Origin of the sequence: Runella zeae DSM 19591 (assembly GCF_000423565.1) — a bacterium.
In the GTDB taxonomy this organism is placed as follows: domain Bacteria; phylum Bacteroidota; class Bacteroidia; order Cytophagales; family Spirosomataceae; genus Runella; species Runella zeae.
In genome coordinates this window covers 1-57,671 of record NZ_KE384038.1, presented here as the reverse complement: position 1 = coordinate 57,671, position 57,671 = coordinate 1, and the positions used below count along the sequence as shown (strand labels likewise).

45 protein-coding genes (1 of these 45 running past the window's edge) are annotated in these 57,671 nt (G+C 43.1%); 16 read left to right on the top strand and 29 right to left on the bottom strand.

Annotation, left to right across the window (positions count from 1 at the left end):
• Positions 1-1,230 carry the 5' portion of an arginine--tRNA ligase gene (argS, locus tag G563_RS0123120; RefSeq protein WP_028667413.1) on the bottom strand. 549 nt of this gene lie to the left of the window's left edge, so only the first 1,230 of its 1,779 coding nucleotides appear in the window; the start codon lies at positions 1,228-1,230; the stop codon falls past the left edge of the window.
• A 281-nt stretch (positions 1,231-1,511) separates the two neighbouring features.
• On the opposite strand from argS, the gene G563_RS0123115 reads away from it, so the two are divergent.
• Complete coding sequence (locus G563_RS0123115) at positions 1,512-3,056, top strand: hypothetical protein (protein WP_028667412.1); 1,545 nt, start codon at positions 1,512-1,514, stop codon at positions 3,054-3,056.
• A 17-nt stretch (positions 3,057-3,073) separates the two neighbouring features.
• Here the strand turns inward: G563_RS0123115 and G563_RS0123110 are convergent, their stop codons facing one another.
• Positions 3,074-3,838, bottom strand: a complete 765-nt coding sequence (locus G563_RS0123110) for a phosphoglycerol geranylgeranyltransferase (RefSeq protein ID WP_028667411.1) — start codon at positions 3,836-3,838, stop codon at positions 3,074-3,076.
• Complete coding sequence (locus G563_RS0123105) at positions 3,810-4,232, bottom strand: hypothetical protein (RefSeq protein ID WP_028667410.1); 423 nt, start codon at positions 4,230-4,232, stop codon at positions 3,810-3,812. Before G563_RS0123105 ends, G563_RS0123110 begins: the two co-directional genes overlap by 29 nt.
• 320 nt (positions 4,233-4,552) lie before the next feature.
• On the opposite strand from G563_RS0123105, the gene tatC reads away from it, so the two are divergent.
• Entirely contained in the window at positions 4,553-5,461 is a 909-nt protein-coding gene (tatC, locus tag G563_RS0123095) for a twin-arginine translocase subunit TatC (RefSeq protein WP_028667409.1), read from the top strand.
• A gap of 5 nt (positions 5,462-5,466) precedes the next feature.
• The gene (locus G563_RS0123090) at positions 5,467-6,213 is read left to right on the top strand and encodes an ABC transporter ATP-binding protein (protein WP_028667408.1); all 747 of its coding nucleotides are present in this window, start codon (positions 5,467-5,469) and stop codon (positions 6,211-6,213) included.
• A gap of 2 nt (positions 6,214-6,215) precedes the next feature.
• On the opposite strand, the gene G563_RS0123085 is transcribed toward G563_RS0123090, so the two are convergent.
• The gene (locus tag G563_RS0123085; protein WP_028667407.1) at positions 6,216-6,662 is read right to left on the bottom strand and encodes an SRPBCC family protein; all 447 of its coding nucleotides are present in this window, start codon (positions 6,660-6,662) and stop codon (positions 6,216-6,218) included.
• Positions 6,663-6,733: 71 nt separating this feature from the next.
• On the opposite strand from G563_RS0123085, the gene G563_RS0123080 reads away from it, so the two are divergent.
• The gene (locus tag G563_RS0123080) at positions 6,734-7,078 is read left to right on the top strand and encodes a Spx/MgsR family RNA polymerase-binding regulatory protein (RefSeq protein WP_028667406.1); all 345 of its coding nucleotides are present in this window, start codon (positions 6,734-6,736) and stop codon (positions 7,076-7,078) included.
• 16 nt (positions 7,079-7,094) lie between these two features.
• Positions 7,095-8,207 carry a non-hydrolyzing UDP-N-acetylglucosamine 2-epimerase gene (wecB, locus tag G563_RS0123075; protein WP_037327947.1) on the top strand — a complete coding sequence of 371 codons (1,113 nt, stop codon included), beginning with the start codon at positions 7,095-7,097 and terminating at the stop codon, positions 8,205-8,207.
• Between the two features lies 1 nt (position 8,208).
• Here the strand turns inward: wecB and G563_RS0123070 are convergent, their stop codons facing one another.
• The 5 genes from G563_RS0123070 to G563_RS0123050 all read right to left on the bottom strand — a co-directional run bounded on the left by G563_RS0123070 (position 8,209) and on the right by G563_RS0123050 (position 14,631).
• Positions 8,209-8,787, bottom strand: a complete 579-nt coding sequence (locus G563_RS0123070; RefSeq protein WP_028667404.1) for a 1-acyl-sn-glycerol-3-phosphate acyltransferase — start codon at positions 8,785-8,787, stop codon at positions 8,209-8,211.
• A 123-nt stretch (positions 8,788-8,910) separates the two neighbouring features.
• Positions 8,911-9,399 (bottom strand): helix-turn-helix domain-containing protein, encoded by a 489-nt coding sequence (locus tag G563_RS0123065; protein WP_028667403.1) that lies wholly within the window; start codon positions 9,397-9,399, stop codon positions 8,911-8,913.
• Between the two features lie 288 nt (positions 9,400-9,687).
• Positions 9,688-11,013 (bottom strand): alpha/beta fold hydrolase, encoded by a 1,326-nt coding sequence (locus G563_RS0123060; RefSeq protein WP_169579801.1) that lies wholly within the window; start codon positions 11,011-11,013, stop codon positions 9,688-9,690.
• A gap of 51 nt (positions 11,014-11,064) precedes the next feature.
• Positions 11,065-12,093 (bottom strand): YncE family protein, encoded by a 1,029-nt coding sequence (locus G563_RS0123055; RefSeq protein ID WP_028667401.1) that lies wholly within the window; start codon positions 12,091-12,093, stop codon positions 11,065-11,067.
• Between the two features lie 105 nt (positions 12,094-12,198).
• A complete protein-coding gene (locus tag G563_RS0123050) occupies positions 12,199-14,631 on the bottom strand; it encodes an outer membrane beta-barrel protein (protein WP_028667400.1) in 2,433 nt (810 codons plus the stop codon).
• A gap of 253 nt (positions 14,632-14,884) precedes the next feature.
• Here G563_RS0123050 and G563_RS0123045 point away from each other — a divergent pair, with 253 nt between their 5' ends.
• Both G563_RS0123045 and G563_RS0123040 read left to right on the top strand, forming a co-directional pair.
• Entirely contained in the window at positions 14,885-16,249 is a 1,365-nt protein-coding gene (locus tag G563_RS0123045) for a M28 family peptidase (RefSeq protein WP_028667399.1), read from the top strand.
• A 12-nt stretch (positions 16,250-16,261) separates the two neighbouring features.
• Entirely contained in the window at positions 16,262-17,083 is an 822-nt protein-coding gene (locus tag G563_RS0123040; protein WP_028667398.1) for a hypothetical protein, read from the top strand.
• A 2-nt stretch (positions 17,084-17,085) separates the two neighbouring features.
• Here G563_RS0123040 and G563_RS0123035 read toward each other — a convergent pair whose 3' ends face one another.
• The 7 genes from G563_RS0123035 to G563_RS0123000 all read right to left on the bottom strand — a co-directional run bounded on the left by G563_RS0123035 (position 17,086) and on the right by G563_RS0123000 (position 28,720).
• Entirely contained in the window at positions 17,086-18,579 is a 1,494-nt protein-coding gene (locus tag G563_RS0123035; protein WP_028667397.1) for a DUF1501 domain-containing protein, read from the bottom strand.
• A 63-nt stretch (positions 18,580-18,642) separates the two neighbouring features.
• Positions 18,643-19,956, bottom strand: a complete 1,314-nt coding sequence (locus G563_RS0123030; protein WP_028667396.1) for a cryptochrome/photolyase family protein — start codon at positions 19,954-19,956, stop codon at positions 18,643-18,645.
• 57 nt (positions 19,957-20,013) lie between these two features.
• The gene (locus G563_RS0123025; RefSeq protein WP_028667395.1) at positions 20,014-20,430 is read right to left on the bottom strand and encodes a CBS domain-containing protein; all 417 of its coding nucleotides are present in this window, start codon (positions 20,428-20,430) and stop codon (positions 20,014-20,016) included.
• 168 nt (positions 20,431-20,598) lie between these two features.
• Complete coding sequence (locus G563_RS0123020; RefSeq protein WP_028667394.1) at positions 20,599-21,564, bottom strand: fasciclin domain-containing protein; 966 nt, start codon at positions 21,562-21,564, stop codon at positions 20,599-20,601.
• Positions 21,565-21,784: 220 nt separating this feature from the next.
• A complete protein-coding gene (gene gcvP / locus G563_RS0123010; RefSeq protein WP_028667393.1) occupies positions 21,785-24,664 on the bottom strand; it encodes an aminomethyl-transferring glycine dehydrogenase in 2,880 nt (959 codons plus the stop codon).
• A 237-nt stretch (positions 24,665-24,901) separates the two neighbouring features.
• Positions 24,902-25,522 (bottom strand): response regulator transcription factor, encoded by a 621-nt coding sequence (locus tag G563_RS0123005; RefSeq protein ID WP_037327943.1) that lies wholly within the window; start codon positions 25,520-25,522, stop codon positions 24,902-24,904.
• Positions 25,523-25,621: 99 nt separating this feature from the next.
• Positions 25,622-28,720, bottom strand: a complete 3,099-nt coding sequence (locus G563_RS0123000) for a ligand-binding sensor domain-containing protein (protein WP_028667391.1) — start codon at positions 28,718-28,720, stop codon at positions 25,622-25,624.
• 278 nt (positions 28,721-28,998) lie between these two features.
• Between G563_RS0123000 and G563_RS0122995 the strand changes: the two genes are divergently transcribed.
• From G563_RS0122995 to G563_RS0122975, 5 genes are read left to right on the top strand one after another with little or no spacing between them, the layout of a single operon-like run.
• On the top strand, positions 28,999-33,021 hold the full coding sequence (locus G563_RS0122995) for a S8 family serine peptidase (RefSeq protein WP_028667390.1): 4,023 nt from the start codon (positions 28,999-29,001) through the stop codon (positions 33,019-33,021).
• A gap of 24 nt (positions 33,022-33,045) precedes the next feature.
• The gene (locus G563_RS35630; protein ID WP_051211152.1) at positions 33,046-35,850 is read left to right on the top strand and encodes a S8 family serine peptidase; all 2,805 of its coding nucleotides are present in this window, start codon (positions 33,046-33,048) and stop codon (positions 35,848-35,850) included.
• Positions 35,851-35,907: 57 nt separating this feature from the next.
• Positions 35,908-36,885 (top strand): YheT family hydrolase, encoded by a 978-nt coding sequence (locus G563_RS0122985; protein ID WP_028667389.1) that lies wholly within the window; start codon positions 35,908-35,910, stop codon positions 36,883-36,885.
• Positions 36,882-37,433 carry an NTP transferase domain-containing protein gene (locus G563_RS0122980; protein ID WP_028667388.1) on the top strand — a complete coding sequence of 184 codons (552 nt, stop codon included), beginning with the start codon at positions 36,882-36,884 and terminating at the stop codon, positions 37,431-37,433. The genes G563_RS0122985 and G563_RS0122980 overlap by 4 nt, the downstream gene beginning before the upstream one ends.
• A 17-nt stretch (positions 37,434-37,450) precedes the next feature.
• Positions 37,451-37,879, top strand: coding sequence for a barstar family protein (locus G563_RS0122975; RefSeq protein WP_028667387.1), 429 nt, complete (start codon positions 37,451-37,453; stop codon positions 37,877-37,879).
• Between the two features lie 5 nt (positions 37,880-37,884).
• Here the strand turns inward: G563_RS0122975 and G563_RS0122970 are convergent, their stop codons facing one another.
• From G563_RS0122970 to G563_RS0122950, 5 genes are all read right to left on the bottom strand, one after another.
• Complete coding sequence (locus G563_RS0122970; protein ID WP_028667386.1) at positions 37,885-38,238, bottom strand: YraN family protein; 354 nt, start codon at positions 38,236-38,238, stop codon at positions 37,885-37,887.
• Positions 38,239-38,265: 27 nt separating this feature from the next.
• Positions 38,266-39,141 carry an AraC family transcriptional regulator gene (locus G563_RS0122965; protein WP_028667385.1) on the bottom strand — a complete coding sequence of 292 codons (876 nt, stop codon included), beginning with the start codon at positions 39,139-39,141 and terminating at the stop codon, positions 38,266-38,268.
• 5 nt (positions 39,142-39,146) lie between these two features.
• Positions 39,147-41,033 carry a monovalent cation:proton antiporter-2 (CPA2) family protein gene (locus G563_RS0122960; protein ID WP_028667384.1) on the bottom strand — a complete coding sequence of 629 codons (1,887 nt, stop codon included), beginning with the start codon at positions 41,031-41,033 and terminating at the stop codon, positions 39,147-39,149.
• On the bottom strand, positions 41,030-41,644 hold the full coding sequence (locus G563_RS0122955) for an NAD(P)H-dependent oxidoreductase (protein ID WP_028667383.1): 615 nt from the start codon (positions 41,642-41,644) through the stop codon (positions 41,030-41,032). Before G563_RS0122955 ends, G563_RS0122960 begins: the two co-directional genes overlap by 4 nt.
• A gap of 104 nt (positions 41,645-41,748) precedes the next feature.
• A complete protein-coding gene (locus tag G563_RS0122950) occupies positions 41,749-43,647 on the bottom strand; it encodes an AAA domain-containing protein (RefSeq protein WP_028667382.1) in 1,899 nt (632 codons plus the stop codon).
• A gap of 239 nt (positions 43,648-43,886) precedes the next feature.
• Here G563_RS0122950 and G563_RS0122945 point away from each other — a divergent pair, with 239 nt between their 5' ends.
• From G563_RS0122945 to G563_RS0122925, 4 genes are all read left to right on the top strand, one after another.
• Positions 43,887-44,714 (top strand): sugar phosphate isomerase/epimerase family protein, encoded by an 828-nt coding sequence (locus tag G563_RS0122945; RefSeq protein WP_310586565.1) that lies wholly within the window; start codon positions 43,887-43,889, stop codon positions 44,712-44,714.
• A 93-nt stretch (positions 44,715-44,807) separates the two neighbouring features.
• Complete coding sequence (locus G563_RS0122940) at positions 44,808-45,932, top strand: Gfo/Idh/MocA family protein (RefSeq protein ID WP_028667380.1); 1,125 nt, start codon at positions 44,808-44,810, stop codon at positions 45,930-45,932.
• Positions 45,933-46,161: 229 nt separating this feature from the next.
• Positions 46,162-46,638, top strand: coding sequence for an IS200/IS605 family transposase (gene tnpA / locus G563_RS0122930; protein ID WP_028667378.1), 477 nt, complete (start codon positions 46,162-46,164; stop codon positions 46,636-46,638).
• Between the two features lie 60 nt (positions 46,639-46,698).
• Entirely contained in the window at positions 46,699-50,466 is a 3,768-nt protein-coding gene (locus G563_RS0122925; protein ID WP_028667377.1) for a PVC-type heme-binding CxxCH protein, read from the top strand.
• Between the two features lie 68 nt (positions 50,467-50,534).
• Here G563_RS0122925 and G563_RS0122920 read toward each other — a convergent pair whose 3' ends face one another.
• From G563_RS0122920 to G563_RS0122885, 8 genes are all read right to left on the bottom strand, one after another.
• The gene (locus G563_RS0122920; protein ID WP_028667376.1) at positions 50,535-51,194 is read right to left on the bottom strand and encodes a hypothetical protein; all 660 of its coding nucleotides are present in this window, start codon (positions 51,192-51,194) and stop codon (positions 50,535-50,537) included.
• Positions 51,181-51,543 (bottom strand): GntR family transcriptional regulator, encoded by a 363-nt coding sequence (locus G563_RS0122915; RefSeq protein ID WP_028667375.1) that lies wholly within the window; start codon positions 51,541-51,543, stop codon positions 51,181-51,183. The genes G563_RS0122920 and G563_RS0122915 overlap by 14 nt, the downstream gene beginning before the upstream one ends.
• Before the next feature lie 5 nt (positions 51,544-51,548).
• Complete coding sequence (locus G563_RS0122910) at positions 51,549-52,367, bottom strand: hypothetical protein (RefSeq protein WP_028667374.1); 819 nt, start codon at positions 52,365-52,367, stop codon at positions 51,549-51,551.
• A 2-nt stretch (positions 52,368-52,369) separates the two neighbouring features.
• Entirely contained in the window at positions 52,370-53,074 is a 705-nt protein-coding gene (locus G563_RS0122905; protein WP_028667373.1) for an ABC transporter ATP-binding protein, read from the bottom strand.
• A gap of 128 nt (positions 53,075-53,202) precedes the next feature.
• Positions 53,203-54,297, bottom strand: a complete 1,095-nt coding sequence (locus tag G563_RS0122900) for an acyltransferase family protein (RefSeq protein ID WP_028667372.1) — start codon at positions 54,295-54,297, stop codon at positions 53,203-53,205.
• Positions 54,298-54,348: 51 nt separating this feature from the next.
• Positions 54,349-55,527, bottom strand: coding sequence for a cytochrome-c peroxidase (locus tag G563_RS0122895; RefSeq protein ID WP_028667371.1), 1,179 nt, complete (start codon positions 55,525-55,527; stop codon positions 54,349-54,351).
• A 262-nt stretch (positions 55,528-55,789) separates the two neighbouring features.
• Positions 55,790-56,704 (bottom strand): TolB family protein, encoded by a 915-nt coding sequence (locus G563_RS0122890; protein WP_028667370.1) that lies wholly within the window; start codon positions 56,702-56,704, stop codon positions 55,790-55,792.
• Positions 56,705-56,915: 211 nt separating this feature from the next.
• A complete protein-coding gene (locus G563_RS0122885) occupies positions 56,916-57,656 on the bottom strand; it encodes a hypothetical protein (RefSeq protein ID WP_028667369.1) in 741 nt (246 codons plus the stop codon).
• Positions 57,657-57,671: the final 15 nt, after the last annotated feature.

Here is a 57,671-nt window from a genome sequence, read left to right as displayed (position 1 = left end):
GGCCATTTCTTGAATCAAATCATCAGCATCTACCACGGTACCCTCGCGAGATTTCATTTTACCAGTAGGCAAGTCTACCATTCCATAGCTTAGGTGATGACATCCTTCAGCATATGTACGCCCCAAACGCTTCAAAATCGCAAACAAAACTTGAAAATGATAGTCTTGTTCATTGCCCACCACCCAAATCGATTTGTCGTTGTGAAAGTCTTGGAATTTGAGGTCGGTAGTACCCAAATCCTGCGTCATGTACACCGAAGTGCCATCACCTCTTAGTACGAGTTTTTGGTCAAGGCCGTCCTCTGTCAAATCAATCCATACTGAATTGTCGTCTTTACGAAAGAAAACGCCCTTCTCTAACCCTTCTTCGACTACATCTTTACCCAACAAATAAGTATTTGATTCGTAGTAAGTTTTGTCGAAACTCACGCCTATTTTTTGATAGGTATCATTAAAACCAGCGTAGACCCATTCGTTCATCTGCTTCCAAAGTGCCACCGTCTCCGAATCTCCCTGCTCCCATTTACGCAGCAACTCTTGGGCTTCTACCATCCAAGGCGCTTTTTTCTCAGCCTCTTCTTTTGAAACGCCCTCAGCCACTAAAGCCTCAATCTGACGTTTATATTCTTTGTCAAACAATACATAGTACTTCCCAATCAAATGGTCGCCTTTGATTCCTGAGCTTTGGGGCGTCTCTCCTTCTCCTAGCTTTGCATAGGCCAACATCGACTTGCAGATATGAATCCCACGGTCGTTGACCAAGCAAGCTTTTACTACTTCATATCCACTGGCTTTTAGGATACGAGATACCGAATCTCCCAAGAAATTATTTCTTAAATGCCCTAAGTGAAGCGGCTTATTGGTATTTGGTGAAGAAAATTCAACCATTACCGACTTGCCATTGACCGGCCAAAAACCAAAATCAGCATCAAGCGCAAGTTCGTTGAGGGCTTTTACCCAAGCTTCGTCCGCAATACTCAAGTTCAAAAAACCTTGCACTACATTAAAACTACTTACAATACCCGATTTTTCAAGTAAATATTCCCCAATAGCATTCCCAATTTCGACAGGAGGTTTTCTTAAACTTTTGGTATAAGGGAAGGTTACAAATGTATAAAAACCCTCAAAGTCTTTTTTGGTGGGCTGAAGAGCTATCTGGTTTTCTTCAACGTTATAGATCTCCTTTAGAGCCTTTTGAATATGCTCCTGAATGATTGCTTCTAATTGCATGATAAATAAGTTAACTATCTAACTATGAGCCAGTAAAGAAAGAAAAAAAACAGAGTTTGCTGTTTTTTAATCAAAAAGATAAATCCTTCTTCAAGAAATTTGGCAAAAGTACTTCAATTTCGGGAAGCAATTCACAATTTAACAGTATTTTCGTAACTTCACATTCTTACTGGTAATAAAGAAGATTGGAGATTAAAAATGGTTACTTTTCTCTCAGAGTGAGCCCCGCTTAAAGTCAAAAAAGAGCAATCAACTGTGCGACAGCACTTAACAGTCAAGAAATGAAGCCTTCAAAATATTTAATCCTGATATGGGTAGGAATCCTAGCCTTCTCTTTTCGAGCCAATGCTCAACTTGAGCAATCCGTGCGTTTAGAATTTAAAGTAAATCAAAATGGAGACGAGTACTTCGACGTTACTCCTTTGGATAAGGGTGGAATTTTGGTCACACAACGGAAAGAAGAGTATTACGGCACCGAAAAATGGACATTCTATCGCTTCGACAACGCCCTCAAACAACAATGGACTACGGATTATAAAATTCCTTATGATTTGCACCCGCTCAAGACCTATCATAATCACCAGTATCTTTTTTGGCTTTTGCAGGAAACAGACAGCGAAAAAGTAAGCGTACTGCGGGTAGACTTGCAAAATGGAGAAATCGAAACCTTCAAAGGTGACCTACTCACCCGAGCCGATATTGTGCATTTCAAAGTCTTAGGCAACATGGCTTTTATTGGAGGCTATCACCATAGTAGACCTGTGGTAATGGCTTTTTCGTTTTTTGATAAAAGCATCAAAGCACTTCCCTATCTCTATAGCAGCAATACCGAAATCAGCAATATCGAACTCGACGAAAAACGCAATCAACTCAATGTATTGCTTTATACCATGAAACGGGGCAATTGTCAGTTTACTATCAAAACTTACTCTTATGAAGGTAAACTTCTCAAAACCACTACCATGCCTTTTGAAGACAACAATGGCTTGATTTCGGGTAAAATATTACCTCTCGATGAAGCTTCTTCGCTCATCGTCGGAAACTATGCTCAGGGTTGTACTCAATATTCGCAGGGGCTGTATTTTTCGCGCATCAAAGACTCCGAACCCGAAAAACTCCAATGGGTAGATTTTTCGAAACTCGAAAATTTTTTCAATTACCTCAAACCCAAGCGTAAGCAAAAAGTAGTAGAAAAAATCTCCAAGCGCAAAGAAGAAGGCAAAGAACCTAAATTTCGGTATCGCCTATTGGTGCATGATATTATGCAGAATGAAGACGAATTTGTCCTAGTTGCGGAGGTGTATTATCCTATTTACAAAAATGGCACCATCTACTATAGCAACATGCCGCGTAACAACAACCGTGAATTTGACGGCTTCAGATATACCCATGCCATAGTGTGTGGTTTCGACAAAAGCGGTAATCTTCTCTGGGACAATTGTTTTGCTCTCGAAAATGTCGAAAGCATCGAACTCTTACCGATGGTACAAGTTAGTCGCCAAGAAGGGTTGTTGGTTTTGGGTTATCCCAAAGACGGCAAAATCCATACCGAGGTAATCGATAAAAACAAAGTAATCCGTGAAAAAGAAGAATTTGAAATCAAAACCAGCGATGAAGGCGAACGCATCGTAGACAATGAGAAAGGACTTTTGGCCGCTTGGTACGATAGGTATTTTTTAGCCTATGGGTATCAAAAAATCGGTAGCGAAAAATGGATAGGAGCCCCAAGGGAGGTATTTTATATCAATAAACTTTCTTATGACCCTAGCGCTCCACGCCCCGATAAAGAAGACCTAAAAAAAGGGAAAGCTTCTGAAAATAAGTGACGACCACAAAAGGGGCTCTAAATCGCCGTCACTTTTTCATTAAAGGCCCTCACAGCCTGTGCTAATTCGGGAAGAAGGTCGGGATTTTTTTCGATACCATTCCCCACTACAATCACATCAGCACCTGCTTCTAAAGCAGCTTGGGCTTTTGCTACCGAATTGATACCGCCCCCTACAATGATTGGCGTATCTACCGATTTACGTACTGCCGCAATCATCTCTGGCGAAACGGGGTTTTGGGCGCCACTGCCGGCATCCAAATACATCAATTGCAATCCCAACAGCTCTCCGGCCATTGCGGTGCAAGCTGCTACCGACGGCTTGTCATGTGGAATAGGAGTGGTATTGCTAATATAAGAAACAGTAGTAGATCGGCCACTTTCGACCAACATATAGCCCGTAGGCAGAACTTCTAAGTTGCTACGCTTGAGCAAAGGTGCTGCCACCACGTGCTGCCCAATAAGCAAGTCGGGATTGCGGCCAGAAATAAGCGACAAAAACAAAATAGCATCTGCCGAAGGCTCTATATGCAGGCTGTTTCCGGGAAAAAGAATAGCGGGAATATGGGTATGTTTGTGAATAGCCGCAATGATCTCATCGGCGGCATACCGTGTGATGAGACTGCCCCCAACAAAAAAGAAATCTACTCCGTACCTAACACTCTCCGCCAACATAAACGGAAACGAAGAAAGCTCCACCTTATCAGGGTCGAGCAATACGGCGAATGATTTTCGCCCTTGTTGGAAATTATTTCTAAGTTTCGTGCGTATTTTTGACTTCATCCCTATTTTGCTGTGCGGCCAAAAAATCAATTAATTTTTGCCGAGCCACTCCCAATGCCCACGTTAAGGCATAAGAGGTTACGGCCTTTGTAAGCCACGATGCTTTGTGTTCACGATGCTCAATCACCACGGGGGCTCTATTGATTTCGCTAGCGCGAGGCTCGGGTTCTTCATCTGGCAATACTGCTTCTAATAGCAAATATACTGCCGAAATAATTCCCCCAATGACTAATGCCTGCTGCCCAATGTGGCTGGCGTTGGCTTTTATATCTTCAAATTTTTCTTCCAGCAATTGACGATAGCCTTCAGAAGTGTCCTTCAGTTCGATTTTACGACCGTTGGTATCTCCAAAGGGTTCCTCAAAAGTTAGTATATTTTTGGGAAGGTTGGCCATAAATTCTCTTTGTTATGGTAATTTGGAAGATTTTTGCTCACGTTTTAAGGATATTTTCTCAAAATCAAACAAAATCTCTTTAAAATCGCGACTCAAATTGGTTTCAAAAATGCTAAAAACCTGCCATAAGCCCAAAACAGAATCTAATTTTTCAAGAAATTGTAATACAAACACGTCTAAGCGTGTACCTTTGTAGATTAGTAGATAGAACCTAACCAAGCCGTAAGTTCATAGTAGCTTTGTCTATTTAAGTACTTACACCCCCATATACAATTAGAGTCTGACTCTATATCATTCAATAAAAATTTTACTTACAACCAATGCCACTCGACCAAGAATTTGAAAAAGAATCAGCCAACGGTGATGAAATGACCTTCATAGAGCACCTCGAAGAACTTCGTTGGCACGTTATTAGAGCTGTGGGCGCCATTCTTATTTTCACCATTGTTGCTTTCATCTACATTGAAGAGATTTACAATAAAATCATTTTAGCTCCTTCTAAGGGGGATTTCTGGACCTATCGAATGCTGTGTAAATTAGCCGATTTTACGGGAGCAGAAGGGCTTTGTATTCAGAAATTAGATTTTGAGCTGCAAAGTCGCGAAATGGCCGGTCAGTTTACCATGGCCTTGCTTTCTTCAGTAATACTGGGTTTGTTGTTTGCTTTTCCATATTCATTTTGGGAAGTATGGCGTTTTATCAAACCCGGCCTCAAATCGTCAGAACGCAAAGCCGCCCGAGGTGCCGTTTTTTATGTAACATTCTTGTTTTTATCGGGCGTCCTGTTTGGTTATTATATTGTAGCACCTCTCGCTATCAACTTTTTAGCTAATTTCCAACTTGACCCGAGCATCAAAAACCAATTTGATATTACCTCTTATATTGGTTTGATTTCCATTCTCACATTGGCTTGCGGTCTCACTTTCCAATTGCCCGTAGTAGCGTTTGTTTTATCCCGAATTGGCTTCCTCAATCCACGCTTCATGCGCGAATATCGTCGTCATGCTTTCGTCGTGATTTTGATTTTGGCAGCGGTGATTACTCCTTCTCCTGATGTACTCAGTCAGGTATTGGTGGCGATGCCTCTTACTTTACTTTATGAAGTAAGTATCTGGGTATCAGGATGGGTAGAACGCAACAAAAAGGAAGAAGCCGAAATAGAAGCCAAAGAAGAAGAAGAAGCCGGAGCAAGAGGAGATACCTCTTGGAATCCCGAATCTGATATGTAAACCTGATGATTCAATTTATCGACATATGCAAATCCTTTGATGGGCGCATGGTGCTAGAGAATGTCTCTAGCGCTTTTAAGCCCGGTGATACAAGCTTGATTATCGGCGGTAGTGGGACGGGCAAAAGTGTCCTGCTAAAATGTCTTATTGGGCTCGTAAAACCCGACAAAGGGCAGGTGCTATACAATGGCCGTGATTTTTGGAACAGCGAAGAAGAAGTGCGTAAGCAGATTCGCCGCGAAATGGGAGTGTTGTTTCAAGGAGGGGCTTTGTTTGACTCCAAAACCGTAGCTCAAAACGTACGCTTTCCGCTCGAAATGCTCACCGATATGAGCGAAAGCGAAAAAGACGACCGAGTCATGTTTTGTTTGGCGCGGGTAGGACTCGAACAAGCCGCCAATCGAATGCCTTCAGAAATCAGCGGTGGGATGAAAAAACGGGTGGGGATTGCACGAGCTATCGTGATGAATCCCAAGTATTTGTTTTGTGATGAACCCAACTCTGGCCTTGACCCTCTTACTTCTATCAAAATCGACGAGCTCATCAAAGAAATCACTGACGAATATAATATTACGACGGTGGTGATTACGCATGATATGAACTCAGTGCTCGAAATCGGAGAAAAAATCATTTTTCTTTACAAAGGTCATAAACTTTGGGAAGGCGATAATCAAACCATCACCAAATCGAAAGTAGCCGAGCTCAATGAGTTTATTTTTGCCAACAAACTTCTAAGAGAACTAGAAAAATAGTCTCACGATTTTGACTTGAAATAACGGCGATAAATCGGTTTGCGATAGGCAAATTGCACCCACAATAGAGGATAAAACAAATAATCGGTGAGCACACTAGGCGTACGGTATTCGATTTCGTCGGCAATGATAGCCGAAGAAGTGGTTTGTTGAATGATACGGTGGCGGTGGCGCCAATACCTCAAAAAAAAGGGTAGTTTTGTACCCTCATCTACAAAATAGATTTCGTCGGTGCTTGCTTGTTGCTCCACAATGAGGCTAGTCCAAAGCTGGCGAAAAAACAAAAAATTGAGTTCAAGCTCTACAACATCTCCCTTTTTACATCCATCAAAACGCACCACGCGTACTGGCGGAAAAGGAGGGCTTAGTTTTCGAAAAAGGGCTTCGTCAAAACCTTCCCATACTTGCTGATAAGATTGTGACACTGATGTACGTAGATGGAGCTTCATACGTTTTTAACTTCCCGCACTCAAAAAAGTTTTCTACTTTGCACACAAATTCAAATTGTTTGTACATAAAAATGGTAACTATCTACGGCATCCCCAATTGTGATACTATCAAAAAAACGCTCACCGCGCTCAAAGAAAACCACATCAATTATACTTTCCACGATTATAAAAAAGAAGGTATCTCTCGCCAAAAACTAGCAGAGTGGCTCACCCAACAGCCCCAAAAAATCCTTATCAATCGTGCGGGCACTACTTGGAAAAAACTCACCGACGATCAAAAAAACTCGCTTCAAAACTCAGAAGATATCATTACTTTAATGCAAGAAAATACTTCCCTTATTAAACGCCCCATTATTGAAAAAGAAGGTAAAATCATAGTGGTAGGTTGGAAGCCTGAATATATTCATCAGCTTTAAAACTTCCTTTTTATCAATGAAGCTACTGACTGTTTTTGGGACGCGGCCGGAGGCCATTAAAATGGCTATTTTGGTGCAAAAATTACAACAAAACCCTTACTTTGAGCATAAACTGTGTGTGACGGGTCAGCATCGCCAAATGCTCGACCAAGTATTGGCTTTGTTTGAAATCACGCCTGATTTTGACCTCAATATCATGCAGGCGGGGCAAGACCTTACCGATATTACTTGTCGAATCTTGGCAGGATTGAGAGAGCTATTTCAAAGTTACCGTCCCGACTTAGTGCTAGTACATGGCGATACTACTACCTGCATGGCTACTTCGTTGGCAGCTTTTTATGCAGGTATCAAAATAGGGCACGTAGAAGCGGGATTGCGCACGGGCAATTTACTTTCGCCTTTTCCTGAAGAAGCCAACCGACTCATCACCGACCGTTTGGCCAACTACTTTTTTGCACCTACTACGCGCAATGTTCAGGCTTTGATAGAAGAAAAAATTGTACCGACGGCTATCGTCAAAACAGGTAATACGGTCATTGATGCTTTGCTGTACGTAAGCAATAGAGTAAGCCATTTTTCTCCTCAGATTCCAAAAAAAATCCAAGCGATTTTTGACAATAACAAAAAAATCTTGCTAGTAACGGGGCATCGACGCGAAAATTTTGGAGATGGTTTTATTCAAATTTGTGATGCTTTATCTACACTTGCTCACCGCTATCCCACCCTCGAAATTGTTTATCCCGTACATCTCAACCCCAATGTTCAAACGCCTGTTTATGAGCGGCTGGGTCATTTACCCAATATTCATTTACCAGCACCGATGGATTATGCTGATTTTGTATATGCTATGAAAAAAAGCTGGGTGATTCTGACTGATTCGGGAGGAGTGCAAGAAGAAGCTCCTAGTTTGGGAAAGCCTGTCCTCGTGATGCGCGATACGACAGAGCGCCCCGAAGCCATTCAGGCAGGTACAGTAAAACTAGTAGGTGCACACAAACAAACAATCGTAGAAGCCGTGAGTCAGCTTTGGGAGCGTCCTGAGGTATATCGTCAGATGTCAGAAGCTACCAATCCTTATGGGGATGGCTTGGCAAGCAATCGTATCATTGATTTTTTACAAACACTTTGAGTCAGTTTTTTGGTAACACCACTACGCCTGTTTGCTCGTAGTTTTGAAGCCATTCTTTTTTAGGACTCTGAATTGTCAGGTAAAAATCATAAAATGGTTTCATGTCTTTTACATAATCTCCCGTCACATTCACAGTCCCACCAAAAACAACCGCCTTGCGACCATAGTCAAACCCCACAAGCACAAGAGGCACTTGTGCTTTGAGGGCCATGTAGTAAAAGCCCGTTTTGAGCCTAGAAGTATTGCTGCGAGTGCCTTCAGGAGCAATAGCAATATGAATGGTATCGTTTTGGTGGAAAGTCTCCGCTACTGCTTCTACCAAATTATTAGACTTTTCGCGATACACAGGATAGCCCCCCAATGCTCTAAAAAACCAACCTGAATACCATTTAAAGAGGGTACTTTTGGCTAAGAACCCCATTTTTACTTTAATGGTTGCGCGGGCACCTATCCCAATAAAAAAATCACCGCTATTCCAATGAGGACAGACTGTCCATATTGCTTTTTTAAGGTGTCTGGGGGGAGTTCCAATGATAGTCCATCCAAACAAGCGGTACAAAAATGCAAAAAGCCAATTCATAAATTGCCAAATGTTAAGTTCGCCAAATTTAGAAACTACTTTTGATTCGACAACTACTTTGGGCTTATTTGTACTTTAGCAAGGTATTGTTTTGCGAAGCAAAGAAAATGATTTAGGAGTGGCCTACATACAAACCAAATTCGTTTTCTTTTTGTATTCGGTAGGCGTTTGTTCGGTGATTTTTTTAAATGCTTCAAAAAAATCCATTTTAGAATCATATCCTACTTTTCGTGCAAGTTCACTCATTTTTAGATTGCGGTATTCGGGACTTACGAGCATGCGTTTGGCTTCTTGGATGCGATAGGTTGCTATCAAATCCATAAAACTTTGTTCGAGATTTTCATTAATCACCTGTGCTAATTGACATGCCGAAACCCCCAAGCGAGAAGCAAGATAATCAATAGAAACGGAGGTATTGAGATAGGGTTTTTCCTGATTCATCAACCTAAAAAGCCTATTAAGCAAATCTACTCCATAACGCTGGCGGGCGGTTTGGCGAAAGATAATACGTCTCAAAAACGTAATAAAAGCATTGTTAGGAATCCGCGACAGAAGCCGTTGGGTAGCGTTTCTCCATCTTCCTAAATCTTTCAATACAACTGGTCGTTTCATCTTTTCAGGCTGGGTAGTTAGCTATAAGATGATAAAAAACCTCCCCACGTTGCATCAATTACTTATTTATTTTTTTGCCTATAGTTATCTGTTTTACGAGATTTTGAAGATTTTCTAGAAACGCTACAATATTTTTTAAACTTAAAAGGGCTGTTAATAGGAGACTTTGAACAGTACTACTATTGCTTCACAAAAATGCACCCTATTTTTACAAATACCAGAAAATCAGGTGTTAAAGTATGTTAACAGACCTAGTTTTACACATATACAAGATTTTCTAAGCTAACACTATTGAAGATACTTCTTTAGCCATTTGATGGTTTCATCTGCAATCTGCGGATGGAAGTTGCCTTTCAGGTACTGCTGTTCTCTAAAATTTTTAACTGCTTCGGGCCAATCTTTGCTCTTCATCATAAAGTGGTCGAGGTCTGGGATGGTAACCCAAGTGGCATAGTTTGGATGCGCCTCATTGACAGCTTGCTGAATCATGTATGGTTCTACCAATGAGCATTGTTCATAATCGGCGCCGCCATGAATCACTAACACTGGACAATTGACTTTCTGCCAGCTTTGGGCGAGATTGAGAGAATCAAGTTGCTGCCAAAATCGCCAATGACGCCCCCACATATTGTTGTTCCTGTTTTCTTTATAGCCTAGTTCACTCGCTACTACTGCTTTATATTCAGGATTTTGATAAAGCTCAGCGGGAGATTTTTTCAGAACAAAAAATTCATAATAAACTTTCTGGATAGTTCGAACAAAAGTCTCGGTTTGTTGATAATTAAGGCCGTCAAGCAAAGGTTTTTGGACACGGTGCATTTCCAACAAAAATTCACTCCAAGGCCGAAATACACAGCCAAACACCATCACACCTTTGGGCTGATGCCGCTTGGCTATTTCGGGTGCAATCGTGCCTCCCCTGCTGTGCCCCCAAATGAAAAGCTGGGTTTTGTCCACAAAAGGGAGCTGCTCCATGTAGCGATACCCCGCGTCAAAACTCTCAATATCGGTCACTAAATCTACCTCAGCACACGGCACACATCCATAACTATCGCCTACGCCTGATTTTTCGATGGTCACTACCGCGTAGCCATTTTTGAGCCACTCATCCATGAGCTTGCCATTGTAGCTAGAAGCGTAGTTTTCGATAGAGCCGCAGCCATAGCCTGGTATGAGCAAAATAGCGGGCACAATCGTCTTGCCTTTGGGAATACGAGTAATGGCTCGCAAATAGCCATTTCTAAATTTTACCCAATCGTACTTTACTTCTGCGATGTCTGACTGCTCCAAAGCCCTTGCCACCGCTGTAGTGGTAGCTGCATTTCTTTTGCGCCCCCGCGAAAACATCACCGAAACAGACTCTCCAGCTCGGATATTGGAAGCAATAGCGTTAAATTCGAGCATGGTGGTGACTGACTGATTGTTTAGAGACACAATCAAATCCCCTTTTTGGATTCCGACCGTCGCCAAAGTTCCATTTGCGAAGACTGTATCTACCAAAATCCCGTCTGCGGTATCTTTTCCCCTCATCCCCATAACGGCCTTACGCTCGGGGAGTTGAGCATAAGCAATGGCCGATAGCAGCATCAATAGAAAACATCCAATCTTTTTCATAGGTCTCTTCATTTTTCAATCCTACCATTTTATCTCCCCTTAAAGTCTAAACTAATTTATTTTCAAAGGAGAGTGATACAACCCATCGGGAGAAGCACCTGCTCTGATGGTAGCCACAACCTCCCAATTGGCGGTATCTATTACGGCAATGGTTCCATAATTAACCGCAGCGATATATACGAATTTTCCACTTGGATGGGTGGTAATCCCAACAGGTATAGGCGGATTTTTAAGGTCTTTTGCTTTCCCTAGTCCCTCAATACCTTTATCTAAATTGAACAAATCAATGTCTTTTATGAGCCGACGGGCGGCTACGTCATAAACGCTCACATTACCTGTTTTGGCATTGGAAATCAAACTATATTTTCCATTGGGTAAAAATTTGACTCGAATTGCATTTTGATGCGCATACAGCAATGCTTCTTCTTTGAAAGTCTGCGCGTTGATAATCGTAACCGTACTATCAATTTGGTTGGCGACCCACAATTCTTTTCCGTTAGGCGAAATATCTAGCCCCTCGGTACCAGGTTTGAGCACGATAGTTTTGAGCAACTTATTACCTTTTACATCCACCACCGACACCGACCCTGAGCGGCGATTGGCCACATAGGCTTTGCCGTCTGCTTTACAGTAGGCCACAATATGACTCCCTTCTTGATTGGTTTTGACAACTTCGGTTACGGCGTCGGTTTTGATATTGACCTTAATCAACACTTGTGCTACTTCGCTAGTCACAATTACCTCCTCTGGAGCGATAAACTCTATGCCATGAGGACGTTGATATATACCCAAGTCAATTTTTTTAATACTAGATTTTTGGGCAATATCAATGATAGTAAGGCTATTGTTGGGAGTTTGATTTCCGTAGTTACAAACCACCGCAATTTTACCATCTGGTGATACGGCCACTTCGTGGGAGCCTTCACCAGTCGGAATCCGCGTGAGCTCCGTATTCAAATCAAGGTCAAGAATCGACATAGTATTCCCACCTTTGTTGACCACCATCAAAGAGCCTAGCGACTGAGCTAAGAGCTTGGTCGAAAGCAATGAAAACCAAAGTATTACCAACCACTTTTTCATCGTATTTTGTTTTATTGATTTTATACGAAGGTACATTAAGTTGGTCGTTTTTTTATGTACAGTTTTATTAAGCTTGGCTGCGCGGCGAGCACAGCCAAAATTAAATTATCCATTACCGGCGCGCTGTTTTTCTTCTTCCACACCGCTCGAACGCCGGCGACTTGCTGCCACTTTGGTATTTCCAAACCGATACGAAAAAGCCAAAGTGGCCACTCTTGTTTCACGATTTGCTTCAAATTTTTCTACATAATCGCGGAAAGTAACCGTAGCTCGGCTGTTGTTGGTATAAAAAATATCGGTCACGTTGAGTTTAAGGGAACCTTGGCGTTGCCAAAACGATTTCTGAATCCCCACCGATAGTTGCCCCGTAGGCATTACATCCATAAAACCATAAATTTCGCGGGCACGATACACCACCGTCATTTCGGCTGTATATCCTTTTTTGCCCAATACGAAACTGTTGTTGCTGTTGATATTATAATTGAAATTTCCGTTTTGTAAAGGAGTATTGGCGATGTTGCCTCGATAAACTCCGTAATAGGTATTGAGGTTGTTGACACTATTCCACCATTTTGTGACTTGAATAGGAGCAGAAATGTTGACTCCCCAAAACTCAAATTCTGCTAAATTCCGATTGGTCTGAACCGTGATTTTGTCTTGACCCTCTACGGGCATAATCACCTGCGTGATGTTGTTGGTAGTACGGCTGTAAGACAATGTGGTAGTAATCTGCTGCTTATAAGTATGCGACACCTCAAACGAATACGTAAATTGGGGTTGGAGATAAGGATTGCCCTCACTATAAGTAGTATTGTTGATAAAAAACCGAAAGGGATTCAATTGCCGATAACTCGGTCTATCTAAACGACGGCTCACCGAAAACCCCCATTCGTGCTTTTTGGAAAACTTATAATTGACAAAAGCACTCGGAAATAAACGTGTATAGCTACTATCAAATACGGCATTGGTAGCCAGCTGATTGCCTTTGATGTGAGTTTGCTCCACCCTTAATCCTAATTGAAAATTGATTTTTTTGTATTCTTTGGCAAAGTTGGCGTAGGCCGCGTTGATGTTTTCGTCATAAATAAAGTGATTGCTTTGCGAAGCATCAAAAACGGGCTGTTCGTTGCTAGCATCGTAATATTTGAGGTCGTTGTCGGCTCTTACAAAACTGCTTTTTAAACCCGTTTCTAGCTTGGCTTTGTTTTTGAGCGGGTGTACATAATCAGCCTTGATAGATTTGATGTCAAGTCTGCCCAAAATATCACCTATCAATACATAAGTGGGTAAAATCTTATTTCCTTTGACATCTACAAAATCAGTGGTAAAACGCTGATCCGTTTTATTACCATAATAAGCATAGTCCAAGTCTACGTTAAGCTCTCGTCCCGTAGAATCAAAAGTATGCTTAAGGTTAGCATTGGCCGCGTAGTTAAACCAATTTTCCTTCGAACGATTGCTGTTTAAATCATACCTTATGAGTTGGGAATCTTGGTTAAGTACTTCTGTGCGCGTATCTCCGTTGGGTTTAAAGCCATTGGAAAGGCCACTAAAAACTACCCCTATCACTGTTTTTTTGGAAAGCGTATAATCCGCCCCCAATCGGGTATTATGATTTTTGAAGGGTATCGTAATATAATTATCTTGTTCAAAAACCCCTTCTAAAACATCGTCTTTGTAAAACTTTCTATCCAACACTAAATGACTAAAAACTTTACGATACGAAAAATTGTAGCTTCCAAAAAGGTTTAGGTTTTTGTTGCGGTGGTTGAGGGTTATTCCTTCGGCTGTTTTGGCATACACACCTTGTCCATAGCTAAGGTTGACACTTCCGTTGGTGCCATACCGTTGGTCTTTTTTCATGACCAAATTCAAGATACCAGCGTTACCTGCGGCATCGTATTTGGCGGAGGGATTAGTAATGATTTCAATTTTTTCGAGCGTATTGGCGGGCAAGCCACGTAGGTAATTAGCCAAATCTTGCGCCGCTATCACCGATGGTTTTCCGTTTATCATCACCACTACACCTTGTTTACCTTTCAAGCTGATATTGTCATTTTGGTCTACTACCACACCAGGCGACCGCTCTAGGACTTCCAAAGCATTGCTACCGGCACCTACAATGCTATTTTCGACATTGACGATGGTTTTGTCTAATTGCCGCTCAATAAACGGTTTAGTACTACGTACCGTAACCTCATTGAGATTTTGGGCAGCAGATACAAGTGCAATAGTCCGAAGATTGACGGAGGGGGTTTCATTGCTAATTACAAACGAAGGGGTGGCTAAACGCTCATACCCTATCTGCGAGACCTGTACAAAAAAACGCCCTTGGGCGATTTTCTCAAACACAAAACGGCCTTGTTCGTCACTCAGTGCGGCCTTGACCAAGGCAGAATCGGCAGTACGGTGGAGGGTTACGTTGGCAAATTCAATGTTCTTGCCGATTTCATCTACGATTTGTCCAGAAACCGTTTGGGCTTGAAGGGCCGCATTTCCGATACAAAAAATAATAAGAACAAATACAATTTTAGACATGGCTGGCAGTATGAGTTGGTGAAACTGATTCCCAAAACTACAATGTAGTAAGTAGGACAACCTTCACCCAAAGGGGGTGATTTGGATGAATGGTAGCGGTTTTGACAATTTTTTTCGCACTCATTCTTTACTTTAGACAGGGTACATATTACTCTGACGAAATACTCTTTTATGAAGCCTATCCGCATCTTTTTCAAACAAAACCCTATTTTTGTGTCTGACACTTTCTACCATCCTCAAATTGCTAAAACGCTTGAAAAAGTCTATTTTCTTCCTGCTCCTTGTTAGTACTACTACCTTTGCCCAAACATCCGAAGATTCGCTCATGATTCGCAAGATTTATGACGAAGTACTCTCCAACGGACAAGCTTATGAATGGCTCCGATATCTCTGCAAACAAATCGGCCCTCGTCTTAGTGGCTCAGTAGGAGCGCAAAAGGCCGTAGCTTATACCAAACAGCTCATGGAGCAAGAAAAATTTGACCGAGTGTTTTTACAAGATGTGAAAGTACCTCACTGGGTGCGCGGAGCCAAAGAAGAAGCTTATTTCAAAATTGGTAAAGAAAAAACAAAAGTACCGATTGCGGCGCTGGGCGGCTCTGTGGCAACTGCCCCCAAAGGACTAGAAGCAGAAGTGATAGAAGTAAAAAGTTTTCAACAATTGCGGGAATTAGGCAAAGACAAGGTCAAAGGCAAGATTGTATTTTTCAATCGTCCTATGGACCCTACCAAAATCAATACCTTTGAAGCCTATGGTGGGGCAGTAGATCAGCGTGCCAACGGAGCCACCGAAGCCGCAAATTTAGGCGCTGTGGGGGCTATTGTGCGCTCCGTTACCACGCGCCAAGACGATGTCCCTCACTCTGGAAGTATGCGCTATGGCACAGGCGTGCCCTTAATTCCGACCGCAGCTATCAGCACCAATGCCGCCAATCTACTCAGCCAAAAACTAAAAGAACATCCAAATCTTACGTTTTATTTTCGTCAAAACTGCGAAACGCTCCCCGATGCTGATTCGCATAATGTAGTCGGTGAAATCAAAGGCCGCGAAAAACCTGACGAAATCATCGTAGTAGGTGGCCACTTAGATTCATGGGACATTGCCGAAGGTGCCCACGACGACGGCGCAGGCTGCGTTCAGTCTATTGAGGCAGTACGGCTCCTGAAGGTCCTTGGTTATCAACCCAAACGAACAATCCGGGCGGTGATGTTTATGAATGAAGAAAATGGGTTGAAAGGGGGCATCAAATATGCTGATTTGGCCAAACAAAACAATGAAAAGCACATTGCGGCGATTGAGTCAGACAACGGTGGTTTTACTCCTAGAGGTTTTGGTATCGTAGGCAAAACTGACCAAAAAGCCAAAATCATCGGCTGGAAGCCGCTACTTGCACCGTATGGCCTTCACGAAATAGGCCCTGGAGGTGGTGGAGCAGACATCGGGCCTTTGGCACAACACGGCACTGTACTGCTTGGTTATAAGCCTGATACGCAGCGCTATTTTGATTATCATCACGCTGCCAACGACAATTTTGAAAATGTTAGTAAAAGAGAGCTTGATTTAGGAACTGCCTCCATGGCTGTTCTGATTTATTTATTGGATAAATACGGCATCTAAACCTCCCCCTTTATGCGTTCACTGTTTTTGATGATTAGCTTTGTTATTTTACTTTCTGCCTGTGGTTCTGGAAGCGATAACCCCGACCAAGACCCTATGGTAGCTTCTTGGAAAGTAAGCAAATATGACCTCGACGAAACTATCGACAATGTAGTTTCCAATGACTTAAATCTTATTACTTCCCTAAAAGACGGTTTTTTGCGTTTTTATCCGAATCAAACTTTGGTGGTATGGCAAAAAGACCTTGGATATTCTATTAACCGTTGGGAGTATTCCAACAAAAACGGGTATTACTTGCTAAGTGGTCCTATTTTTACACAAGGGCTTTCGCTCAAAGAGCTCAAAAGAGAAGAAAAACAAGCCAAGTTTAGGCTCATTGATTCGCAAAATAAAGCTGAAGGTATAGACCTATTTTTGGCCGCCGTACCTCTTTACGAGGTAGATTCTATTGACCTTCTCCACCCTTCCCACAACCAATGGCGCATCAAACCTTCCCAACCCGAAACCCCTCAACAACTCAAAAAGAGAGTGCTAGGTATGGTGACATTTATTATTGATTATTTTGAACTTACCGACAAGAAAGAACAGCCTTATTTTGAAACTCCTATCTTACAAAGTCCTTTTCTGTTTTATAGTGGAGGTATTGGCGTGGCTTCTTCTGAAGACCTTCCCACTGAGTGGACAAAAACTTTTTTTGACGAACAAGATGCCCTCAAAGGGCATAAAATATTGCTAGATGCGTTTGATACCGACACCGAATATCCTTCTAATATCAAAAAGCACACCGAAGGCTATCTTAAAGTACTCAAAGCAGTGAAGTTCAATCTTGAGTAGTATCAGGCCAAAATCGGCTTGATAACTTTCCCTGCTACATCGGTCAAGCGGAAGTTACGGCCTTGAAAAGGATAGGTAAATTTTTCGTGGTTGAAGCCCATTAAATGCAAGATAGTAGCCTGTAAATCATGCACATGCGTACGGTCTTTAACACCATAATAGCCCAATGGGTCGGTTTCACCAAGTGAAAATCCTTTTTTGACACCGCCGCCGGCCATCCAAACCGTAAAAGCATCCAAGTGATGGTCGCGTCCTGAATAGGGCAGCACTTGCCCATCACGGTTTTCTTGCATGGGCGTTCGGCCAAACTCTCCACCCCATACCACGAGCGTTTCGTCGAGCAACCCTCTCATTTTGAGGTCTTTCAACAAAGCCGCTACGCCTTGGTCAGAGGCTTTACATTTGTTCATGAGGCCGATTTCTACCGAACCGTCTTCGCTTGTGCCGTGCGTATCCCAGCCCCAATCAAACAACTGTACAAAACGAACGCCATTTTCGACGAGTTTGCGCGCCAGTAGGCAGTTCATCGCAAATGACCCTTCGCCAGATTTTACACCGTACATATCCAAGATATACTGCGGTTCTTTGCTCACATCCATAACCTCAGGTACCGACATTTGCATCCGAAAAGCCATTTCATATTGGCTAATGCGGGTCAAAATTTCGGGGTCTTTTACTTCGTCGTAGGCTTGTTGATTGATGGTATTGATAGCCTCAATTGTTTGTTTTCGTATATCCCGATTCATACCTTGCGGGTCAGAAACGTACAAAACAGGGTCGCCACCAGTACGGCATTGTACTCCTTGATAGACCGTGGGCAAAAATCCACTTCCCCATACCGACTTGCCAGCGTCGGGCTGCTTTCCTCCAGAGGCTAGTACGATAAACCCCGGAAGGTTTTTGTTTTCTGAACCCAATCCATAGACCGTCCAAGCTCCAATACTAGGTCGTCCCAAACGTGCGCTTCCCGTATGCATCAACAACTGAGCGGGCGCGTGGTTAAACTGGTCGGTATACATGGCTTTTACAAAAGACACGTCATCAGCAACGGTCTGTAAATAAGGCAAATAATTGGAAATCCATGCCCCCGACTGTCCATGCTGTGCAAACTGCCCTTTAGGGCCAAGCATCTTGGGTACTCCTTTGATAAAAGCAAACTTTTTGCCTTCCAAAAACTCCGCTGGACAATCTTTGCCGTGGTATTTTTCGAGTTCGGGTTTATAATCAAAAAGCTCCAACTGCGAGGGTGCTCCCGCCATATGGATATAAATCACTTGTTTGGCCTTGGGCGCAAATTGAGGGATTTTCACACTCATGGCATCGAGCGATTGGACTGGCGCAGACGATGCGGTCTCATCTTTACCTAAATACCCACAACTCCCCAAAAGCGAACCCAGCCCCAATGAACCAAGCCCTGTGCCCAAGGTTTGAAGAAAATACCGTCGTGTTTGCCGCTCCAAATCTGCTCGCTGAAGTTCTTTTAATAACTTGTCCATGCTAAAATCCTGCTTCTGCGTTAATGGTGATTTACTTATTATAAAGTGTAAGCCACCTAAAAGTTACTCTCCTCCCTTCAACGCCTTCTGATACACTTTCAGACATCGCTCTCTTGCAAAAGCATGGTCTACAATTGGCTTGGGGTAGTCGAACGTGTTAAGTTCGGGTACCCATTTTTTAATATAAGCCAATTGAGAATCAAATTTTTGGGTCTGCGCGGTGGGGTTAAAAATCCGAAAATAAGGCGCGGCATCTGTCCCAGAGCCAGATGCCCATTGCCAACCGCCATTGTTGGCCGACAAGTCAAAATCCAATAGTTTTTGGGCAAAATACGCCTCCCCCCAACGCCAGTCAATGAGCAAATGTTTGGTCAAAAAACTAGCCACTATCATCCTGACGCGATTGTGCATAAAGCCCGTAGCATTGAGTTCGCGCATCCCGGCATCCACTATGGGGTAACCCGTGCGACCTTCACACCATTTCTTAAACTGAGCTTCATCCTGCCTCCATTCTATCTTGTCATACTCCGCCCGAAAGGCTTTGCCTTCACCCACGTGCGGAAAATGCCACAAAATCTGCATGTAAAAGTCCCGCCAAATCAACTCATTCAAAAAGGTTTCGTTGAGTTTTTGGGCTTTGCGAGCCAATTCCCGAATCGAAATAGTACCGAAGCGTAGGTGTACACTCAAACGAGACGTACCCGCAACAGAAGGAATATCACGTTGCTCTTTATAATTTTTTATTAATTCATCTCTAACACTTTTATGAGGAAATGGCAATCCTACTTTTTCAAAACCCATACTTTCCAAAGAGGGAATTGCGGAAGGAGAAATTTTATAAAAAGAATCAAAATATTTTTCGGTAGGATACGACTTCAAATAAAAATCATTGAGGGTTTCTTTCCATTTTCGGCTATAAGGCGTAAATACTGTATAAGGAGTACCTGCGCCGCTCAGCACCTCGTTTTTCTCAAAAATACACTGGTCTTTGTGGGTATAAAAAGCAATACCGTGGCTATTCAAAAAAGACCCAATCGCCTTATCACGGGTTTTAGCATAAGGCTCATAATCATGATTGGTGTGAACCTCCCCAGTGTTGTACTCTTCTATGAGCTGTTGCCATACTTCCGAAGGCGTACCGTATTTTACCAAAATCGCACTTCCTAGTTGAGTCAATTGCTCTTGAAGCTCGCTCAACGCTTGATGAATAAACTCAACACGCCGGTCGTTTTTATCTTCTAATTGATCAAGGATTTCTTTGTCAAAAATAAAAAGAGGTAAAACGGAATTACCCGCCGTAAGGGCTCGATACAGTCCTGCATTGTCGTGCAAACGCAAATCACGTCGAAACCAAAATATCGTCAAAGGTTGATTCATAAAAAAGCCTAATTTGTATCATTACAAACTAGGCTTAGGAAAAAATTGTTTTGAACCTTAGTACTGTTCAAGCATATATTTGATGACATCGGTGGTAGTGACAATCCCCGCCAATTCTCCATTTTCGATAACCGGCAAAGCGTGATATTCTTCCGTAGCCAGAATCTCCGCTACCTCTCTAATGCTCAAAGACACATCTACTGTACGGGGTTTTTGGGTCATTACTTGTGGAATACTTAGCATCTCTAAAATAGCCTCATCAGCACCTTCTTGATTATCAAACAACGAGCTGAATGTCAATCGATTAATATCTGTTCTACTAATTATACCTACCACTTCTTTGCCTTCCAATACGGGCAAATGACGGATGTGGTTTTTCTTTACGATTTCAATCGCTTCGTGCAAATCATCGCTTACATTGACAGTGTGCACGTTTTTGGTCATGATGTGCGAAATAGGTTCTCTTTTTTTCATTTTTGTTCGAGGTTTAATTTTGATACCTCAAAATGCGCCCCTTTTTTATCAAATTTGATGACAAAAAACATCCTTAAAACTGTTTTTTGTCAGTTTTAAAGACCAACAAAAAGGGTGATTTTTATTGCTAAAAATCACCCCAACGAAACCTTAAAATCACATTTAATATTAAGGCAGAATTACTCTATCTATAACATGGATAACGCCATTGGTAGCCACGATGTTGGCACTTGTTACATTGGCATTGTTGGTACCATTGCCCGCACCACGTACTTGCACACCCGAACCAAGCGTCACCGTAATAGGAGCATTACCAGCCGTTACGACATTACCAGCCGTTAAATTGGTAGAAAATACTCGTCCTTGTACTACGTGCGCCAACAATACACTGGTAAGGGTAGTGAGCGTAGCACCACTTGCGGCATTGATAGCGTCGATGCTGTTAAAAGGAGTAGCTTGAAAAGCGGTATTGGTAGGTGCAAATACCGTAAAAGGAGAATTACCCGTCAATACTGAAGTAACCGTAGCCCCTACCGAAGGATTGGCTTGAATGACTTTGTTGAGAGCTGCCACCAAAAAAGTAAAGTTAGGATTGGCTTGTGCTACTTGAAGAAGGTTTCCTGAAGGTGGCATGATTACTCGGTTAATCACATGAATCACACCATTATCTGCTTTTACGTCAGCAGTGATTACTCTTGCTCCATTGATAGATACTCCGCCGTCATTTTTGGTAACATACGCATTAGCACCCGCTAAGGTAGGCACTTCGGTGTTGTTGGCAGTAGGTACAGCTGAAGCTGCAATTGTAGTTCCCAAAACATGATACTGCAACACCGTTCTCAAGGTATTAACATCCAATGAATTGACGGTGCTCAAATCTAGGCCTGATGCTGTAAATGCTGCATCGTTGGGCGCAAATACTGTCAGTGTACCGCCTTTGAGAGCATCAGCTAGCCCTGCCCGTGTGACGGCTGCCCGTAAAATACTAAAATCGTTGTTGGCTAGTACAATATCAGTCACAGTGTTAGAGGTAGGTGTAGTTTCGTCGTCTTTACAGCCTACCAAAGTAGCACCTGCCGCTACCATTACCATTACTACCATTTGGGCTTTCGCCTTTCTCCAAAAAGTTTTCATAGTCGTTATTTGAATTTTAGAGGGTGGAAAATTTTTGTTTTTAGAACAGGTTAATAACTTTTCAATATTTCATTTTGTTTAATCTTTTCACAAAAAAATTAAACAAAATACCCCTCTAATGACTTTTCCCATAAAAAACCAAGATTACAATCTACTGATAATCAACAAAAAAACCCTCAAAAGAGGGCTTTTTTATAAAACTTAATATTGAAAGCTAAAACTACGCTTCTGCATGTACATACTCTTCTACAGGAAGACACGCACATACCAAATGACGATCGCCATAAGCCGAATCGATACGGCTTACACTTGGCCAAAATTTATTAAATCTCAAATGAGGCAAGGGGAAAGCCGCTTTTTCGCGACTGTAAGGACGCTCCCAGTTTTCGGTCAATACCACACGTGCTGTGTGGGGGGCATTTTTGAGAACATTGTTGGTTTTATCGGCTATTCCTTCTTCTATGTCACGGATTTCGGCACGGATACTCAGCATTGTGTCACAAAAACGATCAAGTTCAGCCTTAGATTCTGACTCCGTAGGCTCAATCATCAAAGTACCTGCCACAGGAAACGACAACGTAGGGGCGTGGAACCCATAATCCATCAATCGTTTTGCTAAGTCTTCGGCTTCAATACCTACCGCTTTGAAAGGACGACAATCCACAATCATTTCGTGCGCACAGCGACCGTTAGCGCCTGTGTAGAGGATTTCATAGTCACCATTACCCGACAAGCGCTGTTTGATATAATTGGCATTCAAAATCGCCATCTTAGTAGCATTGGTCAGCCCCTCGCCGCCCATCATTGCGATATAAGCGTGAGATATGGTCAGAATACTCGCAGAACCATAAGGTGCCGCTGATACTGCTCCTGCTTTTTGACCTTCGGTAAGCTGAACGTGACCAGGAAGATGTTCTACCAAATGCGCCGCTACGCCGATAGGCCCCATGCCAGGGCCACCTCCACCGTGCGGAATACAGAAAGTTTTGTGAAGATTGAGGTGACATACATCGGCTCCAATCGTGGCAGGACTTGTAAGTCCTACTTGGGCGTTCATATTGGCACCATCCATATATACTTGTCCACCATGACTGTGGATAACTTCGCATATCTCAATGATACTTTCTTCAAATACGCCGTGAGTAGATGGATAAGTCACCATCAAACACGAAAGTTCATTGCTATATTGTGCGGCTTTGGCTTTGAGATCTTCAACATCAATGTTGCCGCGCTCGTCGCATTTGGTAACCACCACTTTCATGCCTGCCATTACAGCCGAAGCAGGGTTGGTACCATGCGCCGACGACGGAATCAAGGCTACATTGCGGTGGGCATCGCCGCGTGCTTCATGATATGCCCGAATCACCATCAAACCAGCATACTCACCTTGCGCGCCCGAATTAGGCTGAAGTGACATAGCAGCAAAGCCTGTGATTTCGCAAAGCCAATCGTTGAGGTGTTTAAACAGCAACTGATAACCCGCAGCTTGATTGGTAGGGGCAAAGGGATGCATCTTTCCAAACTCAGGCCAAGTAACGGGAATCATCTCCGCCGTGGCGTTGAGTTTCATGGTACAGCTACCGAGCGAAATCATAGAGTGTACCAAAGACAAGTCTTTGTTTTCCAATGATTTCAAATAACGTAACATATCATGCTCGGTATGATAGGTGCTAAAAACAGGATGCGTAAGATAACTAGACTGACGCGCCAAGTTTTCGGGAAAAGCTACTTCTATTTCACTCGGAACGGTCATTTCTACACCTTCGCCCGAAGCGGTCGCAAACAAGTCCAAAATACCAATCAAATCCCCAAACGATTTTACTTCATCGAAAGAAACCCCTACGGTACCATTGGTATTATAGCGCAAATTGATACCTCTTTTTTCGGCTTCTTCGCGCAAGGCATCGGCATTTGCGATTTGTACTGTGACAGTATCAAAATAATTTTTAGTCAAAACTACATAACCCATCTCCGACACTGCTTCCGCAAAGGCTTTGGTTAGACCGTGCGTTTTGGAAGCAATCGTTTTCAAACCTTCTGGCCCATGATAAACGGCATAGGCCGCCGCCATTACCGAAAGCAATACTTGAGCCGTACAGATATTGGAAGTGGCTTTTTCGCGACGAATGTGCTGCTCACGGGTTTGGAGTGCCATGCGCAAGGCTCTATTTCCTTCGGCATCTACCGATACGCCAATGATACGCCCCGGAATCTGACGTTTGAAAGCATCTTTGGTAGCAAAAAAAGCCGCGTGGGGCCCGCCATAGCCCATCGGAACCCCAAACCGCTGCGCAGAACCTACCACCACATCAGCCCCCATTTCACCAGGAGATTTGAGTAGGGTAAGGCTCAACAAATCGGCCGCTACTGCTACCGATATGCTCAACTCGTGAGCTGTAGCAATAAAATCTGTATAATCTATCACTTCGCCATCTGTAGCCGGATACTGCACCAATACCCCAAATATAGCGGGGTCGGTCAAGTCCACTTTGGCATGGTCTCCTACTACTACATTGATATTGAGTGGAGTAGCACGCGTATAAATCAAATCAATCGTCTGAGGATGGCAGCGCTCCGACACAAAAAAAGTTTCGGCTTTTTTGCGTGCCGCAGGTCGTAGGCTATGCAACATCGTCATGGCTTCGGCAGCAGCGGTAGCTTCGTCCAACAACGAGGCATTGGCGATTTCCATGCCCGTGAGGTCAATCACCGCCGTCTGAAAGTTCAACAACATCTCCAAACGCCCCTGTGCAATTTCAGCCTGATAGGGCGTATAAGCCGTGTACCAAGCGGGATTTTCGAGAATATTGCGCAAAATCACATTTGGAACAATCGTATCATAATAACCCATTCCAATGAAAGATTGAAAAATGCGGTTTTGACGAGCCACTTTCTTCAAATCATTCAAAAAGTCAAACTCTGACTTAGGTGCTGGCAAATTGAGCGGTTGTACCCTGCGGATAGCCGCCGGAACGGTCTGTTCTATCAACTCGTCGAGCGCATCAACGCCGACTGTTTTTAGCATTTCTTGTAAATCTGTAGGACTTTGGCCGTGGTGACGGCGCTCGAAGGATTCTTGTTGGTGAAGACTGATTTTCATCCGATGATCAGAGCGATATATGTGTAAGAATCCGCAAAAATAGTCAAAAAATAAGCTGATTGTTGCGGTGTTTTCTTGGAAAAACAAAATTTGACCAGTAAAGTTTATTTCACGGCTCTGATTCTACAAAAAAGTCATACTTCGAAAATACTAGCTAAACCGTTTGAAAATCTACGTAGATTCTCAATCACCTCCAATATTAGGATTCATATTCAACATTTTATCCACAAAACGCCCTCAAATCAATCGCTCTTTTCGAGCTTTTTCAATCGCTTCTGCCTTAGAATGTACCTCAAGTTTCCAATAAATATTCTTGATATGAGTCCGAATCGTCTCTTTGTCCACAAACAACTCATCAGCAATGGTGGTATAGCTTTTCCCTTGGGCAATACGCTCTAGTACTTCTGTTTCGCGCGCAGTAAGAGGCGAATGATGATTTTTCTGAAACGACGCCACCACCATACGTGCAATATTGGTACTCATCGGGGCCCCTCCTTGGCGTATCTCTCGAATGGCGTCAATGAGCCTACTAGGAGGCATATTTTTAGTGAGGTACCCACCCGCCCCTGCACATAGTGCTTTAAATACCAATTCATCGTTTTCATAGACTGTCACTACAATGAGCTGCGTTTGGGGACGAAGTTTTTTTGTTTTTTCAATACCTTCTACCCCGCCCATGCGCGGAAGCTCCAAATCCATCAATACCACATCGGGGCGGTCAACAGCAAGATTGCGCAGATAGTCTTCACAATTTGCGTAAGTATTGACCACCCGAAAACCTTCGGTATTGTTCAACAAATCGGCAAACGCTTCTCTGATAAGATGATCATCTTCGACCAAACACAAACGGGTTATCATTTTTGGAATTAATAAAATTATGGATACACACTCATTATTGCCCTATGCTTGCTTCTGAAAGCCGGGGATTTTATGCCCCCTCGTCCCGACATCAAAAGCTCACTTTCGTGCTTCTTCATTTATTTTTTTTCGAAACCTTACACAAGTACCCTTTTTTTGGAGTGAATCAATCACCACCATTCCCCCAATCTTCTGAGCACGCGTGTGAATGTTGGTCAATCCGTTTCCTTGGCGAACTTGATCTATTTCAAAACCCTTTCCATCATCGTACCACTCAATCGTCATTTCCCCTTTTTCAAACCCAAATCTAAGCTTTACTTCACGGGCTTGGGCGTGTTTGAGGGTATTGCTGATAGCTTCCTTAAACAACAAAACCAAATGCCGACTTTCACCCATATAAAGATTGACAGAGCGGAGGTCGTCGTTGAGACCTTCTACCGAAAATCGTATTCCTGTTTTGTCAAAGGCATCATCACCAAAGTCCTTCAATCGAACTGCTATCTCATAAAAATTGTCGTGCTCAGGATTGATAGCCCAGATAAAATCTTTGGTACCCTGATACATCCGATTGGAGTTGTCGCCGATTTTGGTGAGCATCATCCCGATTTCGCCGTTTGCTTGGCCGTTGAGTCGGGTTTTGATGATTTCGGTCAACAATGAAATTCGGGTAAGGGTGTTTCCAAATTCGTCGTGAAGGTCTTGGGCTGCCAATTTCCGAACACGCTCATTTTCTTCTAATTTCACTCGTTCCAAATCAAATAAATATTTTACCCGCATTCGCACCCGATAATCATAAAATACCTTGATAGCTGTGGCCAATATCAAAATTACTACCACATAAAACCACCAAGTTTGCCAAAAAGGTGGTTGGATATAGAGCGGAATACTCAGCACATCTTTATCATTCCAAAGCCCTTCATTGTTGGCTGCTTTTAGGTGCAATGTATAATGCCCCGGATTAAGATTGGTAAAACTCAAGTACCGCCGCGTGCCAGCCAAAATCCAATCTTTGTGAAATCCTTCTAAGCGATAAGCAAATTGGTTCTGAGAAGGATTCGTAAAATCTAAGGCAGCCAAATCGAAAGAAAAAAAGTTTTCGTCTGGCTCGAAACTAATCGGCTGCTGAGAAGCAAGCAGACTATCAATATCCCATTCTTTTTCAAATTTTTTGAAAGAAGTCACTGCGACTTTTGCTAAATGACGATTAGGGATAATTTCGTTGGGCCAACAACTCAACAACATACCATTGCCCCCAAAAAACAGCTCTCCCTCAGCACTTTGATGAAAGCCGCCAGAATTGAACTCAGCCCCTCCGAGACCGTCTTTGGCGGTATAGTTCCGAAAAGTATGCCGGTCGGGGTCGAAACACACAATACCGCCGTTGGTGGTCAACCACATTTTCCCTTTTGAATCACTCAGTGCCCCATATACAAACGAATTGGACAAGCCTTCTTTTTCGGTAAAATGTTCAAACGTGATTTTGCCTTTCTCATTTATTACTCTACTCAACCCTTTGGTAGTGCATATCCAAACCCGCTGTTTGGAGTCGACATGAATGTCTAGTACCACGTTATCAATCAACGACTTAGGATCACGGGGATTGTTCTGAAACAATTGTGCTTCGGTGGCTTCATCGGGCCAATGTACCAACCCTTGCCTCATTCCTATCCAAAGACCACCTTTGGCATCTTTCTGAATCGCCCCTATGTTTCGGAGTTCTATTTTTGTGTTTTTGGGGGCAGCTATTTCTCTGATGACTTGGGTTTTGCCTTCGGCATCTATTTTGGCTAGATAAGACCTTGTTCCTATCCACATTTGGTGTGAGCTATCGTTATAAATCCGAAACACCCACGGTCTTACATTGTCAAAAGTAGGCAATGGAAAAGCCGCAAATCTATCGCGTAGGCGGTCGTACCGTAGAAGCCCCACATTTCCGCCCATCCAGAGCGTACCTTTGGCATCTTCTGCGATAGTCTCAATCAGGGCATTTTTAGTGAGTTCATATTTGCGGATTGCCTGCGTACGGCGATTGATACGATAGAGATTTGCGAAAGTACCTGCCCACAAAAAGCCTTCTTTATCTGTCCCAATTCCGAAAAAACTTTTTCCGGCGGCGGTTTCTTGCTTCAAAAGTCGTTCCCAATGACGAAATGTATTTTTAGAACGAGCATACAACTGAACCCCTGCTTCTCTTGTGCCTACCCATACTATATCTTCTTGGGGCTCATTACCTTCGTAAATACAAGTAATATGACTGCTTTTAAGACCATTTTTGGCCAATAAATCCTCCTGATAGGCTCCTACTCGAAGCAGTTGGCGGGTGATTTTATTAAACCGAAAACGATAAATCCCCTTGCCTTGCGTGCCTACCCAAACCACTCCCAAATGATCAGTACATACCGAAGACACCACCACATCAGCAGGGAGTGCAGAGGTAAAATCGTCTATTTCACCAACTTGAATATTCAACAATCCAAATTGCTTTGGTGTACTTACCCAGACGCCTCTTCCTTTGGCGTTCCAAACATGCGTAGGCAGATGCTCTTTTTGGTAAAGTGGCAAAGAACTATTTCGAGCGTTTTCGAAGCGAAGCACGGAGCCTGCCAAGACTTTATTCAATCCTTTGGCCGTTCCTATCCATAGACTTCCCTCGCTATCTAATGCCATACTACCCACGAAATCGTGCGAAAGAGAAGAAGCATCATCGAGATTGTGGCGATACAAAAAATATTGAAAATCATTGTTTTTAGGACGCAATACCCACAAGCCCGCCGAAGTCCCTACCCAAATAGTATGATTTTTATCTTCCAAAATATGAGTGACGATTCCTTCAATTTGGGGGAAATTTTGGAAAATATTTTTTTGTGCTAATTTACGATTCAGCCCTTTGGTAGTACCCACCCAGAGATGATGTGCACTATCTTCGTACAAAAAGGTAATATCGTCGTGGGTAATAGTAGTCGAATCGAAGGGGTTATGACGGTATTTTTTGATGCTTTGTCCGTCGTAGCAGTTGAGGCCATCCTGTGTACCAAACCACATCATTCCGCGATGGTCTTGCACGATACTTCGGATTTCGTTTTGACTTAGGCCTTCATTGAGCGCAAGATGATCCCAATAATCGGTGATAGGCGTAGTAGTATGGGCCATCACTACTCGGCTCGCAATCCACACCAACAACCACAGGTATTTTTTCATGACTTAGGGAAGAATGGCCTTAAACACCCAAAAAAGTTTTTTGTGCAACAAATGTAGGTTACAACTCTTTCTAAATACTTCACCCAAAATAGGGGATTATTTATCCATTCCTTTTTTGGTTAGGTTTCTATCAGCAATGGAAATAATAAGTTTAAAAATGAACTTCCTATTTTCACACATTGATAGTGTTACGAAACCTTCAGATGTGAGTCATTAAAGTTAATAATTTTTCCGTATCAATTTTTTGTCATTTTTCGTTTACAAAAAAAAGATTCACTATGCATCACTATTTACGTTTTTATCTTTTTGTATTGTGCATTATTCCAGTTTTGAGCCAAGCCCAACCCCGTCCTTTGTACTCGGTGGACCAACAGCAAAAACTCCAAAACACAAAACAAGATATTGAAAATCACTATAAAACGCTCAATCTTCGGCTTCAAAACTTAGCACGCCAAAACAACTGGCCTCTACGTCAAAGCTTTGCGGATGGTACAGTGATTATTTTGAGCGGCGTCAGCGAAACAGGGGAGCCGCTCTATGACATCACCACGACCAATCGAGGCGCCGCCCTCACCACCCGTACCGACGCGCTCTATGAAGGAGGCGGCTTAGGTCTGAATCTGACTGGTGGTAGCGATGCCATGAAAGATCGGTTGGGAGTTTGGGACGGCGGAAAAGTAAGAGATACCCATACCGAATTAGCCAATCGCGTAAGGCAAGTCGACAATGCAACGACTATAGATGCCCACGCTACCCACGTAAGTGGCACCATGATTGCGACCGGTGTCAATCCTCGTGCCCGTGGTATGGCACCCGCTGCTACATTGCTAGCCCATGATTTTGGTAATGATGCAGCCGAAATGGTCACTGCGGCTCCCAATTTACTGGTTTCTAATCACTCATACGAAGCTCTCTCAGGCTGGCGTCTCAATACAGCCCGTAGTGGAACCAACAACAACTTGAAATGGGAATGGTACGGTGATAGTACCCTCAACGACCAAAAAGACTATAAGTTTGGATTTTATGACGCTCGTGCTCGCGAATGGGACAGAATCGCCAACACTGCTCCCTATTATTTGATTGTAAAAGCAGCTGGCAATGCCCGTGGAAATAATGGCCCACCCGCTGGTACGCCTTATTTTTTAGGAGGAAGTTCTCGTACCTCTACTACCGCTAGAGCCCCCCAAAATGGCTTTGATTTGATTGCAACTTATGGCACTGCCAAAAATATCCTGACCGTGGGTGCCATAAGTGTATTAAACAATGGCTATAACCAAATCAGCGACCCACAAATATCAAGCTTTAGTAGCTGGGGTCCTACTGACGATGGTCGTATCAAACCAGACATAGTAGGCGTAGGAGTAAGTGTATTTTCGACTACCTCTACCAGCAACAATGCTTACGCTACCCTAAGCGGTACTTCTATGGCTTCACCCAACGTTTCGGGTTCGGTGTTTTTATTGCAAGAATTGTACAACAACCTCAACAAAACCTTCCTTCGCTCTTCGACTCTCAAAGGACTCGTACTTCATACGGCTGACGACGCAGGCGCATTAGGCCCAGATTACCAGTACGGATGGGGCTTGCTCAACGAACGAAAAGCCGCCGAAGTAATCCTTAACCGTGATCAGTCTCACTTGCTTTCCGAACGCACCCTCGCCACCAATGAAATCTACACGATACAAGTAGTAGCCTCTGGCAGAGGCCCATTGATTGCCACTATTTGTTGGACAGACCCAGAGGCACCGGCTACGACTGCCACCATAGCCAATGTTGATAATCGAAGCCCCAAATTGATCAATGACCTTGATTTAAGAATCAGTGATGGTACTACGGAAAATCTACCTTGGATTTTGGATCCTAATCAACCAGCAAATCTTGCCACAAAAGGCGACAATATCCGTGACAATGTAGAACAAGTATTGATTCCAAATCCAGTACCCGGCCGCACTTATACCATTACCATAAAACACAAAGGAACGCTTACCAACGGAACTCAACCCTATGCGCTAGTCGTGAGCGGCATCGGAGGAAAAAACTACTGCGAATCACGCGCTTTGTCAAATGCCGACTCCAAAATCACGAAAGTAACGCTTGGTAGTCTTTCTCAAATGGCCAACGAAGGATGCCAGAGTTACAGTGATTTTATGAATCAAGCCATAAGCGTATCTGCGGGGCAATCACTCCCTTTAGAAGTATCGATAGGCTCATGCGGTGCCGATTTGACCAAAGTCGTTAAAGCTTTTGTAGACTGGAATCAAGACGGGGATTTTGATGATGCAAATGAACTCATCGCCACTTCTACGCCTATGAATTCGGGGGTATTTTCAACCCCCCTCAAAGCTCCTTCAGGATTGGTAGCGGGCAACTATACTCGTCTGAGAATTGTGTGTTTGGAGTCTTCTGACCCTAATACACTCTCTGCTTGTGGTACTTATCCTAAAGGTGAAACCCAGGAGTTTTTGCTCCAATTTACCCGCCCACTTAGAGACATAAGTTTGACGACATTGGTCAATCCTAGTGATAATTTTTGTGGTAGCCAGCTTTCTTCTATTACTTTAAAAGTCAGAAATACAGGTTTACAAACTGTACAAAATACGCCCCTAGAAGTAACTGTAGTTGAGCCTTCTGGCGAAATTGCTGGTAAAGCTACAGGTACTCTATCAAGATCCTTGTCAGCATTTGAAGAAGCCACCATTTCACTATCTGCGCCATTTTTAAGTACTTTAAAAGAAGGCGTTCGTTACCAATTTGTCAGTCGCATCACACTACCCGACGACCAAGATACGCTCAATAATATTTTGCGTGAATCCAGAACACTGTCAGCCACACCTACCGTTTCAAAAGCTACCGCTACTTATTGCAATACCGACCCTTTAGCACTTATTTCTAAAGATGAAGGTACTGCGTTTTGGTACAATAGTCCAAATGGAAGTACTCCTTTTGCCGTAGGCAATCTAACGAGCAGCTCTGTGCAATTACCTACTGGAAATGTATACGTCGCTTTAAATGATTTTAGTGGCACCCTTGGCCCCGCTACCAAATCTGCATTTTCGGGAGGTTCTTATTCAGGTAATTTTGGTCCTAGCCCCCTTTTAAAAACTGAAGTGCCCCTTCTTTTAGAAAGTGCCAGACTTTATACTTCTGCGGCCGGAAAAATCACTTTCACGGTGTTGAGTTTAGACGACAAATTCATCTCAAGTTCTACGGTAGATGTAGTAGCAAGTCGTAATCCCGATGCTCCTAATCAAGGAGCACCTTCGGGGCAAGTAGCCGATGACCCCAACGACCAAGGACGCGTATATCCTCTTAATTTAAGCATACCTACTGCTGGAAGTTATAAAATCACAATTGAGTATGAAGGCGGCGCGACCATTTATCGAAGCAATGTCGGCGTGAGTGGTTTTCCTTTTAGTATCCCAGGCATAATTGCCCTTAAAGGAGCCTTGTTTGCCCAAAACAATACCGTTGATACCCTTACTAACGCTTACTACTATTTTTATGATTTAAAAATAAAATCGCTAGGCTGCCCCAGCCCACGCGTCGCCATCACTCCTCAAACTACCACCAATACCACCCCTACTATCAGTTTTGAGGGTAACAGTAATATTTGCGAAGGTAGTTCTCTCAATTTACGTACCTCTTCTAACTCGGGCGTATACCAATGGTTTTTAAACAATCAAGCCATCCAAGGAGCGACTAATGCTACCTTAACGGCCACCACTCCCGGTAGCTACACTGTAAGCACTTCGGTCAACAATTGCTTACCGAGCTTGTCTACTCCCGTGACGATTACTATCCGTAGACCCGAAAAACCCACCATTTCGGCCAATGGTATTGTGCTTACCTCCAATGCCACCTCCAATATCCAATGGTTGTTGGAGGGAGTTCCGATTGCGGGAGCTAACACGCCTACTTTTACCGCTATCCAAACCGGAAACTATTCGGTCAAAGCGAGTGTCAATGGCTGTGGCGAATTGGTATCTGACGAAATCCGAATTGTAATTACTTCGTTAAATCAGGCTTCTACCCTCTTGGATAAAACACTTAAGATTTATCCCAATCCCGCTTCATCTTTCGTTGTTTGTGAATATGCTACCCTTACAAAAACAGGCACTAAAATCAAAGCCTCGCTTTATGACCTTCAAGGCAAGTTGATTGTACAACAAAGTATGGAAAAATTTGAAAATTTTTTCCATACTCAGTTTAACCTTAGCTCTCTACAAAGCGGTACGTTTTTTGCTATAATTGAAGAGGAGGGTACATCGACGCGCACCATCGGCACCATTATCAAGCCATAAAAAGCTCGCAGTACTGAGAGAGGCATGTATTTTATTTTACCCCTTTTTTCATATATCTCAAGCTACAATCTGATAAGCAGGACATTAATAGCCTGCTTATCAGCGGTTTGCTTTTTCGGATATGCTCAGCAAAAAGATTCTACCTTTCACACTGACTTATCGTTCAATCAAACCTTCAAAAAAAACCTTAAAGAAAGGTATCTCACCAACCGCCTCGAAGCCTTCAAAATAGCTAAAAAGAAAGGATGGCCTCTCAGCAAAAAATATGCCAACGGACGAGTACTACATTTACAAGGAATTGATTCTTTTGGCCTGCCTGTTTATTATAGCACCCACAATGTGGTTGCTTCTACTGGAACTCATACTACCAATCTCTACCAAGGAGGGAGCCTAGGTATTGATCTCAAAGGAGATTTGCCAGCCCTAAACGGCCGCCTGTGCATTTGGGATGGTGGCAAACCCCGAATCACGCATGTTGAGTTTGGAGGACGTATCAGACAAAAAGACCAAAACTCGGTGCTTAGTGACCATTCGACGCACCTATCTGGTACGATTGCGGCGGCCGGCGTCAACTCACAAGTAAAGGGTATGGCTTTTGGAGCTACACTAGATGTATGGGACTATACCGATGATTTGATTGAAATGGCACAAGAAGCTTCTAAAGTGTTGGTATCGAATCACTCCTATGGCCCTGTTTCAGGATGGTATTTTAATGCTAGCCGCCCCGGCAACGACCCCAAACTAAAATGGGAATGGTGGGGCAATCCTTCCATCAATGCTATGGAAGATTATCGTTTTGGTTTTTATGACGAAAAGGCTCAAGACCTAGATAAGCTTGCCTACAACAACCCTTTTTATCTTATTGTAAAATCGGCTGATAATAAACATTCCGAAACAGGACCTCCCGTAGGCACTCCTTACTTTCTAAGAAATACGAATCAAACAAGCCTTTTGGAACGTAGTCGCAACGACGCCTATGATGTAATCCCTTCCGAAGCCAATGCCAAAAATATATTGACCGTAGGAGGTGCCAACGTCAATCTTCAGAAAGGGTTTGTCAGTGATTTTTCGGTCGCAGACTATAGTGGTTGGGGACCCACTGATGATGGCCGCATCAAACCTGATATTTTGGGAGTAGGTACCAATATCATCTCGTCTATTTCGAGTGCCGACAATGCCTATGCGACACTTTCAGGAACTTCCACTGCTTGTGCCAACGTATCAGGCACCTTGATTTTATTACAAGAACTGTTTTATCGTCGTCAAAACTACTTCATGCGTTCGGCCACCCTCAAAGGTTTAGTGCTTCATACAGCGGACAAACCTACTGGCAAAATAGGCCCAAGCTATGACTACGGATGGGGGTTGTTGAATGCCGAAAAGGCTGCCAAAGTGCTTCTCAATCAAGACAATAAACATTTACTGATGGAGCGTACTTTGGGTCAAAATGAAACCTTTCAACAAAAAATCATCGCCAGCGGCGGAGAACCCCTCATTGCTACCCTTTGTTGGAGTGACCCTGAAGCCTCGGCCACAAGAATTGCTTCCCAAACGGTAGACGATTTGACCCCCAAACTTATCAATGACTTAGACATAAGAATCACTGACGACCAAGGAAATACTTGGTTTCCGTGGGTGCTAGACCCTAAGCAACCTGCGTCTGTCGCTACGCCTGGGGATAACATCCGTGACAACGTCGAACAAATATTGCTCAATAATCCAGTCGCAAGAAAAGTATATACGCTGATAATTAGGCATAAACGTACTCTCCAAAACAATGGGCAACCTTACTCAGTTATGGTGAGTGGAGTACGTCCTCAAGATTGCAATAATGCCATTCAAATCCTACAAGGAAAAGACACCACTTTATGTGGCGATAGTAAGCTCCTATTTCAAGTCAAAGGTGATAATGCACTCACTTACCAATGGTCTAAAAATGGCCAAACAATCAGCACTTCTAATACCCCTAGCCTCGAAATTTCCCAAGAAGGATTATATAGTGTGAAAGTCATTGGTTATCAATGCTCCGCCGAATCTCTCCCCATTAATGTTAAGATATTTAATCTTTCTGCCCAAATTACCCCCCAAGGCAGTGTTACCATTTGTGCAGGTAAACCCGTTCCTCTTAGTGTCAATGCTGGAATCGGCTACCGTTATCAATGGTACAAAGACGGAAAACCCGTGGTAGGTGCCAGTACGCCTACCATCTTTCCAACTGAGGCAGGTAACTATAATGTCGTAGTTTCGTCAGGGGTGTGTTCGGTGACTTCCTCTGTTACTCAAATTCTATCGGCGCTTCAGCAACCCGTCATCTCAACCAACGCTGGAACAGTAATCCCACCTAAAGGTAGTATTCGACTAACTACTATCTCAGGAGAAAACATGACTTATCGGTGGTTTTTAGATGGCACTCCCATTCCTACAGCGACTGGTGCACGACTCGTAGCCACTGTGGCAGGAAAATATACGGTCGAAATCACTCAAAATGGATGCTCGGTACTATCCAAAGCCTTGGAGCTTACTCACGTCAAATACCCAACAGAAACCCCGGCTGCGATTCCCGAGATTTTAATCGTCAAAGAGCATCTCAAGCTTTTTCCTAACCCCACTGTAGATTTATTGACTGTCGCCTACGAATCTGACAATACCTACAATCTTACGGCTTATATCGTAACACAAACAGGAAAAATACTTCCTAGCAAGCTCCTTTATGACAATGGTAGTGTGTTTATCAATCAGTTTGATGTTTCAGAGTTATCGCCAGGACAACATTTTATCAGAGTTAGTGACGGACGTCGCTCTATCACTAAACCTTTTATCAAACAATAACGTTTGTCTTTTTGGTACAAAAACACGTTATTCGTCGTTTGGTTATTTGTGAAGTTTATGCCTGTTGTTTCGACCCATACCCACCAACCTCCAGCGTGGTTGCCCAATGGCCACTATCAGAGTATTTATCCCGCTCTTTTTAGGAAAATAAAATACCCTTCCCAACGCGAACGTCTCAACACTCCTGACCATGATTTTCTGGATATAGACTGGAGCTTGGCCAACGCCTCTCAGCCTTCCTCCAAACTTGTTATTTTATCGCATGGTTTAGAAGGAGATAGTACGCGCCAATATATCAAGGGAATGGTAAAACTCATGACTGCCAATGGATATGATTGTTTGGCGTGGAACTATCGAAGTTGTAGCGGCGAACTAAACCAACAGATACGTTTTTATCACAGTGGCGAAACTTCTGACCTAGACTTTGTGGTCCAATACGCCCTTAAAAAAGGGTATTCAGAAATCTATTTGATGGGCTTTAGCCTTGGCGGCAATGTTACCCTTAAATACGCAGGAGAGCAAGGCAAAAATATTCACAATGCCATCAAAAAAGTAGTTGTTTTTAGCGTTCCGATGGATTTGTTGGCTTGTAGTCGCAACATCGAAAAGCCTGAAAATCGCATTTATTTATGGCGGTTTTTGAAAACACTAAAACCCAAAATAGAAGCGAAATCTTTTCAGTATCCTGAGCATTTTGATGTTCAAAAATGGCAACAAGTCAAAACATTTTGGGATTTCGATCACCTTTTTACGGGGCCATTGCATGGATTTAAGGGAGCAGATGATTATTATCAACAATGTAGCTCCAAATACTTTGTGCAGGATATTGCCATCCCTACTCTCATCGTCAATGCTATCAACGACCCTCTTGTGCCTTACCAAAGTCTACCAGCAGATGTGATTGAGAAGCTGCCAAATGTGTGGCTGGAGCTTACCCAACACGGCGGCCACTGCGGGTTTAGACCTCGTATTCCCTACAAAAACGGAGCCTATTGGTCAGAAATGAGAGCTTTGTCTTTTATTCAAGGAGCATGAAAGGATTGGTATTGGCAGGCGGATATAGCACTCGTATGGGCACCGACAAAAGCCTGCTTCATTATCACGGGGTTGCGCAGTGGCAACACTGTAAAAATATATTAGGAAAGGCTAATATCGAGAGTTTTATATCTTGTCGAGCCGAACAAACTTCCTCTTTTCTGGAGGCACATCTGCTCATTGACCCTTATCAAGTTGGGCCGTTGGGCGGAATTTTGTCGGCTTTTGAACGTTATCCTGATGAGCCTTGGCTCGTAATAGCGTGTGATATGCCTTTTGTGGATGAAGAAGCGATTGAATTTTTGATTCAAAATCGTCGTCCTTTTCAAATAGCAACGGCTTTCCAAAATCCAGAAAGCTTATCGCCCGAACCATTGCTCACGATTTGGGAGCCTCATTCCTACTCTTTACTGACCAATGCCTATCAGGAAGGGAGACGTTCTCCCAAAAATATTTTAGAACAAGCTGCCATCAACTTGCTACCATGCCCACATCCACAGTGGCTACGCAATATCAATACCCTCGCCGAATACCAAAATAGTTTTTAATTCAATTCTGATTTCCTATGGCCAATTTTACGCTTTTATCGTCTGAACAATCATTATCACCTTTCAAAAACTTTCGCATTGGGCACATAGATGGCGCCCAAGCCCAAACTTTGCCTCTTTTTTATGACGCCATTGAAAAAGCCTTGAGTCTTCCAGACTTTGAGCCAGACATGGAGCTACTAGATAGCTTACTCAACGACTTGACATGGATAAAACAACCTAACGTAGCTATTTATATCACTAACTTTGACGAGTTTTTGGTCAAAGAAAAAAAAGAAAAAGTATTGGTGGAGCTTCTCAATCTTTTGGATGCCACTGCCGAAGACTGGAAATGGCTCGATGACGATGACGAAATGCCAAAGAAAAATTTTAAGATTTTGATTCAAACCAGTCCACGAGCTATTGAGATTTTGGAAAAAGAAGAAATTGCTTTTAGCACTCTATAAAATCCTCAATAGAAAGCATCTTCGATATGATGAAGACGAGTTTGGTGCGGTGTAATTACCACCGACACTACATCAAATCGGATGTCGCCCTGCCAGTCTTGGTCAAAGATATATTGCTCCGCAGCTTTCATGATAAGACGACGCTTGGTGGCATCCACAAACTCTTCGGGCATTCCAAAACTGACATTTGTGCGGGTTTTGACTTCCGCAAAAACCAATATTTTGTTTTTCTTAGCAATGATGTCAATTTCGGAATGACGGAATCGGTAGTTTCGCGTTAAGATTTCATATCCTTTTTCTTCCAAAAAAGCAGCGGCTTTGTCTTCGCCTAGCTTACCAGTGTCAATATGTTCGGCCATGAGTTTGAGAGAGGTTTAGATTAAATACTATCCTTCCGCCCTCATATATACCTTTTGATATTGTAAAGGAGACTTACCAGTCAGGTTTTTGAATTGGCGGTTGAAGTTTGAGACGGTATTGAACCCACTTTCGTAACATATTTGTGTCACCGAATATTTTTCTTGTACCAAAAGCTTGCAGGCATATCCGATGCGGATTTCGCTCACAAAGTCTGAAAAGGTCTTGTTGGTACGGCTTTTGAAGTATCTACAAAAAGCGGCTTCGGTCATATTGGCTAGCGTCGCCACCTCATTGAGCCTGATTTCTTCTTTAAAATGCTTCATCACATACTCATACACCCGCTGCATACGCTCAGTTTCGGAGACTTTGTGCGTATTGACATAGCCCACACTCGTAATATAGTCTACTTCTACCGCCGATGATAAATAATGCAGCGTATGTAGCAACTCCAAAACCGCTTCAAAATCATGCAAATGCACAAGTTTTTGGAGGCTTGTACGCACCCGCTCTCGTGTTTCTCCACTAATATCTAGTCCGCGTCGACCTTTGATGAGCAATTGGCGTAAATTGTACATTTCGGGTTTGTCAAAAAAACCTTCTCCCAAAAAATCTTCAGTAAAATACACCACAATTCCGTGCGTTTTGAGGGCAGGATTCCCCTCAAAATACGCCCGGTCGCTACGCCATAAATGTGGGATATTGGGACCTAAAAAAACCGTATCTCCCGCTTCAAAGTGCAGAATATTGTCGCCAATAAATCTCGTCCCTGTCCCTTCAATAACCGTAAAAAGCTGATAATGAGGATGAAAATGCCAATTTGGGTCAAAATACGATTCTTCAAGCTCTATGGTGGTGAAAGATGCCGAAGGCGCGTTTAGTTCTTTTCTTAACGGAATCCGCATTGTGGTTACTCATTGGGGTATGCCTGTACTACTACTTGCCGTAAGTGCTCACTATCCCAGCTTAAATCAGCTTCTTCTTTGGTAAGTTTGAGGTCATTCTGCAAAATTTGCTCTTGCCACTGAATCTGCTCTTTTACCGACAAGGCATAGTCTTTGGTTTCGTGGCGAGTCTTAGCGAGCTTGCGCACCGATACTTCATCATAATGAATAAACTTCTGCCCCTGCCGATTGGCGGTGTATTTGCGGAAACCTAGCTGCACCATCGCATCTACGCCTAGCCGTACCGCAGCATCGAGTGTTTCGCGATACACATTGTCGATGTTCATATCAATTAGCTCATAAGCGTCGTAGCGATTGCGCGCCCGCGCAAATATCTTCAGATTAGGGAATTTTTTCTTTACAACCTCAATCAACAAGTGATTTATCTCAGGTGGGTCAATCGCCGCAATCAAAATCGTAGCTTCGGCGGCTCCCGCAGCTTCTAGCAAATCTACGCGTGTGGCATCTCCAAAATATACTTCAAAGCCCATGCGGCGCAACAAATCGACGCGGTCGGAGTCGTTGTCGAGAATGGTAGCTTTGACACCACTAGCCCGTAAGAAACGTCCAATAGTACTTCCAAAATGACCAAATCCGGCAATAATCACTTTATGTTGTGTATCAATCGTATCTGATTCGGGTTGGGGATCGCCTTGGGTTTTTACGCCAAAATAAGGCTCTATTAACTTTTCGTTTACGAGTAAAACAAGCGGAGTAGAAGCCATCGTAATCGCTACCACCGCCATGAGTTTGGCGTTCCAGACTTCATCTAGTAGGTTGATTTGATTGGAAAATGATAATAATACAAAAGCAAATTCTCCTACCTGGCTCAGTCCAAAAGAAAAAATGAAATTTTGGTCACTGCTCATTTTGAAGATTTTGCCCGTAATCATCAAGACACCAAATTTTAGAACCAACGACAACACCACCAGAAGCGCAATGGTAGAAGGGTCGCTGGTAATTTGATTGAAATCAATAGTCGCTCCTACACTCACAAAAAACAATCCCAAAAGCAGCCCCTTGAAAGGCTCAATATCACTTTCTAACTCATGACGAAATTCGGTATTGGCCAAGACCATTCCGGCCAAGAATGTACCCAAAGCAGGGCTAAGGCCTACAGCTTGCATGGCCGCCGCTACCCCCACTACAATAAACAACGCTGCTGCCACAAACAACTCTCTCATTTGGGTTTTGGAAACAAAACGTAGAAAAGGCACAACCAAAAACTTCCCAACCACCAAAATCAACCCAACCACTCCCAAAACTGATACTGCTTGTACCCAAGCCGGTTGACCCTCAAACAACGACGAAGAATGCTCACCAGAAGAGGCTGTATGGGCGCCCAAGAGCGGCAAAAGCGCCAATATCGGAATCACCGCAATATCCTGAAATAGCAACACCGCAAATGAAGCCTCACCGGCCACTGTATGCGAGAGGTTCTTTTCTTTTAGGGTTTGTAATACAATAGCCGTCGATGACATTGAAAATGCCAAAGCTACCGCCACACACATTTGCCAAGACCAACCCATCAATAAAAAACTAATAAACAGCAAAAATGTAGTGGCCAATACCTGTAAGCCTCCTAACCCAAGAATGGCTTTGCGCATTTCCCAAAACTTTTTTGGGTTTAACTCCAATCCAATCAAAAAGAGCATCATTACCACGCCAAATTCGGAAGCGTGCATGATGTCTTGGCCATTTTCCCCCACAAATTTCAACCCAAAAGGTCCAATCACTACCCCCGCTACCAAATACCCAAGCACCGAACTCAAACCTATTTTTTTGGCAATAGGAACAAGCAAAATCGACGCTCCCATAAATACCAATGCCTGAAATAAAAATCCTGTGCTCATTTGTCGTTCGTAATTTTTTTGAGAAGATCATTAATATAAGTGTGCTGATACAAATTGGGGCGATATTGTATATCCTGCCAATTGTCCAAAAAAAGCACTAGTTCTGAGCTATACTCCATGAGTTGTTCGCGACTCAGGCGGTGAGTACCATGAATGACAAACGGTGGGAAATAATTCATCTTGCAGAGGTTGGCAGTCTGCTCAAAAGGGCGTAAAAATTCTCTAATAGGAAAGCGATTATAGCCGCTTTCTTGGTAAGCCTGATAGCCTCCACCTACCGTAATGACCTGCATTATTGATTTTCCTTCTAGAGCATCTCCGTCAGGGCCATAGGCCCACCCTACTTCCAGTACCATATCTATCCATTGTTTAAACAAAGGCGGACAGCTATACCAATAAAAAGGATGATGCCAAACAATCATTTCATGCTGCAAGAGTAGTTCTTTTTCGTACTCCACATCAATGTTGAAGTCGGGGTATCGCTCATACAAATCATGAAAAGTAATATCGTCTCGATTGAGATATGATTTTAAGACTAGACGATTGGCGCGTGATTTTTCTAATAGTGGATGCGAAAAAAGCACAAGCACCTTATTTTTTTCAGGAAGCATAAAAAAGCTTAGAAATTAGGTTAGGTTGAGTAAAGGTTGAGTTTAAAGTTAGATTTTTTCTGGTATATCGCCAAGCGCTTCTTTGTTTTTGAATTTTAAAAAAATTACATCCATTCCCAAGCACTTACGTAAGCGTCCCTTTTTTCGGCATATTCAATAAAATCTGCGTAAAACGCTGATTGGGCCAAAGTAGCACTGTCGCCTACTATTACAAGCTTCTTCCGGGCGCGCGTCATGGCTACATTCATGCGCCTAATATCCGCCAAAAACCCAATGATTCCGTCGGTGTTGCTACGGGTCATGCTGATATAAATCACGTCTCTTTCTTGTCCCTGAAAACTATCGACGGTATTGATAGCAATAGAAGACAGATAAGGCTGTAGGGCTGGCACGTGGGCGATTTGCTCCGTAAGTACCCGAATCTGCTGTTTGTAAGGGGCAATGACACCTATATTTGGGAAAGGGCTCTTTTTTGCGCATTCTTCCGCCAAAATCGCAAGATGTTTGAGCAAGAGCGCTGCTTCTTCGGGATTGGTACTACTGGTTCCTTCTAGTTTTTCTTCAAATCCACATCCCGCTGTATCAATAAACAACAGCGGTTTGTCGCCTTCAAAAAGCAATCGCTCAGCTACCGAAGCATAGGCTTTGAGGCGATTGTGATAAAATACCTGCGACGAATAGCCCATAATCTGCTCATTCATACGGTATTGCTCTTCAAGGAGCGTCACGGCTTCGGGATGCAAGCCCACACATTTTTCGAGCAAAGTAGTACTTAGCCCGTTTTTGGCAGCTACTTCTGACTTGATAGTAGGAGGCAGCTGACAGTGGTCACCGGCCAAAACTACTTTGGGGGCTTTCAGAATCGGAATCCAACAAGCCGGCTCAAGCGCTTGGCCTGCTTCATCAATCACTACGGTGTCATAGCTCAGGTTTTTAACAGTATAATGATTGGCTCCTACCAAGGTAGCCGTCACTACTTGCGCTTTGGCCAGCAAATCATCGATGATATACTGCTCCGTATTGCCTACTTCCTTCATGATTTTATGGGCTTCATCAAAAAGCAGCTTACGCTGGTCGCGTTCGGATTTCCCAAAATTACGCTTGTATTTATGCGCCATATTTTTAAACTCTTGCGCCTGCTTTTTGAGCCTTTTCGACTCTTTCATTTGGGGATGTTCAGCCATTTTGGCATCAAGCGTCAAAGACATCAACCGCTCGTTTACGCGGGCAGGATTACCCACTCGCAACACATTCAGGCCTTCTTCGTGTAGCTTCTCACTCAACAAATCTACCGCTGTATTGCTCGGTGCTACTACAAGCACTTTTTGATTTTGGGTCTTTACCAAAGCCTTAATCGCCTGTACCAACGTAGTGGTTTTGCCAGTACCAGGAGGGCCGTGTACAACAGCAAGTTCGTTGGCTTTCAATATTTTATCGACTGCGGCTTGCTGAGATTCATTCAATCTGACACCAACCAAAGGAGGTACTTTTTCCTTAAAAGTTGGCTTTTGACTTCCTGTCAAAATAGAAATGAGTTTTTTATCTTTGTCTGGGCTTTTGGCTTCAATAGCGATGACTTGCTTCAAAGCCGACTGCATTTCTTCGTAGCTATTGTCATCAAAGAGAATATCAATCCCTAGCTTTCCATCCCTCGTCCATTCGGGCAGCTCGTCGGTGCGCAGCGTGATTTTGAGTCGATTGCCGTTTTGATGCGTTATGGTTCCCTCTACACGGTCGTTTTTGGCATCATGATTTCCAAAAAACACGGCGGGCATCCCAAACCTAAATTGGTGTGCAATATCTTGGTGAGTGGTACGCTCCAACTCTACTGTTAGATAATCTCCTCGGCTCATTTCCGAACCTCTGATAGCCACCGGATACCACGTAAGGCCATTGGCTCTTCTTTCGGCTACAGAACTCTGCTCAGTAAGTTTGCGATACTGATTGTGGTCTTCTTCGCGTTCTGTTTTTAGTAAATCAAGTAAATTTTTAAAATAATCCATAGACAAAGGTACGCTATATCTACCAAAGAGGCATCGCCATAAAGAGCAGATTGTGGGTTTAAAACAAAACTTTCACTAACTTAATTTTAACAATATTTTATTCTTTTCTTTATTTTTAGGTCAAAATACAGTCAAAAAAAGCAAATGCAAGGGAAGTTTTTAGCATTATTTTACTATTATTTTGTATTTGAATTTTTCTACTCCTAAGCCATCTCTTATATATCTATATGAAATTCAGCATGAACTTGCTCCTTTGGGGCACGCAAATTGACGAAAGCCTCTTTCCTACTCTTGATTTAATCAAAGAAATCGGCTTTGAAGGCGTGGAAGTTCCTATCTTTAATACAAATCCAGATGATTGGCATAGTTGGCGTAAAAAACTTGACGAACTAGGCCTGCATAGAGAATGTGATACTTTTTGCGGTCAAGCCGACAATCTCATCAGTCCCGACCCTGCCGTGCGTGCTTATGCACTCGCAAGCCTCAAAAAAGTAGTGGATTGTGGTGCGGTATTAGGAGCTACTAAGCTCATGGGGCCTTATCATTCGGCACTGGGGGTATTTACGGGACAAGCCGCTACTTCTGACGAATGGAAATGGGGCGTAGAAGGCATCCAACACTTGGCCGAATATGCTCAAAATCAAGGCATTTTATTGGGTCTTGAATACCTCAACCGCTTTGAGCTTTACCTCACAAGCTGTGGCGACGAACTCATTCGGTTTGTGGATGACGTAAACCATCCCAACTGTCAGATTATGTTTGATACATTTCACGCCAACATCGAAGAAAAAAACATCGGTGATTGCATCCGTAAAATGGGCGACCGTATTGCTTTCATCCAACTTTCTGAAAATGACCGCAGTACGCCCGGAAAAGGCAACGTGGACTGGGTAGGTACTTTTCAAGCAATCAAAGACATAGGCTACGACGGATGGCTGAGTATCGAAGCATTTAGCCCTAAGCTTCCTGCGGCCAATATATGGCGCAAAATGTTTGATTCGGAAGAACAACTCATGCGCGACGGCTTGGCTTTTATTCGTAATTCATGTCAGCAAATAGGTCTCTAAAAGAGTAAAAATTTTATTCAAAAAATAGTTTAAAACATAACGAACCCTGTGGTGCTGCTTTGCTGCAACACCACCCTACAAACTGCTTCTGCTATGTCTAAAAAAATCAACATTGCTATCGTTGGGCTCGGTTTTGGGGCCGAGTTTATTCCCATTTATCAGCGTCACCCCCACGCCAACATGTATGCTATTTGTCAGCGTAACGTCGAAAAACTCAACGCTATCGGCGAAGCTTTCAACATAGACGTGCGCTACTCAGACTATGATGAGCTACTCAAAGACCCTAACATCGATGCTGTACATATCAACTCTCCCATTCCTAATCACGCCGAACAAAGTCTCAAAGCTTTGCGGGCAGGAAAACACGTAGCTTGTACGGTGCCAATGGCAACCTCGGTAGAAGAATGCATGGAAATCGTCAAAACTTGCAAAGAAACGGGCAAGAAATATATGATGATGGAAACAGTAGTGTATGCAAGAGAATTTTTGTTTGTGAAAGAACTGTACGAAAAAGGAGAGCTTGGTAAAGTTCAGTTCTTGAAAGCTTCTCATCAGCAAGACATGGACGGCTGGCCCGACTACTGGCCTGGCTTACCTCCTATGCACTATGCTACTCACTGCGTAGGTCCCGTAGCAGGCTTGCTCAAATTGGAAGCAGAGTACGTATCTTGCTTTGGTTCAGGCACAATTCGCGAAGAGCTCGCCAAGATTCACAACTCACCTTTTGCAGTAGAGTCGGCACATATCAAATTTAAAAACAGCGACTTGAGTGCTTATGTATATCGTTCGTTGTTTGATGTAGCTCGTCAATACCGCGAAAGTTTTGAAGTGTATGGCTCTAAAAAATCTTTTGAGTGGCCCCTCATAGAAGGCGAAGAAGCGGTGATTCACACTGCTAAAAAAGAAGAACACGAAATCCCTGAGCGCGTAGCAACGCCTGATTATGCGCATTTGCTACCCGAAGAAATTCAACAATTTACGACCCAAGGAGTGTATGACATTGCCGAAAATACCCATCTTTCATTTACACAGGGTGCGGGCCACGGTGGTTCGCACCCCCACTTGGCTCATGAATTTTTGATGGCATTGATTGAAGACCGCGATCCTTTCCCTAACGCCGCTCAATCTGCCAACTGGACTTCTGTCGGAATTTTGGCCCATGAATCGGCAATGCAAGGTGGAAAGATTTTGCAATTACCAGATTTCTTTAATGCCTAATTGGCCAAAATTGTTACAAATATTACGCCGCGCTGCGGCTTTGGGGTACATCAAAGGTGCAGCGCACCGTAATATTTGTAGCGCAATATTTGTAACACAAATCAACCACAAAGGTGCAGCGCACCGTAATATTTGTAGAAATGTTTGTGACGTAACCAAACCAACCACAAAGGTGCAGCGCACCGTAATATTTGTAGACGTGATATTTGCAAAACCATTTGTGTAACCCATGGCCAATACCTATACGCAGCTTTACATCCAAATTGTTTTTGCAGTGAAAGGACGGCAAAGTCTTATCCGTAAGGTATGGGAAGAAGAATTATACGCATATATAGGTGGCATTCTAAAACAACACGGGTCGAAGCCATTGGCAATCAATGGAACCTCAGACCACATCCATATTTTTATAGGGTATGGTACCTCAGTATCTCTTTCCGATTTAGTAGAAGAGATAAAAACCTCCTCCAACAAATTCATAAAAATACATTTTCAACACGCTAATTTTAATTGGCAGCGCGGTTACGGCGCTTTTTCTTACAGTAAATCTCACATCGACGCCGTCATCAAGTACATTAATAATCAAGAAGAACATCATCGCAAAAAGACCTTTCGCGAAGAATATTTAAAAATGCTAACGGATTTTGGAATAGAGTTTAAAGAAGAATACCTATTTGATTTTTTTGAAAATAATGAAGAGTACGAATAGCAATATAACATAACTCTTATTTGATTTTTTCCAGCAACAAATAACTTTTCTAACCATACAATGAAACGCTTTCTAACTATTATTTTGTCGGCGACTTTGCTGTGGCAATGTGCTACGCAAAAAACCAACCTCGGCAAGGGTTCAACCCTTGCCGAGGTTACTCCGCGTCGCCTTGAAATTCTCTTTCTGGGCGATAACGGCCACCACCGCCCCATCGAACGTGTGCCGACTATCATGGCGGCATTAGGCTCTAAGGGAATCAATTTTACGTATTCTGACCAGTTGGAAGATCTTAATCCTTCTAATTTGGCTAAGTACGACGGAGTGCTACTGTATGCCAACTGGGATACTATCAGCAAGCCCCAAGAAAAAGCCTTGGTAGATTATATCGCTAGTGGTAAAGGGTTTATTCCTGTTCACTGTGCGTCTTACTGCTTCCGCAACTCTGAGGAATTGGTAAAAATCATGGGAGGGCAATTTTGGCGTCACACTTGGGACACCATTCGCCCTATTTGGACCAATCCCAACCACCCTGCCATCATGGGTGTCAAACAATTTAAGACATTGGACGAAACTTACCTTCACAGTAAACTCCAACCTGACAACCTTGTCTTGACGGAGCGTGAAATTCAGCCCGACCAATACAAAGACAAGCCCAATACCAAAACTGAGCCTTATACATGGGTACGTACGCATGGTAAAGGACGGATTTTTTATACAGCCTATGGACATGACGACCGCACTTGGAGTCAGCCAGACTTCATCAACCTACTCGAAAAAGGAATTCGTTGGGCTGTAGGAGACCAAGCTATTAAGAATTTGACCGCCCTCGACCCTCGTCCGTTTACTTACAAAGAAGCCAAACTTCCTAACTACGAAAAACGTTCTGGGCCACAGCTTCAGCAAAATGCCGTTTCGCCGGAGGAATCCATGAAACACATCCAGGTACCGACTGAGTTTACGCTGGAACTGTTTGCCTCTGAACCCAATGTGATGCACCCTATTGCCATGAGCTGGGACGAGCGCGGACGTTTATATGTACTGATTACGAAAGATTATCCCAACGAACGCAAAGACTCAGGAGGAAGTGATTATATCCTGATTTGCGAAGACACCGATAAAGACGGCAAAGCCGATAAATTCACTCGTTTTGCCGATGGTCTGAGTATCCCAACGGGAATGGTATTTGCCAACGGCGGTCTTATCGTAAGTCAAGCCCCTCACATTATTTTCTTAAAAGATACCAACGGTGATGACAAAGCAGACGAGAAAAAAATCTTGTTTTCGGGCTTCGGGACGGGCGATACACACGCAGGCCCTAGCAACTTGCACTATGGATTCGACAACTGGATTTGGGGATGCGTAGGATATTCGGGATTTGAAGGCAAGCCTAAAGACAACGCTGATAGCCTCAAATTCGGTCAGGCATTTTTCCGCTTCAAACCCGACGGGTCTAAAATTGAGTGGGTTACCAGTACTTCCAACAATACCTGGGGATTTGCCTTCAATGAAGCAGGTGATGTATTTGGCTCTACCGCCAACAACTCCCACGGCTGGTACATGGCGATTCCTCACCGCTACTTCACAGGCAGTGTAGGTATGGGCCGCGACAATGGTAGCCGTGGCACGGATACCCACAAAGACATGAAGCCAATTACTCCGCGTATTCGTCAGGTCGATGTATTTGGAGGGTTTACGGCAGCGGCTGGACATAATTTCTATACCGCCCGTGCTTTCCCTAAAAAATATTGGAATCAAATCGCATTTGTCGCCGAGCCTACTGGGCACGTATTGCACCAAAATCAGCTTATCAAAAAAGGCACCGATTATGAAGACAAAGAAGCCTTCAACCTCATGGCTGGCGCTGACGAGTGGTTTTCACCCGTTTTTGCAGAAGTAGGCCCTGATGGAGCAGTTTGGGTAGCCGATTGGTACAGTTTTATCATTCAGCACAATCCTACTCCTCAAGGGTTTGGCAATGGAAAAGGAAATGCTTACGATACCGACCTGCGCGATTATACTCACGGACGTATCTATCGTGTAGCCTACAAAGAAGCACCTGCTTACACCCCTCTCAGCTTGAGCAAAGACCGTCCTGCTGAATTGGTTGCCAACCTCAAAAATACCAACATGTTCTGGCGCAATCATGCCCAACGGATGTTGGTAGAGCGCGGCAACCAAGACGTTGTACCTCAGCTTATCGCCTTGGTCAATGACCCCTCAGTAGATGAAATTGGTTTAAATCCAGCCGCTATTCATGCCCTTTGGACATTGCAAGGTTTAGGTGCTTTGTCAGATGACAATACCCTCAAAGCCGTAGTAGGTGCGCTCAAACACCCAAGTGCTGCCGTACGTAAAAACGCCGTGCAAGTGTTGCCTTCCACTGCGGCTACTGCGCAAGCACTCTTGGCCAACAATACCCTCAATGATTCGGAGCCTCTCGTAGTGCTCAACTCATTGCTCAAATTTACCGAAACACCTCTTACTCCCGAAATAGAGAAGGTTTTACTGGCTCGCTTCGAAGCTTCCAATGAAGCCGACGACCGTTGGCTGCCCGATGCTTTCTCTGTGGTATTAAATTCGCACGGAGGTAAATTGATGCAAACTTATTTGGCTAAACGTACCGTCGGCCAAAAAGCAGAGACAAAAGCACCGGCTCCTATGGCACACGACCATAGCGCTATGCATGGCCCCAATGCCGCTGCCACTGAGCACAATCATAGCGCCATGACCACCGCCACCAAACCTGACTTGGCTATTACCAATATTACAATCAATCCTGCTGTGCCTTTTGTACGCGAACCCGCCGCTATTACGATTGAAATTACCAACAAAGGGGTGGCTATTCCCAAAGAAACCGTTCCTGTGGTGAAAGTAGGAATCGAAGGACTAGGTCTAAAAATCAACTATGTAAGCTACCAACTTAAAAACGGTATTGGAGCCGGCGAAACCATTCAATTGGTAGAAAGCAACAATGGCCCCTGGGTAGGTCGTATGGGCTTTACAGCGGAGCAAGCAGGCAAATTGCGCATCAGTGCAAGCATCGACGCTGACAATCTAATTCCGGAAGAAGATGAGGTAAAAAACAATGCTTTGTCTAAAACTTTTGAAGTAAAACGCCCCGCCAAACTTTCGGATTTTGCTCTTGAACGTGCCGCACGTAGCTATGCTTCTTCACTCAGTATGAGCCCCGATTCGGTCATAGCCTTGATTGCCAAAGCCAATACGCTAGATAGCGATGCACGTTATGCGGTATTGAAGGGAGTCGTGAACGGTTGGAATCCTCGCCGCAAAGTAACCACTAGCGACGCTGGCAAAATGCTCCTAGTAAGTACCAAAGAGACTATCGCCGACGATTTGAAAGCTAAATTTACGGGGGTAATTGAGTCATTTGGTGCGAATGCTCTTGTACCCGTTGACCCCAATCTCCAAGTCATCAAAATCAAATCTATCAAAGAAGCGATGAAGTTTGATGTAAAAGAATTTACGGTGATTGCAGGTAAACCTGTAGAGTTGGTTTTTGAAAATCCTGATGCTATGCAGCACAATCTTGTGATTATCAAGCCAAAATCTACCGAAATCGTGGGAAATGCGGCGGATAAAATGATTACCCAGAAAGATGCCGCTGAGAAAAATTACGTTCCTAACTTGCCCCAAATCGTAGCTTATACACCTTTGGTCAATCCCGACCAAACGTACCGCCTTACTTTCACCGCTCCTACCGAACCCGGAAACTACCCTTATCTATGTACTTTCCCCGGTCACTGGCGCTTGATGAGTGGTGTTATGAAAGTGGTAAAAGACGAAAGCAAGACCACAAGTAAGTAACTCAATGACAATTTATTACGAAAAAGAGAGACACCCTATGGCGTCTCTCTTTTTTATAATCTAGTTGCCTAATACAAATTCTTCAATGATTGGCCAGAGAGCTTCACCTCACTGCTATCCGACTGAGTAGTCAATCGAATTTTTTTTACGGCTGTACCAACATCCTCTAATCCAGCTTTATCTGCCAAACTCACCGTCAAATGATTGATTTCGCTGCCCTCTACCAATCGGAGTTTAGAGATGTCTTCTACCTGAGCGTTTACATTTCCCCACGTTCCTTTTTCTAGCGCACACACGCTATTTTTCTTAATCAACAGCGATGCATCCATTGGCTTGGTAGTAACGATGGTCACATTTGAATTATACAACTCAATCGCAGGCATTTCGGAAAAATACAATTCACAAAAATCGACGTTATCATCCCGCCCTGTTGCAGCTGAGATTTCGAGCGTATCTCCTTTTTTACTATAACTAAAACCTACTCGTCGGTAATCGTGGCGGAATCCTTCTTTCTCTCCTCCCAAATGCAACACAAACCGAATCCCTTTGGCTCTCAAAACTTTGGATGATGCCTTCTCCTTATCAAAAGTGCGAAAAACCGTATGCGCTTTTTCTTTTTTGGTGGTCAATTGCTCCAGATAGGCACTTTTGTAGCCAAATACTAAAAGCGCCTGCACAACCAACGTGATAACGACCGTCGCACTTAGCAATTTATTAGATGTTTTCATGTTCGTAAAATCGTTTTTCGAGTTCTTCAAAACTCATTTTTAGTAAGCGAATTTGTTTGAAAAAAATCGGCAATTCGTTCTGAATAAACGTCTCTTTACGCCAGTTGAGGTAATTTTGTTCGCCGTTCGGAGCTACAAAATAGCCCAATCCGCGTTTGGTAAAAATTACCTCCTGCGTTTGTAAAAAATCGTACGTACGCTGCACCGTGTTGGGATTTACTTCCAATTGCACCGCCAACTCCCGTATAGACGGAATTTTGTCATCGGGTTTCCAACGTTGGGTCAGAATCTGCTCGCCGATGTGTTCGGCGATTTGCAAATAAATCGGGATTTGATTATGAAAATTCATGGCTGTTAAACTTCTTTTTCTTTGATTTTCAAATACGTAACTACCCATAAAATGACGGGTAAACACCCCACCCACCAAACCAAGTAGGGCAATTCAAAGGTAGAGCCAAATTGGAGGTGAAGTTTGGAAATGGTTCTTACACTTGCGTATATAAACCCTGGATAAGGGGAAGTTTCCACTTTGTCAGCATTTGGTAAAATTGCGGTTAGTGCTTTTTGCTGAAATGTGTAAAGGAGTAGTACCGTTCCTACGCCAATAGCCAACGTTTTGAAAAAACTATATTTCCTAAAAATCACACTTCCCAACATAAACGTACCCGAAATACCCAAAACCCCAATCGCTAAAATTGTTTCGACTACATTCCGAAATGCCTTCGCATAATCCATTCTGATAATTACCTTAGGAAAGGTTGAAAGGATAAAAGGAGTTGCAAACAACCACGTTACTCGCCATAAAATAGCCGTTATTATCAAGCTTAAAGGGATAGTAAGAAGCCAAGCGAAACAAAATCGTTCAAAGGGGGAAACGGGTAAGGTTAGAGAAAATAAAGTTTTGGAAGAAGAAGAAAAATAAGAGTAAGCGTAGCTTCCTGCAATCCAGGTGGCTATTACGGCAGAGTTAAAAAGCCCAGCAAAAGGGTTTAAATCATAACCTTTCAACTGGTCATAATAAAATTTATCCTCCAACGGTTTGCACAGCAGATAAATGAAAACCAACTGCATCACCACCACACCTACGGCAAACAGCGCATACACTTTCCAGTTTTCACGAAATTCTTTTCGGGCATACCACCCAAAACGGCGAATATCAAATATATCATTCATAATTAGTGAAATTGAATAACTTCTTGGAACAAATTTTCGAGATTAGGTTGGGCGGTGGCCTTATCGGCTAAGGCATTCAGGTCTTCGTTATAGACGATTTTTCCTTGGTGAAGAATCAAAACGGCGTCTATCAAACTATCCAAATCGCGCACTTGGTGGGTCGAAATCACGATACTACGTTCATCGGTCATTGCCCCCGCTACGATTCTTCTAAAAGTACTTTTTGAAGGAATGTCCAGTCCATTGGTAGGTTCGTCCATCAATACCAAGGGTACGTTGGTTGCCAAGGCAAAGCTAATGACTACCTTCTTACGTTGTCCAAACGATAGTTTAGAAAAGACCTGTTCGGCAGGCACTTGAAACTCTTTTAGATAATCTAAATACAGCGATTTATCAAAATTTGGATAAAAAACACCGTAGGTATCCGCGTACCGCGCCGCCGTTGAATGCGGCAAATGAGGCTCATCAGCCACAAAATACAGCTGACTCATAAAGGAAGGTTTGCGGTGACGAGGCTCGTGCTCCAACACCTTGCACATCCCTCCTTTGGGAAAAACCAACCCTGCCAATAGTTTAAGCAAGGTCGTCTTACCCACCCCGTTTGCCCCCAAAAGCCCATAAATGTGCCCTGACTGCAAGTACATGCTCAACCCCGAAAATAGGGGTTTCCTTTCATAGCTGAACGAAACATTGTCTAGATGAATCATAGAATCTTTGAGATTTAGTGTACTACTTAACTAATACACCACAAACGTACAAAAACCTCTCCATAGATGTCAATAGAGAGGCTTATTTTTTTTAGATGACTAGTGGAAGCTAAATTTTTTTCATACTCCTACACTTTGATAATAACTCCTTTCTTGTACATCACGTACAGAATCACAAACCAAATCGTAACAAAAGTAAGTGCGCCTGCCAACGACGCATTATAGGGATTGCTAAACCATACTCCAATCAGATTTTTTTGCATCCATTGCTGCGAATTAATCGTTCCTTCGGGAGTTTCAACTTTGATAAGTGCCAGCGTGCGTGGAATAATCCCCGACAAGAAAAATACCGTAATGGCATTTACCCCAAAGGCCACAAAAGGCGTAGTCCAACGGCGATAGCCCTGTACGTCAATCAGCCAATAACAAACCGCAAGCCCTACCATACTCCACCCACCCGCATACAACACAAAAGAACTAGTCCAGAGGGATTTATTGATAGGAAAAAACAAGTCCCAAATCAATCCTGCTACGACAAGAAGATTACCAACCGTAAACAACCAAGCGATTTTTTCAGCTACAGCTTTGTCCGAACGTAGCCATTGCCCCGTCAGCACGCCCAATAGTCCCGTAGCAACGGCAGGAAGCGTACTAAACAGGCCTTCCGGATCCCACACTTTTGCGGCTTTCCACAAATGCGCAGTAGTGAGAACACTTCGGTCAATCCACGCTCCTAAATTAGTGGTAGGTTCTAGATTGGCATAGCCCACACCGGGCACCGGTACGAATGTCATCAACAAATAATAAACTACAAGCAGAAAAGCGGTTAACCTTAGTTGGGTCGCATGGGTTGTTTTCACAAAAACAATCGCACAAACCAAATATACCAACGCAATACGCTGCAACACCCCCGGAATACGTACTGTTTCGAAATTGAATTTGGGGTATAGATTCAAAAATAACCCTAATCCAAACAAAATGGCACTACGCTTCACAATCTTACCTATCGAAGGTTTTTTGGACTTGCTCATCGCAAATGAAATAGAAACCCCCACAATAAATAGAAAAAATGGAAAAATAAGGTCAGTAGGAGTACAGCCGTGCCAATGCGCATGGAGCAATGGAGTATAGACATGTTCCCAATCGCCGGGGTTATTGACCAAAATCATCGCGGCGACCGTAATACCCCGAAAAACATCTAATGAAAGTAGGCGGTTTTGCATAGCTTGTAAAGACGAAGTGTTGTTTTGCTACGCAAGTTAAGACAAATATTTTTAGCGAAGGTTGCCCCCTACGGCTAATCCACTCGGTACTTTTTCGGGAATAGAGCGATCAAACTGCTCATCGTTGAGGGTATTCAAAAATTCGACAATCAAGGATATATCTTTAAAGTCGACCTTGAGAACCTCCACGATAGGATCGATTTGAGAGGGTTTCACTTGTGAATTACGGATTTTATCCCCAGCCAAGTCTTCATAAAACTCCAGTACTTGTTCTAAGGTCTTGAGCTTACCACTGTGCATATACGGCGCAGTATAGCGCAAGTTGCGCAAACTAGGCGTTCGAAACTTGTACTGATTATCTACACCTTTATCAGATTCGGGTAGTTTTTCGTTGTCGGGTGCTCCTAAAGCATGTAGCTGAAAATCCGACAGCATAGGGCCATGATGACATTTGGCGCAGCCTGACTTCAGGAAAGCTTGCATTCCCTCTATCTCATTGATAGATAGGGCGTTTCTGTCTCCTCGCAGGTATTGATCAAAACGTGAATTGCCTCCTATCAAGGTTCGTTCATAAGAAGCAATCGCTTGGGCAAGATGATCAACCGTAACCGTGGGGTCGTTGGGAAAAGCCCCTCGAAAAAGTGAGGCATACGTGGTATTTTTCTTTAATCGATTCAGTACGCTATCAAGTGCCGCTTCTGCCGAATACCTCCGCCCTCGCATTTCTTCTAAGGCTTTGATTGGCTCTAGGGATTGTTTTTCTAAACTCTTTACCCTCAAATCCCAAAACATGGGTGCTTGCGTTGGATTGGCATTGGTCAAGAGCGTGATACCATTAAAAGCCGCATTGAGTATGGTTTGAGAATTACGTTTTACAAAAGGAATATCGTTGGGCATATTAAAGGCTCTATTGCTTCCCATACCGTGGGCATTGGTACCGATGGATATTTCCAGACTCTCAGCAAAACCAAATTCGGGATGATGACAAGTAGCACAAGCGACGTCTTTATTGCCCGACAAAATAGGGTCAAAAAACAATAGTTTTCCTAAGGCAATTTTTTCTTTAGTGAGTGGATTGTCAGCAGGTACGGGAGCTTCTAAAGGAAGAGCGGCTAGTTTGCTTATATCATCTTGTTCCTGAACTTTTTTCTTTTGCTCTTCTTTTCCACAACTCCACACACTTATCCACAAACCTATTCCTACTCCTAGCTTTAAGGTATATTTCAACATGCTTGCTTTTTACTTTTAGAAAGCAACATTAGAAAATTTATAATATTAATACAATGATTTATATCAATCAGCTTTGTGTTATGCCTGATCCAAACTTCCCAACTTATCAAGCATCAAACTTTTATACTTCCCAGTTTTCAACACGGCTCTTTCCCAAAAGCTTAAAGACTCAAACTTGGGAAGTTTACGCTTAGTCTAATTGAAAAGTACGCCTGAGCCAAACTTCCCAAGTTATCAAGCATCAAACTTGGGAAGTTTGCGCCTAATCTAATTTGTAGGTCACAAAAACAAGTCGCTTGCTATCGGGCGACCAGCATGGCACGCTAAGGGTTCCTTGTCCGCCGACAAATGTCTCAGTCAAATCTTTGATTTGATTGGTTTTGAGATTCATCAAACGAAGTTTTACTTCTTTCCCCAGAGGGTGTTTGCCTTTTTGATCTTCGAGATACGACATAAAAACAATCCAACGTCCATCAGGACTTGGATGTGGATACCAATTGTCAAACTCATCATCGGTAAGTTGCTCTTGAGCCGAACCGTCGGGTTTCATCCGATAAAGCTGCACCCGCGCCGTACGGTAAGAGTTGAAATAGATAAATTTGGAATCATGACTATATTCGGGGGCGTCGTCCAAAGCCGCATCATTAGTTAGACGAATTTCTTCGCCGCCAGCCGTGGGGATTTTATAAATATCCCAATTCCCATTACGAAGACCAGCATACAAAATATGTTTTCCCGAACGGCTCACGCCATGCCAAAAAGAAGGGGCATTGGGCGTCAGCAATGTTGGCTTTCCTCCTTCTATGGGTACTTTGAAGATGCGAGAATTGTTGGTAAGCCCTGCTCTAGTGTCATTATGGCTAAAAAAAACGGTTTTGCCGTCATAGCTGATTCCATGTGCGCTAGTACATCGGTTAGCAAAATCGGTATCAATCACGCCCAAAGATTCTCCTTCAATCGACATTTTTTCGAGAACACCTTTGCGATTGAGAATCAAAAATTTTCCGTCTGGCGACCAATTGGGCGCTTCCATGAGCCAATTGCCCGTCAAAATCACCTGTCGCTTACCATTTTTAATGTCTAGCACTTCCAAATTGCTCGTTATCTTGGGAGAAGGAGATTGACCTATGGCCAGTTTAGATACCAAAAAGGCAACTATCAGTAAATAGTTTTTCATAGTAAGTGGTGGAAAATAGGCTTAGATGCCAAATTTACGATGATATTTAATGCTACCCAAACTCATTTTACGACGATTTAATATCCCAAAAACACAATGGGAGTTTAGGATTCTGTTCCCAAACTCCCATGATGATGTAATATAAGGCCCAAAAGACGGTTTTAGCTAAAAAAAACTATCAAATGGTTGTTTAATCGTTAGAGGTGGTATATCAACCCACCAAAGAGTATCGTAAAACAGCGGCAACAATGTATCTTATCCATTGTTCCAGCGATTTTAATTTTTCGTACAATGCCTCGGTTGCTTCTGCATAATTTTTGAAACTGTCTGGGTATTCTTTTTCTGCCTCTCTATAACTGATTATTCTATTCTCAATACTGTGCTTTAAATCATAATTGTTGTTGATTCTATAATCAATAATTATTTTCCTCAGTAGTGTAGGGTTAGCAAAAAAGACAGCTATTTGATCCTCATTCATTTTTTCACTGGCTTCAAAGACATTATTGAGGGTTTGGTATTTATCTACAAAATGTATCTTAGCATAGTCAATGGCTTTTTTGATTTCGAACAACGCATTTTCTATTTGTACTTCGTCTTCTAGGCTAATGTCTTGGCTATCGCTGATAAGGGAGTGATTGATAGTAGGAATATTTTTGAATGGTATTAATTCTTTGATAGTTGAAAAAAAACCACAGTCATAAACTGCCAATACAAAATCACCTTGTCCTATCTTATATTTTTTTAGAATAGGTTGCAGTAATTTCTCTACCTCTTCAAAGCGTTTAAGAGCTATCAGCTTCTCTCGAAATCTAAAATCAGTCAGATAATAAGTGAAACCCATACAAAAAGCGTGGCTTTTATCTTTGGCTATCAGTGTTACTCCTTTTTTTGAGAAATCAACAATAAATTGCTGCCCAAATTGTTCTTCCAATTTCTTTTTTAAAAGTTCCATACTTCAAATTTAATT

Excerpts from the sequence above, each read along its gene's own strand:
- G563_RS0123115 (WP_028667412.1), top strand. The coding sequence starts at position 1,512 with ATGAAGCCTTCAAAATATTTAATCCTGATATGGGTAGGAATCCTAGCC.
- G563_RS0123110 (WP_028667411.1), bottom strand. The coding sequence starts at position 3,838 with ATGAAGTCAAAAATACGCACGAAACTTAGAAATAATTTCCAACAAGGG.
- G563_RS0123105 (WP_028667410.1), bottom strand. The coding sequence starts at position 4,232 with ATGGCCAACCTTCCCAAAAATATACTAACTTTTGAGGAACCCTTTGGA.
- tatC (WP_028667409.1), top strand. The coding sequence starts at position 4,553 with ATGCCACTCGACCAAGAATTTGAAAAAGAATCAGCCAACGGTGATGAA.
- G563_RS0123090 (WP_028667408.1), top strand. The coding sequence starts at position 5,467 with ATGATTCAATTTATCGACATATGCAAATCCTTTGATGGGCGCATGGTG.
- G563_RS0123085 (WP_028667407.1), bottom strand. The coding sequence starts at position 6,662 with ATGAAGCTCCATCTACGTACATCAGTGTCACAATCTTATCAGCAAGTA.
- G563_RS0123080 (WP_028667406.1), top strand. The coding sequence starts at position 6,734 with ATGGTAACTATCTACGGCATCCCCAATTGTGATACTATCAAAAAAACG.
- wecB (WP_037327947.1), top strand. The coding sequence starts at position 7,095 with ATGAAGCTACTGACTGTTTTTGGGACGCGGCCGGAGGCCATTAAAATG.
- G563_RS0123070 (WP_028667404.1), bottom strand. The coding sequence starts at position 8,787 with ATGAATTGGCTTTTTGCATTTTTGTACCGCTTGTTTGGATGGACTATC.
- G563_RS0123065 (WP_028667403.1), bottom strand. The coding sequence starts at position 9,399 with ATGAAACGACCAGTTGTATTGAAAGATTTAGGAAGATGGAGAAACGCT.
- G563_RS0123060 (WP_169579801.1), bottom strand. The coding sequence starts at position 11,013 with ATGAAAAAGATTGGATGTTTTCTATTGATGCTGCTATCGGCCATTGCT.
- G563_RS0123055 (WP_028667401.1), bottom strand. The coding sequence starts at position 12,093 with ATGAAAAAGTGGTTGGTAATACTTTGGTTTTCATTGCTTTCGACCAAG.
- G563_RS0123050 (WP_028667400.1), bottom strand. The coding sequence starts at position 14,631 with ATGTCTAAAATTGTATTTGTTCTTATTATTTTTTGTATCGGAAATGCG.
- G563_RS0123040 (WP_028667398.1), top strand. The coding sequence starts at position 16,262 with ATGCGTTCACTGTTTTTGATGATTAGCTTTGTTATTTTACTTTCTGCC.
- G563_RS0123035 (WP_028667397.1), bottom strand. The coding sequence starts at position 18,579 with ATGGACAAGTTATTAAAAGAACTTCAGCGAGCAGATTTGGAGCGGCAA.
- G563_RS0123030 (WP_028667396.1), bottom strand. The coding sequence starts at position 19,956 with ATGAATCAACCTTTGACGATATTTTGGTTTCGACGTGATTTGCGTTTG.
- G563_RS0123025 (WP_028667395.1), bottom strand. The coding sequence starts at position 20,430 with ATGAAAAAAAGAGAACCTATTTCGCACATCATGACCAAAAACGTGCAC.
- G563_RS0123020 (WP_028667394.1), bottom strand. The coding sequence starts at position 21,564 with ATGAAAACTTTTTGGAGAAAGGCGAAAGCCCAAATGGTAGTAATGGTA.
- gcvP (WP_028667393.1), bottom strand. The coding sequence starts at position 24,664 with ATGAAAATCAGTCTTCACCAACAAGAATCCTTCGAGCGCCGTCACCAC.
- G563_RS0123005 (WP_037327943.1), bottom strand. The coding sequence starts at position 25,522 with ATGATAACCCGTTTGTGTTTGGTCGAAGATGATCATCTTATCAGAGAA.
- G563_RS0123000 (WP_028667391.1), bottom strand. The coding sequence starts at position 28,720 with ATGAAAAAATACCTGTGGTTGTTGGTGTGGATTGCGAGCCGAGTAGTG.
- G563_RS0122995 (WP_028667390.1), top strand. The coding sequence starts at position 28,999 with ATGCATCACTATTTACGTTTTTATCTTTTTGTATTGTGCATTATTCCA.
- G563_RS35630 (WP_051211152.1), top strand. The coding sequence starts at position 33,046 with ATGTATTTTATTTTACCCCTTTTTTCATATATCTCAAGCTACAATCTG.
- G563_RS0122985 (WP_028667389.1), top strand. The coding sequence starts at position 35,908 with ATGCCTGTTGTTTCGACCCATACCCACCAACCTCCAGCGTGGTTGCCC.
- G563_RS0122980 (WP_028667388.1), top strand. The coding sequence starts at position 36,882 with ATGAAAGGATTGGTATTGGCAGGCGGATATAGCACTCGTATGGGCACC.
- G563_RS0122975 (WP_028667387.1), top strand. The coding sequence starts at position 37,451 with ATGGCCAATTTTACGCTTTTATCGTCTGAACAATCATTATCACCTTTC.
- G563_RS0122970 (WP_028667386.1), bottom strand. The coding sequence starts at position 38,238 with ATGGCCGAACATATTGACACTGGTAAGCTAGGCGAAGACAAAGCCGCT.
- G563_RS0122965 (WP_028667385.1), bottom strand. The coding sequence starts at position 39,141 with ATGCGGATTCCGTTAAGAAAAGAACTAAACGCGCCTTCGGCATCTTTC.
- G563_RS0122960 (WP_028667384.1), bottom strand. The coding sequence starts at position 41,033 with ATGAGCACAGGATTTTTATTTCAGGCATTGGTATTTATGGGAGCGTCG.
- G563_RS0122955 (WP_028667383.1), bottom strand. The coding sequence starts at position 41,644 with ATGCTTCCTGAAAAAAATAAGGTGCTTGTGCTTTTTTCGCATCCACTA.
- G563_RS0122950 (WP_028667382.1), bottom strand. The coding sequence starts at position 43,647 with ATGGATTATTTTAAAAATTTACTTGATTTACTAAAAACAGAACGCGAA.
- G563_RS0122945 (WP_310586565.1), top strand. The coding sequence starts at position 43,887 with ATGAACTTGCTCCTTTGGGGCACGCAAATTGACGAAAGCCTCTTTCCT.
- G563_RS0122940 (WP_028667380.1), top strand. The coding sequence starts at position 44,808 with ATGTCTAAAAAAATCAACATTGCTATCGTTGGGCTCGGTTTTGGGGCC.
- tnpA (WP_028667378.1), top strand. The coding sequence starts at position 46,162 with ATGGCCAATACCTATACGCAGCTTTACATCCAAATTGTTTTTGCAGTG.
- G563_RS0122925 (WP_028667377.1), top strand. The coding sequence starts at position 46,699 with ATGAAACGCTTTCTAACTATTATTTTGTCGGCGACTTTGCTGTGGCAA.
- G563_RS0122920 (WP_028667376.1), bottom strand. The coding sequence starts at position 51,194 with ATGAAAACATCTAATAAATTGCTAAGTGCGACGGTCGTTATCACGTTG.
- G563_RS0122915 (WP_028667375.1), bottom strand. The coding sequence starts at position 51,543 with ATGAATTTTCATAATCAAATCCCGATTTATTTGCAAATCGCCGAACAC.
- G563_RS0122910 (WP_028667374.1), bottom strand. The coding sequence starts at position 52,367 with ATGAATGATATATTTGATATTCGCCGTTTTGGGTGGTATGCCCGAAAA.
- G563_RS0122905 (WP_028667373.1), bottom strand. The coding sequence starts at position 53,074 with ATGATTCATCTAGACAATGTTTCGTTCAGCTATGAAAGGAAACCCCTA.
- G563_RS0122900 (WP_028667372.1), bottom strand. The coding sequence starts at position 54,297 with ATGCAAAACCGCCTACTTTCATTAGATGTTTTTCGGGGTATTACGGTC.
- G563_RS0122895 (WP_028667371.1), bottom strand. The coding sequence starts at position 55,527 with ATGTTGAAATATACCTTAAAGCTAGGAGTAGGAATAGGTTTGTGGATA.
- G563_RS0122890 (WP_028667370.1), bottom strand. The coding sequence starts at position 56,704 with ATGAAAAACTATTTACTGATAGTTGCCTTTTTGGTATCTAAACTGGCC.
- G563_RS0122885 (WP_028667369.1), bottom strand. The coding sequence starts at position 57,656 with ATGGAACTTTTAAAAAAGAAATTGGAAGAACAATTTGGGCAGCAATTT.